Annotated in this window: 60 protein-coding genes, 2 tRNA genes and 1 pseudogene (2 of these 63 cut by a window edge); 45 read left to right on the plus strand and 18 right to left on the minus strand. The window is 46.2% G+C overall.

Features of this window, described 5'->3' with window-relative positions; all coding sequences use genetic code 11:
* On the minus strand, positions 1–409 hold the 5' portion of the coding sequence (gene tnpC / locus AABA11_RS01595; RefSeq protein WP_338264682.1) for an IS66 family transposase. 1,142 nt of this gene lie to the left of the window's left edge; 409 of the gene's 1,551 nt are visible here — the first part of the coding sequence; the start codon lies at positions 407–409; its stop codon lies beyond the left edge, outside the window.
* Positions 410–435: 26 nt separating this feature from the next.
* Complete coding sequence (gene tnpB, locus AABA11_RS01600; protein ID WP_338264837.1) at positions 436–798, minus strand: IS66 family insertion sequence element accessory protein TnpB; 363 nt, start codon at positions 796–798, stop codon at positions 436–438.
* A gap of 62 nt (positions 799–860) precedes the next feature.
* Here tnpB and AABA11_RS16660 point away from each other — a divergent pair, with 62 nt between their 5' ends.
* Positions 861–1,295, plus strand: a complete 435-nt coding sequence (locus AABA11_RS16660; protein ID WP_420915686.1) for an ABC-three component system middle component 4 — start codon at positions 861–863, stop codon at positions 1,293–1,295.
* Positions 1,295–1,681, plus strand: coding sequence for an AAA family ATPase (locus tag AABA11_RS01605; protein WP_338264839.1), 387 nt, complete (start codon positions 1,295–1,297; stop codon positions 1,679–1,681). The genes AABA11_RS16660 and AABA11_RS01605 overlap by 1 nt, the downstream gene beginning before the upstream one ends.
* A 9-nt stretch (positions 1,682–1,690) precedes the next feature.
* On the opposite strand, the gene AABA11_RS01610 is transcribed toward AABA11_RS01605, so the two are convergent.
* A complete protein-coding gene (locus AABA11_RS01610) occupies positions 1,691–2,383 on the minus strand; it encodes an HNH endonuclease (protein ID WP_338264840.1) in 693 nt (230 codons plus the stop codon).
* A gap of 113 nt (positions 2,384–2,496) precedes the next feature.
* Here AABA11_RS01610 and AABA11_RS01615 point away from each other — a divergent pair, with 113 nt between their 5' ends.
* Positions 2,497–3,444: an IS30 family transposase gene (locus tag AABA11_RS01615; RefSeq protein WP_114413812.1), complete on the plus strand. Its 948-nt coding sequence runs from the start codon at positions 2,497–2,499 to the stop codon at positions 3,442–3,444.
* Positions 3,445–3,494: 50 nt separating this feature from the next.
* Positions 3,495–4,631 carry a hypothetical protein gene (locus AABA11_RS01620; protein ID WP_338264846.1) on the plus strand — a complete coding sequence of 379 codons (1,137 nt, stop codon included), beginning with the start codon at positions 3,495–3,497 and terminating at the stop codon, positions 4,629–4,631.
* Positions 4,632–4,996: 365 nt separating this feature from the next.
* On the opposite strand, the gene AABA11_RS01625 is transcribed toward AABA11_RS01620, so the two are convergent.
* Entirely contained in the window at positions 4,997–5,296 is a 300-nt protein-coding gene (locus tag AABA11_RS01625; RefSeq protein WP_338264848.1) for a type II toxin-antitoxin system RelE/ParE family toxin, read from the minus strand.
* A complete protein-coding gene (locus tag AABA11_RS01630) occupies positions 5,293–5,535 on the minus strand; it encodes a type II toxin-antitoxin system ParD family antitoxin (RefSeq protein ID WP_338264849.1) in 243 nt (80 codons plus the stop codon). The genes AABA11_RS01625 and AABA11_RS01630 overlap by 4 nt, the downstream gene beginning before the upstream one ends.
* Before the next feature lie 253 nt (positions 5,536–5,788).
* On the opposite strand from AABA11_RS01630, the gene AABA11_RS01635 reads away from it, so the two are divergent.
* The 4 genes and pseudogenes from AABA11_RS01635 to AABA11_RS01650 form a co-directional block, all read left to right on the plus strand.
* Positions 5,789–6,661: a DUF4394 domain-containing protein gene (locus tag AABA11_RS01635; protein ID WP_338264850.1), complete on the plus strand. Its 873-nt coding sequence runs from the start codon at positions 5,789–5,791 to the stop codon at positions 6,659–6,661.
* A 136-nt stretch (positions 6,662–6,797) separates the two neighbouring features.
* Positions 6,798–7,835, plus strand: a complete 1,038-nt coding sequence (locus tag AABA11_RS01640; RefSeq protein WP_338264851.1) for an IS110 family RNA-guided transposase — start codon at positions 6,798–6,800, stop codon at positions 7,833–7,835.
* Between the two features lie 457 nt (positions 7,836–8,292).
* Positions 8,293–9,795: a cell division protein ZapE gene (gene zapE / locus AABA11_RS01645; protein ID WP_338264852.1), complete on the plus strand. Its 1,503-nt coding sequence runs from the start codon at positions 8,293–8,295 to the stop codon at positions 9,793–9,795.
* Positions 9,796–9,914: 119 nt separating this feature from the next.
* Positions 9,915–10,028 (plus strand): annotated as a pseudogene (locus tag AABA11_RS01650) (IS5/IS1182 family transposase); the annotation flags it as partial.
* 123 nt (positions 10,029–10,151) lie between these two features.
* On the opposite strand, the gene AABA11_RS01655 reads toward AABA11_RS01650, so the two are convergent.
* Positions 10,152–11,078: a DMT family transporter gene (locus tag AABA11_RS01655; RefSeq protein ID WP_338264855.1), complete on the minus strand. Its 927-nt coding sequence runs from the start codon at positions 11,076–11,078 to the stop codon at positions 10,152–10,154.
* 191 nt (positions 11,079–11,269) lie between these two features.
* Between AABA11_RS01655 and AABA11_RS01660 the strand changes: the two genes are divergently transcribed.
* Genes AABA11_RS01660 through AABA11_RS01670 form a run of 3 tightly spaced genes read left to right on the plus strand, consistent with a single transcriptional unit; the run spans position 11,270 to position 13,161 of the window.
* Positions 11,270–12,115 (plus strand): arylamine N-acetyltransferase family protein, encoded by an 846-nt coding sequence (locus AABA11_RS01660; protein ID WP_338264856.1) that lies wholly within the window; start codon positions 11,270–11,272, stop codon positions 12,113–12,115.
* On the plus strand, positions 12,112–12,549 hold the full coding sequence (locus AABA11_RS01665) for a DMT family transporter (RefSeq protein ID WP_338264859.1): 438 nt from the start codon (positions 12,112–12,114) through the stop codon (positions 12,547–12,549). The genes AABA11_RS01660 and AABA11_RS01665 overlap by 4 nt, the downstream gene beginning before the upstream one ends.
* A gap of 18 nt (positions 12,550–12,567) precedes the next feature.
* Positions 12,568–13,161 (plus strand): Crp/Fnr family transcriptional regulator, encoded by a 594-nt coding sequence (locus AABA11_RS01670; RefSeq protein WP_338264861.1) that lies wholly within the window; start codon positions 12,568–12,570, stop codon positions 13,159–13,161.
* Here the strand turns inward: AABA11_RS01670 and AABA11_RS01675 are convergent.
* Positions 13,147–14,364, minus strand: coding sequence for a LysR substrate-binding domain-containing protein (locus AABA11_RS01675; protein WP_338264863.1), 1,218 nt, complete (start codon positions 14,362–14,364; stop codon positions 13,147–13,149). The genes AABA11_RS01670 and AABA11_RS01675 overlap by 15 nt on opposite strands.
* A 192-nt stretch (positions 14,365–14,556) precedes the next feature.
* On the opposite strand from AABA11_RS01675, the gene ligA reads away from it, so the two are divergent.
* The 6 genes from ligA to AABA11_RS01705 all read left to right on the plus strand — a co-directional run bounded on the left by ligA (position 14,557) and on the right by AABA11_RS01705 (position 19,991).
* Complete coding sequence (ligA, locus tag AABA11_RS01680; RefSeq protein WP_338264865.1) at positions 14,557–14,964, plus strand: protocatechuate 4,5-dioxygenase subunit alpha; 408 nt, start codon at positions 14,557–14,559, stop codon at positions 14,962–14,964.
* Entirely contained in the window at positions 14,964–15,836 is an 873-nt protein-coding gene (locus tag AABA11_RS01685) for a class III extradiol dioxygenase subunit beta (RefSeq protein ID WP_265728391.1), read from the plus strand. Before ligA ends, AABA11_RS01685 begins: the two co-directional genes overlap by 1 nt.
* The gene (locus AABA11_RS01690) at positions 15,836–17,032 is read left to right on the plus strand and encodes an alpha/beta fold hydrolase (RefSeq protein WP_338264868.1); all 1,197 of its coding nucleotides are present in this window, start codon (positions 15,836–15,838) and stop codon (positions 17,030–17,032) included. Before AABA11_RS01685 ends, AABA11_RS01690 begins: the two co-directional genes overlap by 1 nt.
* 167 nt (positions 17,033–17,199) lie before the next feature.
* Positions 17,200–18,180, plus strand: coding sequence for a TRAP transporter substrate-binding protein (locus AABA11_RS01695; RefSeq protein ID WP_338264870.1), 981 nt, complete (start codon positions 17,200–17,202; stop codon positions 18,178–18,180).
* A 3-nt stretch (positions 18,181–18,183) separates the two neighbouring features.
* Positions 18,184–18,690, plus strand: a complete 507-nt coding sequence (locus AABA11_RS01700; RefSeq protein ID WP_338264871.1) for a TRAP transporter small permease — start codon at positions 18,184–18,186, stop codon at positions 18,688–18,690.
* Complete coding sequence (locus AABA11_RS01705) at positions 18,687–19,991, plus strand: TRAP transporter large permease (RefSeq protein WP_338264873.1); 1,305 nt, start codon at positions 18,687–18,689, stop codon at positions 19,989–19,991. The genes AABA11_RS01700 and AABA11_RS01705 overlap by 4 nt, the downstream gene beginning before the upstream one ends.
* Before the next feature lie 90 nt (positions 19,992–20,081).
* Here the strand turns inward: AABA11_RS01705 and AABA11_RS01710 are convergent, their stop codons facing one another.
* The 3 genes from AABA11_RS01710 to AABA11_RS01720 form a co-directional block, all read right to left on the minus strand.
* Positions 20,082–20,738 carry a DsbA family oxidoreductase gene (locus AABA11_RS01710; RefSeq protein WP_338264875.1) on the minus strand — a complete coding sequence of 219 codons (657 nt, stop codon included), beginning with the start codon at positions 20,736–20,738 and terminating at the stop codon, positions 20,082–20,084.
* 582 nt (positions 20,739–21,320) lie between these two features.
* Positions 21,321–22,160 carry a 2OG-Fe(II) oxygenase family protein gene (locus tag AABA11_RS01715; protein ID WP_265728409.1) on the minus strand — a complete coding sequence of 280 codons (840 nt, stop codon included), beginning with the start codon at positions 22,158–22,160 and terminating at the stop codon, positions 21,321–21,323.
* Positions 22,161–22,256: 96 nt separating this feature from the next.
* Complete coding sequence (locus AABA11_RS01720; protein WP_338264878.1) at positions 22,257–22,412, minus strand: hypothetical protein; 156 nt, start codon at positions 22,410–22,412, stop codon at positions 22,257–22,259.
* A gap of 294 nt (positions 22,413–22,706) precedes the next feature.
* Between AABA11_RS01720 and AABA11_RS01725 the strand changes: the two genes are divergently transcribed.
* The 12 genes from AABA11_RS01725 to AABA11_RS01780 all read left to right on the plus strand — a co-directional run bounded on the left by AABA11_RS01725 (position 22,707) and on the right by AABA11_RS01780 (position 33,058).
* The gene (locus tag AABA11_RS01725) at positions 22,707–23,279 is read left to right on the plus strand and encodes a YqgE/AlgH family protein (RefSeq protein WP_338264880.1); all 573 of its coding nucleotides are present in this window, start codon (positions 22,707–22,709) and stop codon (positions 23,277–23,279) included.
* Positions 23,279–23,749 (plus strand): Holliday junction resolvase RuvX, encoded by a 471-nt coding sequence (gene ruvX / locus AABA11_RS01730; RefSeq protein WP_338264881.1) that lies wholly within the window; start codon positions 23,279–23,281, stop codon positions 23,747–23,749. Before AABA11_RS01725 ends, ruvX begins: the two co-directional genes overlap by 1 nt.
* A gap of 55 nt (positions 23,750–23,804) precedes the next feature.
* Complete coding sequence (gene pyrR / locus AABA11_RS01735) at positions 23,805–24,302, plus strand: bifunctional pyr operon transcriptional regulator/uracil phosphoribosyltransferase PyrR (protein WP_338264882.1); 498 nt, start codon at positions 23,805–23,807, stop codon at positions 24,300–24,302.
* 237 nt (positions 24,303–24,539) lie between these two features.
* Positions 24,540–25,544, plus strand: a complete 1,005-nt coding sequence (locus tag AABA11_RS01740; RefSeq protein ID WP_338264883.1) for an aspartate carbamoyltransferase catalytic subunit — start codon at positions 24,540–24,542, stop codon at positions 25,542–25,544.
* Between the two features lies 1 nt (position 25,545).
* A complete protein-coding gene (locus AABA11_RS01745; RefSeq protein ID WP_265728414.1) occupies positions 25,546–26,823 on the plus strand; it encodes a dihydroorotase in 1,278 nt (425 codons plus the stop codon).
* Positions 26,824–26,939: 116 nt separating this feature from the next.
* Positions 26,940–28,046, plus strand: a complete 1,107-nt coding sequence (locus tag AABA11_RS01750) for a GGDEF domain-containing protein (protein ID WP_338264885.1) — start codon at positions 26,940–26,942, stop codon at positions 28,044–28,046.
* Between the two features lie 89 nt (positions 28,047–28,135).
* Positions 28,136–28,864, plus strand: a complete 729-nt coding sequence (locus tag AABA11_RS01755) for a YggS family pyridoxal phosphate-dependent enzyme (RefSeq protein WP_265728416.1) — start codon at positions 28,136–28,138, stop codon at positions 28,862–28,864.
* A 78-nt stretch (positions 28,865–28,942) separates the two neighbouring features.
* On the plus strand, positions 28,943–29,770 hold the full coding sequence (gene proC / locus AABA11_RS01760) for a pyrroline-5-carboxylate reductase (protein ID WP_338264887.1): 828 nt from the start codon (positions 28,943–28,945) through the stop codon (positions 29,768–29,770).
* Between the two features lie 17 nt (positions 29,771–29,787).
* Entirely contained in the window at positions 29,788–30,330 is a 543-nt protein-coding gene (locus tag AABA11_RS01765) for a YggT family protein (protein WP_265728418.1), read from the plus strand.
* A 169-nt stretch (positions 30,331–30,499) separates the two neighbouring features.
* Positions 30,500–30,985 carry a pantetheine-phosphate adenylyltransferase gene (coaD, locus tag AABA11_RS01770; protein WP_265728419.1) on the plus strand — a complete coding sequence of 162 codons (486 nt, stop codon included), beginning with the start codon at positions 30,500–30,502 and terminating at the stop codon, positions 30,983–30,985.
* Between the two features lie 65 nt (positions 30,986–31,050).
* Positions 31,051–31,302, plus strand: coding sequence for a YfhL family 4Fe-4S dicluster ferredoxin (locus tag AABA11_RS01775; protein WP_110574892.1), 252 nt, complete (start codon positions 31,051–31,053; stop codon positions 31,300–31,302).
* A gap of 19 nt (positions 31,303–31,321) precedes the next feature.
* Complete coding sequence (locus AABA11_RS01780) at positions 31,322–33,058, plus strand: potassium/proton antiporter (protein ID WP_265728450.1); 1,737 nt, start codon at positions 31,322–31,324, stop codon at positions 33,056–33,058.
* A 12-nt stretch (positions 33,059–33,070) separates the two neighbouring features.
* Here the strand turns inward: AABA11_RS01780 and AABA11_RS01785 are convergent, their stop codons facing one another.
* Together AABA11_RS01785 and trmL are read right to left on the minus strand one after the other, a co-directional pair.
* Complete coding sequence (locus AABA11_RS01785; protein WP_338264888.1) at positions 33,071–34,174, minus strand: ion channel; 1,104 nt, start codon at positions 34,172–34,174, stop codon at positions 33,071–33,073.
* Positions 34,175–34,188: 14 nt separating this feature from the next.
* The gene (gene trmL, locus AABA11_RS01790) at positions 34,189–34,662 is read right to left on the minus strand and encodes a tRNA (uridine(34)/cytosine(34)/5-carboxymethylaminomethyluridine(34)-2'-O)-methyltransferase TrmL (RefSeq protein ID WP_265728421.1); all 474 of its coding nucleotides are present in this window, start codon (positions 34,660–34,662) and stop codon (positions 34,189–34,191) included.
* A gap of 119 nt (positions 34,663–34,781) precedes the next feature.
* Here trmL and AABA11_RS01795 point away from each other — a divergent pair.
* From AABA11_RS01795 to AABA11_RS01860, 14 genes are all read left to right on the plus strand, one after another.
* Positions 34,782–34,857, plus strand: a tRNA-Phe gene (locus AABA11_RS01795).
* Positions 34,858–34,940: 83 nt separating this feature from the next.
* Positions 34,941–35,016: transfer RNA gene (locus AABA11_RS01800), tRNA-Phe, on the plus strand.
* A gap of 164 nt (positions 35,017–35,180) precedes the next feature.
* Positions 35,181–38,351, plus strand: coding sequence for a CHASE domain-containing protein (locus AABA11_RS01805; RefSeq protein ID WP_338264890.1), 3,171 nt, complete (start codon positions 35,181–35,183; stop codon positions 38,349–38,351).
* Positions 38,352–38,377: 26 nt separating this feature from the next.
* Positions 38,378–38,725, plus strand: coding sequence for an Hpt domain-containing protein (locus AABA11_RS01810; RefSeq protein ID WP_338264893.1), 348 nt, complete (start codon positions 38,378–38,380; stop codon positions 38,723–38,725).
* Positions 38,726–38,942: 217 nt separating this feature from the next.
* Positions 38,943–40,244, plus strand: a complete 1,302-nt coding sequence (gene ugpB, locus AABA11_RS01815) for a sn-glycerol-3-phosphate ABC transporter substrate-binding protein UgpB (RefSeq protein ID WP_338264894.1) — start codon at positions 38,943–38,945, stop codon at positions 40,242–40,244.
* 117 nt (positions 40,245–40,361) lie between these two features.
* Entirely contained in the window at positions 40,362–41,240 is an 879-nt protein-coding gene (gene ugpA, locus AABA11_RS01820) for a sn-glycerol-3-phosphate ABC transporter permease UgpA (protein WP_338264896.1), read from the plus strand.
* Complete coding sequence (gene ugpE / locus AABA11_RS01825; protein ID WP_265728426.1) at positions 41,237–42,085, plus strand: sn-glycerol-3-phosphate ABC transporter permease UgpE; 849 nt, start codon at positions 41,237–41,239, stop codon at positions 42,083–42,085. The genes ugpA and ugpE overlap by 4 nt, the downstream gene beginning before the upstream one ends.
* Positions 42,086–42,087: 2 nt before the next feature.
* Positions 42,088–43,155: a sn-glycerol-3-phosphate import ATP-binding protein UgpC gene (locus AABA11_RS01830; protein WP_338264899.1), complete on the plus strand. Its 1,068-nt coding sequence runs from the start codon at positions 42,088–42,090 to the stop codon at positions 43,153–43,155.
* A gap of 6 nt (positions 43,156–43,161) precedes the next feature.
* Positions 43,162–43,923, plus strand: coding sequence for a glycerophosphoryl diester phosphodiesterase (locus tag AABA11_RS01835; protein WP_338264901.1), 762 nt, complete (start codon positions 43,162–43,164; stop codon positions 43,921–43,923).
* 14 nt (positions 43,924–43,937) lie between these two features.
* Positions 43,938–44,696, plus strand: a complete 759-nt coding sequence (locus AABA11_RS01840) for a DeoR/GlpR family DNA-binding transcription regulator (protein WP_265728429.1) — start codon at positions 43,938–43,940, stop codon at positions 44,694–44,696.
* 7 nt (positions 44,697–44,703) lie between these two features.
* Entirely contained in the window at positions 44,704–45,537 is an 834-nt protein-coding gene (locus AABA11_RS01845) for an HAD family hydrolase (protein ID WP_338264904.1), read from the plus strand.
* A gap of 415 nt (positions 45,538–45,952) precedes the next feature.
* On the plus strand, positions 45,953–47,137 hold the full coding sequence (locus AABA11_RS01850) for a GAK system CofD-like protein (RefSeq protein ID WP_338264906.1): 1,185 nt from the start codon (positions 45,953–45,955) through the stop codon (positions 47,135–47,137).
* A 109-nt stretch (positions 47,138–47,246) separates the two neighbouring features.
* The gene (locus AABA11_RS01855; protein ID WP_338264907.1) at positions 47,247–48,266 is read left to right on the plus strand and encodes a response regulator; all 1,020 of its coding nucleotides are present in this window, start codon (positions 47,247–47,249) and stop codon (positions 48,264–48,266) included.
* A gap of 4 nt (positions 48,267–48,270) precedes the next feature.
* A complete protein-coding gene (locus AABA11_RS01860; protein ID WP_338264909.1) occupies positions 48,271–49,230 on the plus strand; it encodes a sensor domain-containing diguanylate cyclase in 960 nt (319 codons plus the stop codon).
* 91 nt (positions 49,231–49,321) lie between these two features.
* Here the strand turns inward: AABA11_RS01860 and AABA11_RS01865 are convergent, their stop codons facing one another.
* Positions 49,322–49,789 carry an ATP-dependent zinc protease family protein gene (locus AABA11_RS01865; protein WP_265728436.1) on the minus strand — a complete coding sequence of 156 codons (468 nt, stop codon included), beginning with the start codon at positions 49,787–49,789 and terminating at the stop codon, positions 49,322–49,324.
* Positions 49,790–50,013: 224 nt separating this feature from the next.
* Between AABA11_RS01865 and AABA11_RS01870 the strand changes: the two genes are divergently transcribed.
* A complete protein-coding gene (locus AABA11_RS01870) occupies positions 50,014–50,934 on the plus strand; it encodes a D-hexose-6-phosphate mutarotase (protein WP_338264912.1) in 921 nt (306 codons plus the stop codon).
* A gap of 90 nt (positions 50,935–51,024) precedes the next feature.
* Here the strand turns inward: AABA11_RS01870 and AABA11_RS01875 are convergent, their stop codons facing one another.
* Positions 51,025–51,801: an exodeoxyribonuclease III gene (locus AABA11_RS01875; RefSeq protein WP_265728438.1), complete on the minus strand. Its 777-nt coding sequence runs from the start codon at positions 51,799–51,801 to the stop codon at positions 51,025–51,027.
* Between the two features lie 118 nt (positions 51,802–51,919).
* Between AABA11_RS01875 and pyrE the strand changes: the two genes are divergently transcribed.
* Positions 51,920–52,567 carry an orotate phosphoribosyltransferase gene (pyrE, locus tag AABA11_RS01880; RefSeq protein WP_265728439.1) on the plus strand — a complete coding sequence of 216 codons (648 nt, stop codon included), beginning with the start codon at positions 51,920–51,922 and terminating at the stop codon, positions 52,565–52,567.
* Positions 52,568–52,609: 42 nt separating this feature from the next.
* Here the strand turns inward: pyrE and slmA are convergent, their stop codons facing one another.
* The 4 genes from slmA to coaBC form a co-directional block, all read right to left on the minus strand.
* A complete protein-coding gene (slmA, locus tag AABA11_RS01885; RefSeq protein WP_265728440.1) occupies positions 52,610–53,203 on the minus strand; it encodes a nucleoid occlusion factor SlmA in 594 nt (197 codons plus the stop codon).
* Positions 53,204–53,265: 62 nt separating this feature from the next.
* Positions 53,266–54,174 carry an acetylglutamate kinase gene (argB, locus tag AABA11_RS01890; RefSeq protein WP_265728441.1) on the minus strand — a complete coding sequence of 303 codons (909 nt, stop codon included), beginning with the start codon at positions 54,172–54,174 and terminating at the stop codon, positions 53,266–53,268.
* 322 nt (positions 54,175–54,496) lie between these two features.
* Positions 54,497–54,955: a dUTP diphosphatase gene (gene dut, locus AABA11_RS01895; RefSeq protein ID WP_265728451.1), complete on the minus strand. Its 459-nt coding sequence runs from the start codon at positions 54,953–54,955 to the stop codon at positions 54,497–54,499.
* Positions 54,956–54,980: 25 nt separating this feature from the next.
* A protein-coding gene (coaBC, locus tag AABA11_RS01900) for a bifunctional phosphopantothenoylcysteine decarboxylase/phosphopantothenate--cysteine ligase CoaBC (protein WP_338264917.1) crosses the window boundary here: on the minus strand, positions 54,981–55,690 show its 3' portion. It continues 517 nt past the right edge of the window; only the last 710 of its 1,227 coding nucleotides appear in the window; its start codon lies beyond the right edge, outside the window; it ends in the stop codon at positions 54,981–54,983.

The raw sequence follows: 55,690 nt of genomic DNA on the forward strand, positions 1-55,690 counted from the left end.
TTTCAGAACGGTCTTCACCTATGCGATGAAGTGCACCTTGGCAACATGAGCAGACTTTGTCTGACTCAGCGATATCCAGTACAACCGTTTCGCGAGGTAAATCCTTTGGCAGGGGCTGACGCTTAGGTTTCGAGCGAGTGTAAGAGACGGTCTGCGTTTCAGTCTCCGTGTCGATGACATCAGATTCGGCCGCCATTTCATCAAACAACTCACCTTGCCCAGGTGAGGTTTCCGAGCTTTTGCCAAACTGCTTTTGCTGCGCCAAACGCCACTGCTCTAAAATGAACGTGTATTTCGATTGCCACTGTGCAAGCTGCGAGTCTTTTTCACCCAACAGCCGAGCTTGCTCAAGCAAGATAGCCTTGAGTGACTCAACGTCATTGGGTAAGTTTTCTGGAAGCATTTTCATGGGTTGGATTATACCAACCTAATGGGTTATTCGTCATGATATCGATAGGTTAAATGCGGATGAGCCTCTTGAGAGTGAAGAGGCAAACCATCCAACAACCAATTAAGTTGTCGATGGGATATGTGCCGCGATAAATGTTCATCCTCAATGCCAGGCCATTGGAAAGAGCCTTTTTCCAATCGTTTGTAATGCAACCAAAAACCATTATTAGACCATTGCAATATTTTAATCTTGTCACGAGCTCGCCCACAAAAGACAAAAATGTGCTCACTACAAGGTTCTTTTTTAAGATCGTAGGCGACAATATTGCAAAGTCCATCAATGGCCTTACGCATATCGGTTGGTCCACAAATGAGAGTAACGTTAAGCTGGGAAGACGCGGTAAACATGAGTCTGTTGCTCTGATTTAAAAGACAACAGATTTTAAGGTGTTTGAAGATAATTAAAATGTGTGGTTTGCCGGACGCTTACAAATAAGAAAGTACTAACTATTGACAAAATTCAATCGTTCTACTTCCTAGTCACTAAGCCAGCTTTCTTGAACAAAGTGCTAATGTTGGCTAACAAGCGCCAAATTGCCATTGATGATGTCGACTATTACACCGTGGACACACTTTCTGTAAATGTCGACGAGCTCTTTGATCGAGAGCGGCTATTGATCATGATAAAAATACTTTCATCTAAAAAATATTTGTCGTCTGAATATTCTAGCTCAGAAGGATTTTTATTTGACCTGACGGATACCGGAAAGTCCATCTTTAGCAACCTGGAGAGTGGGTACTTCCGAAAGATAAAATTGTTTACTGAACAACTTTCATCGCTTCAATCGCAGAGCCCTAGCAAACTCAATGGGTATATAAACACAGTGTTAAAACAGGGGATATAATGGATCTCTCTCAAGGATTACTTTTAAAAAATTTAATACTGCACGGGCATCGAAAAGATTATCGAGTTAAATTTCACCCAGGAATTAACATAATTTATGGTGATGTTGACACAGGAAAGTCAAGCATACTCAGGCTTGTTTACTATCTTCTTGGCGGAAAGCAAATCAAAATAGACGAAGAAATTTCTTCGTCAGTAAAATATGCAGTACTTGAAATAAGTGTAAATGGAACACCCTACTGCATCAGTAGGGATATTTTCAATCCCGCCAGAGATATTGACGTATATTCTTGTAAGTACTCTGAAATTTCAAAATCTTTTCCCGAAAAGTACAAATCCAGTATTATCCGGCATTATGTAGCAGTTGCACAAAAATACTCTAATTAAGTAATAGACTTATCTATTACCTTTTGATCTATTGTGCGTCTTGCATAACATTTGGCAGTTTTTTGCATTAGTAGCGCCACCTTTACTCCATGCGGCCACATGGTCGGCGTCCATATCTTTCAACTCCCAAATTTTGGTTTTATTCGCATCATGTCCAATCGCACAAAAAGGACAGTTAGAAATACCTTTGCTTTTGGCCTCGGTCGTTTGCTGATTATAGGTCGATTTTTTTGTAGCTTCATCAAATATACGAACATCAAGCAGTTTCGTATCTTGACAACCACCTAGCACAAATTCAAAAACTCCTTTTCGGTTTTTAACATATGGATCACTATATAATTTTCTAACCTCAGATGATACCGTTTTGGGGTCGTAAGCCGTATCCTTATAAGTTTCATATAACCGCCCCCATTCCAGACCACACATCTCCTTTTCAACATCTTTGAATACAGTTGAGACCCAGTCAATAACGCTGTTGAAATAGGTTTTGAGTTCATTAATGTTGTCATCATTGCGATGACGGCTCATGTAATCACTTACATTGCCATTGCTTACCCAAGCCAATGCGGTTGCCAAAAAGTCTTGTCGTATAGCACTTCCACTTACATAAGCCGCCCATTTATAAACATTGGCATTTTGGCTATTACTAAATTCAGCTTTGGCGAGTGTGACGAACTTTCCAGAGAAAACGGCATTTAACAATTCTTGATTATCCTAAATTCAGATAATAAGTGCGACACTGCAAATCAGGTGTAGAAGAAGCCAACTGCTGAAGTTGATACACTTCTTCTTACCACAGATAAAGCAGTACCAACATGAATTATCAGCAGTTGACCGAAGGCAAAAGATACCAGATTTCCGCTCTTTTAGGGCAAGAAATATCAGTGGCAAATATTGCACTCATCCTGAATTGTCATAGAGCTACGATTTACCGTGAGTTAAAGCGGAATAAAAAAGTAACAGAATATTGCCCTGACAAAGCCCAAAGAGCCTGTTTGATAAGGCGGAAGACAGCGGCAAAATATCGCATATCATCAAAGACAATTGATTTTATTCGTATTTTAATTGAAATCGACTGGAGTCCTGAGCAAGTCTCTAACGTACTCAAAAACTGCGGTGTTCCCGTCAGTCATCAATGGATTTACCAATATATCCATGATGACAAAAGAAACAAAGGGACACTTTACCGCCATTTGAGGCAAGGAAGAAAACGCTACCGGAAAGGCCAGAGAACAAAAGCTGAAGTGATCAAGAATAAGGTATCCATTGATGATCGGCCTGTGATTGTTGATACCAAAAAGCGCTTTGGAGACTGGGAGATAGACACTGTTTTAGGTAAGCACGGCTCAGGCTCAATTGTCACCTTGCTAGAAAGAAAGACACGTTTTTACCTTATAAAGAAAGTGGATTCGAAATCAGCCAAAGATGTGACTCAAGCAACCATAGAGCTATTGCTGCCTTTTAAAGATCATGTTCACACGATCACAGCAGATAATGGTCGAGAGTTCGCGTATCACGCTGAGATAGCCGAAGCATTAGAAACGACAGTGTATTTTGCTCATCCATACAGTTCTTGGGAACGTGGAGCAAACGAAAATAGCAACGGACTCCTAAGGCAATATGTGCCCAAAGGTACCGATTTAAGACGTGTTACAGAAGAGAGAATACACTTCGCAATGAGACGAATAAATAATCGTCCAAGGAAGTGTTTAGGGTTCAAGCAACCAGCCGTAGTGTTTAAAGAAATGTGCTTAGTTGCTTGAAGTGAAAGTGTCGCACTTCGGACTTGAATTCAGGCCTAAACACAATCAATTTGAATATTGAGCAGCAAGAAGAGGCAAAGAGCAACGCTATTCGAAGCATTGAAAGATTTAGCCGACTCCTCAATGATTACCAAAATGACATTGATAGAATTGAATCCAGCCTATCAGCCAAAGAGATTATAGGTAGAGATGTCCAGGAGAAAACAAGCTGCCCTATTTGCGAATCTATAATCGATGTTGGTGACATTTCCGACAAATTTGATATCCCAAGCGAAACTCGTTTAAAAAGTGAGCTGACATCGATCAAGAGGAGGTTAAAAGATCTTAAACAGTTGATATCTGATAACAGATCAGATTTAGAAACAGCCAACTCCCTCCTTACAGAATTATATCTGGAGAAAAGTAAAGCCAGAGAAATAATGGATGAAGAGCTTTCAAACTCTATTTCCCCGTATTTAGCCGAGCGAGACGCAATAGTCAAAGAATTAGCGCAGCTTGACGAACGTCGAGAAAAAGCAGTTCACTCTCTGAGAGTAAGAAACAAGCAAGCCGCACTCGCTGACCAAATAGGCCGCCTAGAAGGGACGATCGAGAAACTAAGGATTAAGTTAGATGATCTCAAAAACGACGCCCCGTCACTTGATAATGTTTTGAAGGATCTAGGAACAGATATCAACAAATTTATTCAGCAGGTAAAGATTAAAAACCACCACGGGGTAGGAATAGATGAAAAGACATTTTTTCCAAAAGTCAGAAATATTGAATACAGAAAAATTAATTCAGGTGGTCTTAGAACAATTGTCTCTATCGGATACTTGGCGTCAATTTTACTGCAGAAGTTACGTAAAGAGACAAATATTCCAGGATTATTAATGATCGACACAGTAGGAAAATTTCTTGGAAAAACTCCCGAAGATTCTGATGACAGTCAAATTGACAGCGAAAATGATGGTGACGGTGTGGCAGATCCAGAGAAATACAGAAATCTATTCAATGCATTGGTAACGATTGCTGAAGAGTTCGATAGCAAAGGCAAGCTCTGTCAGATTATATTGGTAGATAATGACATGCCTCGGGATGTTGCGTATGAAAACAAAGGTTTTGAAATAGCCCACTACAGATCTAACGGTATCAATGGGCTTCCAATAGGTCTCATTGATGATTGGGATTCGGCCCCTAAGAAATAGAAATGTAACAAGTCAAAGCACTCGGACGCGCTATCGCGCGCCGGTGTTTGAGGCGTTATGCATAATAGAGGCATATGAGTGGACTAACAAGACACCCACACAAACTTAAAATGAATAATATAGACTGGGCTCTGGCGGAAAAGCTTGTCGAGATTAGGTTTTTCTACAGGCTCGTTAGGCTCAAATCCAGAATCGAGAACAATTAAGGAAGCATAAGTTGAGCATTGAGTTTTTAGAAAGTGATTTTGATAAAGTCAGCTACCTCGTAAACTTACTCACAGCTCGAGCAACTGGGCTGGCGGCTGACGATCATTAGTTTCCTATAAATTACTCGCTACGCTCCATATTTGCCGCAGAGCGCGGCTTTATGCCCCAAACATTGGATTCACATCCATACTCTTATGTAAGATCCTGATAATTTTAATATTCTGACTACCAATCTGTTGATAAAAAATAACATGGCTTCCTTGCGGAAACTTTCGGTAGCCATCTTTGATTTCATCACATGCTTTGCCAATGTCAGGGTTTTCAGCGAGTAGCCAAAATGATTCATCGAATTGTTTGAGATAAATATTTCGCTGCTCTCGCCCCCACCGACGGGAGGTAAACAAGGCAATATCTTTTAAATCGGATTTTGCCTTGATGGTAAGTTGGAATGGTTTCATTTTTTATCTTCGTTATCGAGTTCATTGATTAACGAATCGAGGTCATAATCTGCCATACCACTTTCTTCACCTTCAACGAGCAGCTGTCGTAAGGTATTCATTTTCGTTTCTTGTGTTTCAAGTAAACGTAAAGCGGAACGAATCACTTCACTTGCTGAACCATAGCGTCCACTTTGGATCTGGCTACTGATAAAGCTATCAAAATGTTCACCAAGCGTAATGCTAGTATTTTTCGCCATTGGGATCTCCTGAATACCAAATAATACCTAATTATGGTACTGGGTTGGTTTTATCGCAAGTGGAGGATGACAAACAATGTAAGCCGATTCGTTACGAGTGGACGTCGTTAATCCTTGTCTTTTCATCGCTCCGAAAATTATTTTTCAAAAAATATCCTTTATCTGAAACCTTTTTTTAAAAGATGAGTATCTCTATATGAGCCACCTAATTGGGTGACAACTAGTTTACTAATACAACTCATATAGGATGATTATGATGAAAAAGACGATTATTGCTGCCTCAACCGCTCTCGCTGTTTCTGCTTGTTCCACTGGCTTTTACGGAACATCGGACCAAGATAGCCCTATCGCCGGATACGCGCTTGCTAACAACGGAACGACTTTGATCACAATGGGGTCTATCGCGTCTCCTGCTAAAATGGACACTTTTACGCTAAGCAATAAGTTGGATGCGATGGCGTATCGCCCCGTCACAGGCGAGTTGTTGGGTTATTCTAACGGCGCGGTTTATGTTGTGGATGCTAAAACCGGCAAGCTAACCGATCTGGGTGCTACTTTTACAAAAGGTGCCATGATTTCTAAGGGGGCTTCTGCCACCGCGATGGATTTTAATAACGCGATTGATGCTGTTCGTATGGTTGGGTCTGACGGTACAAATTTGGTGTATTTCCCAGTTGGTTTTGGTAAAGAAGATAAGCGTGCCAATTCCGTATTGAAATTCACCTCAACATTCTATGCAAAAGGCGACAGCAACGAAGGCATGACGCCTGAAATTTTTGCCAACGCTTATACGAACGCCATTGCCGGTGCAAAAGCGTCGAGCACTTTTCAGTTTGCGTTAGACAGCAAAACAGATTCCTTGGTCAGCCTTGCTAATAATGCAGGCGAATTAAAAACCGTCGCTAAGATAACCATCAATGGCAAGGCCGTTGACGTATCACCAATGGGTGGCTTCGATATTGTTTCTGCCACAGAAGGTTCTGACGCCGCTTACGCTGTATTGCAGCTCGAAGGGGCATCAAAAGCTGGCCTTTACTCTATGGACCTGACGACAGGCGCGGCAACCTTAATGGCTGACCTGCCAATGGGTGGCTTTAGCGGCTTTGCTGTCTCTGGCGGCAAATAATAACAAGGATAGATAGGGTCAGGCGTATTTTTCATCTAATGGAATGGTCCACCCCGCCCCCATATCGGCTTCAAATGAGCCATGATGAAGTGAGTTGTGTAAACAATGTCATTCATCAAAAGAAACGGAGCGAACCATGAACGAGCATAGCAAAAAAGGTCAGGTATGTACTCTCGGAGTCGATTTGAGCAAAACCAGCTTTCAACTACACGGCGTAGACAGCCACGGGCAAACGGTTATCAGAAAAAAGCTCAGCCGTAGTAAGTTGTTGCCTTGCATCGCTAATCTTCCACCTTGCGTCATTGGTATTGAAGCCTGTGGCGGTGCACATTATTGGTGTCGTCAATTTACGGCCTTGGGGCATTCTGTTCGTATTATTGCCCCTCAATTTGTCAAACCCTATGTCAAATCGAACAAGAATGATGCTGCGGATGCAGAGGCTATTTGTGAAGCAATCCAACGCCCAAGTATGCGATTTGTGCCTACGAAAAGCATTGAGCAACAAGACATCCAGAGCATTCACCGAGTGCGTAGCCAAGCGGTTGCCCGAAGAACGGCGCAAGCCAATCAGATTAGGGGACTACTGATGGAGTACGGCATTACCATTCCCAAGGGAGTCTCCTATGTTCGAAAGCACATCCCCCTTATCCTCGAAGAGGCCGAAAGTGGCCTAAGTGACGTATTCCGGGCGTTGCTCAGTACACTCAGCGATGAAATGGTTCACTTGGATGATCGGATTGAGGCACTTGAGTTACAACTGGCAACCATCGCTAGAAACCATGAAGATTGCCAACGCTTACTCACCATTCCTGGTGTCGGCCTGCTGACCGCCACCGCACTGATCGCGGCGATTAGTGATGTGGCCGTGTTCAAAAACGGCCGTGAGCTGGCCGCCTGGCTTGGGCTGGTGCCCAGACAGTATTCCACTGGTGGAAAACCCACCTTGCTCGGCATCAGTAAGCGCGGGGATACCTACCTGAGAACCCTGATGATCCATGGTGGCAGGACAGTTGTCAGGGTAGCTGACAAACATGATGATCGCCGCAATCGTTGGGTAAAGGAGCTTGATAACCGCCGAGGCAAGAATGTTTCAGCCGTTGCGGTTGCCAATAAAAATGCGCGTATTGCCTGGGCAGTATTAAGTAAAAAAGAATCTTATCAGGCAGCAGCTTGATCCTGACCGTGCTGGGTATGAGATTCAAAGAAAAGTTAAATAGAAAAGCGGTTAACAAGGTAAATCAGCAACGAGTTGCGTGGATAAAGTACAAGTGATGGCATAAAAGGTAAGACCTGCGTTCCTAAAACCTGCTAGGGTCTAGGGCTCATAGAGGCCGATCATCTGATGAGGTAGGAGCGAGCGAATTCCATCAGGGCCAGAGGTTACAAAAACCTCAGTTAAAGGCCGGATATATGGAAGCAATATCTTTCTGTCATACCAGTAACTTTATCTTGCATCGCGGGATGGGCCATATATGGACCCTAATATCTCTTATACACTTTCGCAACTCCTCGAAGATCTTGGGGAAACCGACGAGATAAATTGCGAATAAGTTCCTAGACCTGAGACAATCGAAAAAAGCGGGAAGAAGCGGACTTGATCGTACTTTCCTTACCATGTTGATAAACTCATAATGTTGATGATAAAGACGGTGATGAAGAATATGGCAGCACAACATCGCGTTGCTCGGCGGTCCCTCCCGACAGGCCCCGTGACAGCGGCTTATGAACGCAAAGTGGATGCGGAGGAGGTGCGACGAGATGACGCTCAAGTCGCTCTGGCGGCAAAACTCGATGCACTGCACGAGTCTCTTGCTTCGCTCCCACCAGTACCCATGCGCACCGACCATCAGACAGAGGGCAGCACCACAAGCAGCGGTCCGCTGTTACTGGCGCGATCCCTGGCATCCACCCAGTCCTTTCTTCGAAAGAAGTTCTCTTTGTGGTCTTTTGGTCCACCACCGCGAGGTATTTACATTCATGGGCCGGTCGGGGTCGGCAAAAGCTTTCTAATGGATCTCTTTTACGCCTTGGTTAATGTTCCTAATGATGATTCTTGCTGTAATAGTGACAGCCACAGCCACAGCCACAGCCACAGCCACGCAAAAATTTCCAAACGCCGCGTCCACTTTCATGAATTTATGCTAGACGTCCATCATCGAATCTTTGTCTACAAACAGGAGCACCCACGAGGTGATGCGATCCCCATCATTGCGCAACAATTGGCGCAAGAAGCCCAACTCCTTTGCTTCGATGAATTTCAAGTGACAGACGTTGCTGATGCCATGATTTTGAAACGACTTTTTTTATTTTTATCGGATTGGAATGTCGTGGTGGTGGCCACCTCGAATCGCTCCCCCGATGCCTTGTATGAGGGAGGCATTAACCGCTCCCTCTTTTTGCCATTCATAGACATGTTAAAACACACGTTCGACATTTTTTCCATGGAGGATTCCCAGAAGGATTATCGACTCGAGAGTCGGGCGGATGGCCAATCCTATTTTTGGTCAAACAAGGATATTCATGGCGATAATAATATTAACAACAACATACAGGCGCAATTGGAAGAAATATTTGGCGGCACTGCATCCACAACTGAGGCCGAGAGCATTTCCGTCCTCTTTGGTCGCACCGTCCAGGTCGCCCGATTGAATGACCGATGCGCCTGGTTTGACTTTTCCGAGTTGTGCTACCAACCGCTCGGGGCGGCCGATTATATTTCCCTCTGCCGGAGATTTCCGGTCATTATCATGGAACGCGTCCCGCAACTGGACTCCAATCACCTCAACGAAGCACGACGATTTGTGACCCTTATTGACGCGTGTTATGAGTCTCGTACCCGCTTGGTGCTGGCGGCACAAGTCCCGCTCGACGAATTGTTTGTTGATTTTGAAGCGCAAGTCGAAAGCAGTGACGGCGATGGCGAATTGATTGTCAATGACAAGGGAGGAAACTCGAGTTCCTTTGCGACCACCATGATCCGCACCAAAGAGGGGAAATATTACGAGTGGTCGGCGACGGGTCGAATTGGCGTGTCACTGGCACAATTTTCGTCTGCCAATGATCTCGCCTTTTCCTTTCGACGAGCCGCGTCTCGGTTGGTAGAAATGGGTAGAAAGGGATGGGGACGGCAATGACGAAAGCTCTTTACCTTGCAAACCATTGAACCTATGGCAGATTTTTACCTAGGGAACATGCGAATAAGTCCCTAATATGAAATAATCTGCCATAAATGATAACTCATAAAGAACGCATCATGAGCCATCAACTTACTTTTGCAGATAGTGAGTTTTCCAACAAGCGTCGTACAACGCGTAAAGAGATCTTTTTATCACGGATGGACGCTCTGTTGCCTTGGCCTCAACTCCTTGCGGGAAAACCGGGGTCAGATGAAGGTTTCTAGATTAATGTTCATCTGGAAGCAATATCTTTCTGTCATACCAGTAACTTTATCTTGCATCGCGGGATGGACCATATATGACCCTAATTTGTTCTAATTTGTTCGAAAGAAGAATTTGTTTCCGGCTTCGGCGATGAGCATGCCCAGCAGTATGCTGGCTGCGCCGATTAAGCCGATGATGCCCAGTGTTTCATTAAGAAAAATGGCCGCTGTTAAGCACGCGAAGATAGGTTCTAGGGTAAAAATAAGCGCCACTTTGTAATCGGGTAATATTTTCTGGCACGCAGACTGTGCCCAATAAGCGTAGGCTGTGCCTAATATTCCTGCGATCAATATGGCCGACAATACGATCGGTGAAAAAACACTGTCGTACCAGCTAAGCGGTGTATTTCCTGCTAAATAAAATGCGGGTTCTGACGAGACAAATGCACTGATGCCACTGTAAATTCCCACCGCCAGCAATTGAATGATCGTCAGCGGAATGACGGGCATGGCGCTCACAAAGCGTCCCGTTAACAACATGTGAATGGCGAACGCAAACGCGCAAATTAATACAAGCGAGTCTCCTTGGTTGAAGACCAGTTTGTCTCCAACCGTTAACAAATACAGTCCTATCGTGGCAAACAACACGCCAACACACACGGAACGACTGATCTTTTTTCTGAACAACAGAAAGCCCAGTACCGGCACCAGCGGCGACGCCAATCCTGTGATAAACCCCGCGTTCGACACGCTGGTGTGCCTAAGACCTTCGGTCTGCGTATAAAAAGCAATAAACAGCAGTAAGCCGAGAAGCGCGCCTTTGAACAGCAAAGAGGGGGTTTGCTGTGTGGGGATGCGTTCCGCAGAGAAGAGAAATAACGGTATCAGTGCCAGTCCCGCCAAGGTAAAGCGAATCGAATTAAAGGTATTTACCGGCATCACTTCCATCGCCAAATCTATCAAGGTGAATTCAGACCCCCACACAAAGGCGACAAAGGTCAGCATCAATAGGGCGGTGCGATGGGATCGAACTATCATGTATTACGTCCTTGTTATGGCATGTATTAGGCTGCGCGCCTGACAGGAATGGTGAACAAGCGTAAGTCATCTGCCATGTTGTCTATATACCTACAAAGGGTTAGGCAATTAACCTAGGTTAATTCTTTCTATGCTGTGCTGCGGTAATCTCGGTGGTATGACGAATTGATTGAGCATTTAAGGAGCGCCGTATGGGGTTGTCGTCCAGTCTACAAAATTATCTAGCGGATCTAGATTTGGTTGTGCCGGATCAGCCGAGTATTGAGTTTGTTAAGGCGTTGCAGGAAAGGCATGTGGCGCGGTATAGCTTTAACAGTTTGGCGGTGGTGATGGGGGAAGAGATCTCTTTGGAGATTGGGGCGATCAGCCAAAAAATCGTTTCTCGAGGTTTGGGCGGTTATTGCTTTGAACACAACAAGCTGACGTTTGAGTTGTTAACCGCCTTGGGCTATGACGTGACGCTCAAGCTAGCGCGCGTGCTGAATAATAATCTCGAGCGGGAAGCGGGCAGAACTCATCGAGTGACCTTGGTGAGGCTTGATGGTGTGAGTTATTTGGTGGACACCGGTTTTGGTGGAAATGGGCCAATTGCGCCATTGCGCTTAGATACAAACACCGATCAGGTGGCGGGTTTAGATCGTTATCGTGTTCTTTCAACGGATAAGGGCGAGTACGATTTGCAGGTCGTAAAAGACGATGATTATTTCACGCTGTATCGTTTTGACAGTGCGACTTACACCGATGCCGATTGTGAATTAGGGCATTTTTATTCTCATAAACATCCGCAGGCGGTGTTTTTGAAAAACCTGATGGTGACGCTGAAAAAGAAGAACCAGACCGTTGCGTTGGTGAATTCAGAGCTGATCACAAGAGACCAACAAGGCGAGCGTAAACAGAGGATCGAAAGCCCGGATGCGCTTGGTGCGGTTTTAAGCGCTGAGTTTGGTCTTGTTCTTGATGCTGCGGTGGTGGAGCATTTGTTTATCCGATTTTTACAGCCTGCGTTGACGGCAGATAGCATTGGAGAATCCGCATGAGTGCGTTATTTACTCAGCTGTTGTGGGCATGGCTGATGGCTTCTTCTTTCATTGTTTCAGGCCACATGGTGGAATTCGCCAGTCCTGTTGCTACGTCGGCGTTTCGCTTTGTATTGGCGACCTTGATTATGTTGCCTGCGTTGTTGTTTCGTTGGCAGCGAGCTAAGTTGAATAAAATGGAGCAATTCAAAGCCTTGTTCGCTTCTCGTCAGCGGCTGTTTCATTATACGGTGATCAGCGGTGCCTTGGTTGGATTCTTTATTGGTTTGTTCGTCGCGCTGCAGTCCACAACGCCGTTGAATACCTCTGTGTTGTATACCTTGGTTCCGTTGATCGGTGTGGTGATAACGAGAGTGTGGCTCAAGGAAATCGCACCATTATGGCGAGTGGTGGGCTTTGTGTTGGGTTCAATGGGCGCGATGACGGTAATGTAAGCAAGGTAAAAGTAGTCCATGGATCGAATTCAACTGCAAAATAGTTTCGAGGCGTATTTTAACGAATTGGGCTATGACATCGATTGGCAAAGGCTCACTGTGCCCATGGAAGTGCATGTGATTCAAAAAGGCGACTACTTGTTCCAGCAAGGCGATGCCGCGAATCGTTTGTACTTTTTGCATTCTGGGCTCATGCGCTATGTGAGTGTGTCGGATGAAGGAAAGGAGTTCACGCAAACCTTTGCAAAAAGCCCAAGGATTATTGGCTCGACCAAGGCGATGGTGACAGAAACGCGGGTTTTATTTGGTATCCAAGCCTTGGAAGATTGCATGGTGTCTTCTTACCCTTGGCAGGCATTTTACGCGCAAATGCGTCACGATATGGGCTTTTTAGAATGCTATGCTACATTCTTGGAACGTATTTTTATCGTCAAAGAAGAACGTGAAAATGCGTTTGTGAAGCATTCGGCGGAACGACGCTATTTGGATTTTTGTGCGGCGTATCCCGAACTTAAAAACACCCTTCCTCAGCAGCAAATAGCGTCTTATATCGGCATTACGCCCGTGGCACTCAGCCGCATTCGGCAGAAGCTAAAGCTAAGCCAAGGCTAACTTTTGCTCAATGGTTAACGTCAATTCGTCAATAAAGGTGTCGATCAGTGGTGACTGTCGATCGCGGTGCAGGGTGATGCCGAGGGTGCATTCTGGGTTGGGCAGTTCAATGGGGATTTGCTTGAGACGCGGGTTGAGCTGGTGGATGTTCCAGTCATCGTAGAACAGTAAGGCGATGGCGTCGCTGTGGATAACCAGCTCTTCAGACGAGGCAAAGGTCAGCATTTCAAGTGCTTGGATTGGTGGTTTGTTGTCTATGCTGTGAAACAAACTTTCGAAATAATCTCGTATCGGCGTGCCGTGGCGCGCCACAATCCAGCGTTCATTAGTGAGATCATTCAGTGTTTTAGCGTAACGATGCACGGGGTGATCTGCTCTGGCGATCAAGGCGTATTGTGCGCGAACCAATGGCAATTCGATCAAGTCGGGATGAATGGGGCCTTTTCTCATTAGACCAAGAAAGCAGTCTATCTCCCCTTGTCTGAGGGCGTTGGATAGCAGGTGATACGGGCCTTGCATGGCTTGCAGACGAATGCGCGGATGTTGTTTGAAAATGGAGGCAAAGGCCACCGGAACAATGTCTTGGCAAGAAAACGACAGCATTCCCACCGATAATCTTCCGGTCAGTTCATTGGGTAATGATTGCAAGGTGTGCCGTAACGCCTGTGCGACAGGGGAAATTCGTAAGTACAGCGAGGCGAGCTGCTTGGCCGCTTCCTGTGGCATCAAGCCGTGACGAGTGCGCAAGAACAACGGCTGCTGCACCATGTTTTCGATTTCTTTTAAGGTTTTGCTGACCGCTGGTTGAGTAATGCCAAGAGCCTGCGCCGCCACCGACGCGCTGCCCACTTTTACCACGGCGTCAATCACCATAAAGTGTCGCCATTCGGCGTAGGCTTTGAGTTTCAATAAGCTGCTGACATTCTGTTGTAAATGGCGCTCAGTGTCGGTCATCATCTGCAATAGGGTATTGCAAGACGAGATCACCACTTCCCCTTCTGACGTGGGCTCAGCGCCGCTCCAACCACGAGTAAAAATGCTGATTTGCAACGCACTTTCTGCCTGTGATAGCGCGCGTGAAACGCTGGGTTGGCTTAGGTTCAGCGAGACACTGGCGTCTTTTTCGGTGCCTTTTTTCATGATCTCTGTGATCACGCGACATTGTTTTAGCGTCAGAGGGAAATCGACCATGGTGTTGTTCATTGTGGTTTTCCTCTTGATGTCGTTGTTGTCGATGTCGTTGCGAATGTCGAGAGAGGTTAATTTAAGATATAACCAAATTTTACTCCATGTTTATAAAAACGCATATGCTAGACGCCTTTTTTCCCTATACCTTTTAATGAAACAAGATCAGTGTGGTGATCACGCTGTTTTTCGATTTAAGGTAAGACGCGCATGAATAATAACAATAAGCCTTACAGCAACATTCCTGGTACTACGGTGTTTGATGGCGACATGGCCAGAATGGGCTTTCATCTTAATCAGTTTTGCATGTCCCTCATGCAAGCCTCAAATCGTACGGCGTTTAAACACGACGAGCGTGCGTATTTAGACCAATGGCCGCTCACAGAAGAGCAAAAAAACGCGGTATTGGCTCGTGACTTTACGACGCTGATCTCCCTTGGCGGCAACATCTATTACCTCGTCAAAATCAGTTCCACCGATGGGCTTAGTGTCGCGGCGGCAGTGTCTAGCATGACCAATTTATCCCTAGAGGATTACTTGGAAATGATGCGCAATGGTGGCCGTTCACCAGAGGGAAACCGTTACGTTGAACATGCCCCATCCGAGGAGAAGACATAATGGCAAAGATCACGGCTGGCTTGGGCACCTCTCACATTCCGTTGCTTGGGCACATTATGGATAAAGGCGACAGCGGAGACGACAAATGGGCGCCGATCTTTGACGGCTTTCAGTTCACCAAGCAATGGATTCGCGAGCAAAAACCCGATGTGGTGATTTTGGTGTACAACGATCACGCGACGTCTTTCGATATGAAGTTTATTCCGACTTTTGCGATTGGCTGCGGCGAAGAATATCGCCCTGCCGATGAAGGCTATGGGGCACGTCCTGTGCCTGTCGTTAAAGGCGCACCTCAACTGGCGTGGCACATCACCGAGTCTTTAATACAACAGGGTTTTGACATGACCATCGTTAATGAAATGGACGTGGATCATGGTTTAACGGTGCCTTTGTCGATGGTTTTTGGCGAGGTAGATGAATGGCCATGCCAAGTCATTCCGTTGGCGGTGAATACCGTGGTGTATCCGTCTCCCACCGGAGCGCGTTGCCTTGCTTTGGGCAACGCCATTCGGGCGGCCATCGACCAATACCCAGAAGACATTAATGTACAAGTATGGGGAACGGGCGGCATGAGCCATCAGCTGCTTGGCGAACGTGCCGGTTTGATAAACAAAGAGTGGGACCTCGCGTTCATGGACGATTTGAAAAGCGACTACGATAAGTTAGCGGCGATTTCCCAAGTTGAATACATCCGAGAGTCGGGCACGGAAGGTTGTGAAATGGTGATGTGGCTGATTATGCGTGGTGCGCTGAATCATCAGATCAATGAAATGCACCGTCATTATCATGTGCCGGTGTCGAACACGGCATTGGGGCACATTATTTATGAAAATGCCGACCTTGATGTCGACAATGAAGAGGATAAGGCGTGATGAAAACATCTACCTCAACGAACCACGCAACGCCAACCTTGGTCTGTTTAGCGGGCTTGTTGTGTGACCAACGCATGTGGCAAAACGTCGCGGAGCAAATGTCCACGCAAGCGCACGTTAGCATTATGAGCTTTGCGGGTTTTGATGACCTGACGGCGATGGCGGAGCATGTTTTGGCCAGTGTTGAAGGAAATTTTGCGTTGGCAGGGCATTCGATGGGCGGTCGTGTGGCGCTGGAAATTTATCGTCTTGCGCCTCTTCGAGTCACGCACCTTGCGCTATTAAACACCGGCGTTCACCCTAAATCGGACAAAGAAATTCCCGGTCGAATGCGTCTGATTGAAGCCGCAAAAACCGAAGGTATGTCCGCACTCGCAAACCAGTGGTTAATTCCCATGATGTCATCGAACGGTTTACGCAATGTGGCGTTAATGGAGGATCTCACACGCATGGTGGAATCGTATGCGGTTGAGGATTTTGAGAAACAAATACACGCACTGATTCATCGCCCGAATGCGCAGGTGTTATTGTCGCAGATTCGGGTGCCGACGTTACTTTTGTCTGGCAGCGAAGACACGTGGAGTCCTGTGTCTCAGCATCAGGCGATACAACAACGCATCGCGGGCAGTGAGTTGGTTGTTGTGGAAGGCGCCGGCCATATGGCGCCAGCGGAAGCACCCGATCAGGTCGCCAAGGCGTTGATGCATTGGTTGGGCAAACAAGAGCATTCAGCCGTCAAAAGCCAAACAACGGATCAAGCCATGCAGACGATGTTGATTGAATGGCAATGTCAGAAGTTGGTAACCCGTTCGATTAATTTGCTGGATAACGCCGATTGGCAAGCGTTGGCGAATTGCTACACCGAAGATGGCGTGCTCTATCGCCCAAGTGCTCCCACGGTGAAGGTGGAGGGACGGGCGGCGATTCTGGATTCTTTTGTGTCTCGTCCCGCCAAAGAAACATGCCATGCGCTGACGAATGTCGAAACAACGGTGATTGATGAAGCAAATGCCGTGGTAACGTCGCGTGTGGTGTTGTTTTCGGCGAACCAAAAAGTACAAAGTATAGAGAATATGCTGCAAGCCAACGCCGATGTGTATGTAGGGCGATTTGTGGACAAATTGAAAAATATTGATGGGGAGTGGCGAATTGCCCAAAGGCAAGGCTCGATTGAACTAAACTATAAAAATGCCTAAATATTGAGAAAAAGGGGTATGAACGGCAAGAATGTGCGATAAGTGAACGATGAATATTGAACGTAGGGTTTCTATTTAAGAAGGGCGATTTGAGTATTCGGATTGTCTGGTTACAAAAATAACAAAGCCTTCAGAAGGCACTAAAAGTAGCATTTGGGAGAAAACACATGAAATTCAATAAATTGATTCTTGCTGCGTCGGCAGCGATGGCGATATCTGGTCAAGTAAGCGCGGAAGAGTTGAAATTTGCCAACTTTACTCCGCCGTTCCATACCATTAATGCTTCTGTGATTGAGAGGTTGAACAACGATTTATCCGCAGCGACCAACGGCTCGCTGACTGTGCGCGGGTATCATGGTGGGGAATTGGGGGCGGGTCCTGTGGAGCAATACGTGCGAGTGCTTCAAGGGGCTGCTGACCTTGCTTGGGGATTGCCCGGCTATACCTCATCCCAGTTTGGTAAAACCATGATTGCGGAATTGCCCGGTGCGATTCCAGAAGACATGCCTGGCTATGAAGCTCTATGGCGCGCTTACGACAAACATCTAAGTAAAGAGTTTCCGGGCACCAAGCCTTTGGCGCTCTGGACGTCTGAGCCAAACATTTTCATTATGCGTAACAAGATCATTCGTACTCCGGCGGATCTTGCGGGTCTAAAAGTGCGCGTAGCTGGAGCAACCGCGGCGGAAGTTGCGACGGCTTTAGGAGCAACGCCAGTGCAGATGCCAATCAGCCAAGTGTATAACGCCATGCAAACGGGTCTGATTGACGGTGTTATCACTGGGGCATCGACACTGCGAGATTTTAAATTAGACGAAGTGGCGGACGCATTAACGCTTGGTGCGCCATTGGGGCGTTTGACTTTTTATACCGTGCTTAATGGCGGTGTTTATGCGGATTTAAACGCAAAACAGAAAGCCGCAGTGGATGCCGCAAGTGGTGCGGGCTTGTCTAAAAGTGCCGAAGACGCGTGGATGAAAACCGCCACGGCCGCGCTTGAAGTGGCACGAGGCGACAGTGCGAACAGCGTTGTTGAACTGACCGCAGAAGAAAAAGCCGCCTTTACGAAAGCGGTTTCTGGTGTGGTTCAGTCTTATGTGAAAAGCGTCGGTGGCGCGTCCACTCTCGCTGCGATGCAAGGCAAATAAATCATGCTGGCTGTTGTGCGTAAATTGGCGGATGGGCTTATTGCCCTATCCGCCGCTATTGGTGCTTTAGGCTTGTTGTGTGAAGTGGTGATTCTGTTGGCGGATGTGATTGGTCGGGCATTTGGCTCGCCTATTTATGGCTCGCAAGACTTAATCACCATGACCATGGTGATTGTGGTGTTTGGCGCCATGGCCTTGTGCGATCGTCAAGGCGGACACATTTCTGTGGATCTTTTTGAACGCAGTTACCCTGAGCTAATGAACCGTGTGATCGATATTTTGTCGGCGCTTTTGGGGGCGGTGATTTTCTTTGGTATCGCGTACGCGGTGAACGAAAGCGCGAAGATTTCCACCATGCTGAATTTGTCGACTAACTTGTTGCGCTTACCTAAAGACCTTTTTCAAAACGGCCTGTCTATTTTTGCCTTACTTACGTCGGTGGGCATGGCATTGCGTGCTGTTGAGTTGACCTTATCGGGTCGTGATATTCGAAAAGGAGACACAGCATGAGTGCATCATTGATCGGTTTTATCGGCATTTTGGTCATGTTTGCTTTGTTGGTGTTGCGGGTGCCCGTGGCGTTTGCCATGTTCTCTGTGGGCTTTGTGGGGATCACGGTGCTGGACAGCAGTCGATCTGCAATGAGCTTGTTGGCATCAGAGACCTTTACGTTAGCCTCGTCTCCTGAGCTGGTGGTGATTCCGCTCTTTATCTTAATGGGCAACGTGGCTTCGATTACGGGGATGAGTCAAAAACTCTATGATGCGGCGTATGCGATTATCGGGCAGTTTCGTGGTGGCTTAGCATCGGCTACGGTGATTGGTTGCGGTGGCTTTGCGGCGCTGTCTGGTTCGTCTGTCGCGTCTGCGCTAACCATGGGCAAGGTCGCTTTAGGGCAAATGGACCGTTTTAAATACGACACTCGATTGTCTACTGGTGTGGTGGCCGCAGGCGGTACGTTGGGGATATTGATTCCGCCGTCTACGGGGTTTGTTATTTATGCGATTTTGACCGAGCAAAGTATTGGGCGATTGTTTCTGGCGGGTGTTTTGCCGGGGATTATGCTGTTGATGCTGTTCATCTTGGTGATCATGGTGATTTGTTGGTTCCGTCCTGATTTTGGCCCTGCGGGTCCAGCAACCAGTTGGCGCAACAAGGGCAAAGCATTGATTGGAGCCGGCCCTATTGTGGCGGTTATATTGCTGACCATTGGTGGCATTTACGGAGGTTTGTTTTCTCCAGTGGAAGCGGCCGCTGTTGGTGCTGGGGTGGTGATATTGGTGGGCTTTTTGACGCGCACTTTGTCTATCAAAAACCTTTGGAATGCGTCCCGTGATGCGATCGTGACAACGGCCACGGTGATGTTGATTCTGATTGCGGCGCACATGATTAACCCCTTTATGGCATTAAGTCATATTCCTACGGCGGTAGGGGAATTGTTGTCGGGGTTGGGGTTAGGCGTGATTGGCACCTTGGTGCTGATTCTTGCTATTTATCTTGTGCTGGGCTGCTTTTTGGAAGGCTTCGCCATGTTGGTGCTGACATTGCCGATTTTCTTTCCGATTATTCTGTCGCTTGGTATTGATCCTATCTGGTTTGGCGTGTTGACTGTGTTGACGCTTGAAATGGGGCTGATTTCACCTCCGGTTGGGATCAACGTTTTTATCGTGAAGTCGGTGGCTCCGAACGTTGAGCTTGGGGACATTTTCCGTGGCGTATTACCTTTCTGGTTGATGATGATCTTGGCGGTCGCATTGTTGATTATTTTCCCTCAGATCGTGCTTTTCCTGCCGAATACCATGTTTGGTTGAAGGGGAAGTTTCTTGTAACCCGATGACCTCTGCCCATGTTGGTGACAGCATGGGCAGAGTGGTTTTTATGTGTCCGAATGGGTGAACGGACTATTCTGCTTTTTCTTTTTGCAATATCTCTTCGATCGCATTCTGAAACACGTCTGCTGGTTGCCCTCCAGAGATTGCGTATTTGTTATTGATGATCACGGTTGGAACCGACGTTATGCCGTTTTGTTGCCAAAACTGTTCTTGTTGTCGAACATCGTCAGCAAAGTGACCGTTCTCCAAAATGCCTTTGGCAGCGCCTAGATCAAGATTGACGCTGGCCGCTAGATTCGCGAGCGTTTGGTGGTCACTGACGTCTTGGTTGTGAGTGAAATGCGCTTTGAACAGTGCCATTTTGAGCTCCGCTTGCTTGCCTTCTAGCTTTGCCCAATGCAACAAACGATGCGCGTCAAACGAATTGCGCATGCGACTTTCATCTGTGAAGTTAAAGTCAAAGTCGACGTCTTTGCCGCGTGCCTGAATCATGGCTCGGTTTTCATCCGATTGTGCTTTGGTAATGCCGTATTTTTCTGTGATGTGTTCGCTTAAATCCTGCCCTTCTGGCGGCATGCTGGGATTCAGCTCAAACGGCTGAAAGGTAAAATCCACCTCGACAGCGTCTTGTAATGACGCTAACGCTTTATTGAGATTACCTAAACCGACCACGCACCAAGGGCACATAACATCGGAGACGAATTGAATATTTAATGGCTCTTTCATGGTGAACTACCTTGCTAAATAGAGAGTCTATGATGTCTATTGTTGTGGGTAATTTGACAGAATGAAAGCGCTGATCGCAAAAAATAACGACATTGCTTTTAATTTACACCATGATGATGGTGTATTTTTGCTTTCTTTACTTTGTGATTTTTTCTAGGTCAAAATCCCTTTAATATTCCTCAATCAGAGAGAGTGTCTTGGCCGAAGTTATTTTGACCCGTTACCGTCACGATAAATTGCAGTTGGTTCCCGTTTTAAAAAGTCTTTTAAAGAGCATTTTAATATTGGGTATTGTGCTTGGTGTTATTGTGAACCTAGTAAGTCTTACCATTTGTCGTTGCCATAGCGAAAGGCAATAATGGAAAATCAACGGCGAATGCGATTGCGACAACCACACTAGTGTCTTCGGTTGTCATTATTGTGGGAATTCCGATTATTATCAGCCTGACAAATTAATTATGCGTTATTTAAGCTAAGGGATATGTAAATAAAAAAAACCCCAGTAATTGGATAGTCCAACTATTGGGGGTCACTTCACTGAATCACGGTTTTTTTGTACCTCGAAATGAGGTGGCTAGGCGATTAGATTACGCCTAATTCCACTAAGCGTTCATGCAAGTAGCTTTTCGCCGTATGGCGGTCGGACAACACGACTTCTGGTTTTGGGTGCAGGAATAACGGCAAAGAAATGCGGGATTTGGTTTTGTCAGCGCCTTCTGGGTTGATCACGCGATGAGACGTCGATGGAAAGTAGCCGCCTGATGCTTCTTGTAACATGTCGCCAATGTTGACGATTAGGGTGCCAAAATCGCAGGGCACATCCATCCAGGAGCCATCTTTGGCTTTGACTTGCAGACCTGGTTCGTTCGCTGATGGCAAAATCGTCAATAGGTTGATGTCTTCGTGAGCCCCAGCTCGAATGGCTCCCAGCTCTTCATCGCCTTTTAATGGTGGATAATGCAATACGCGAAGCAGCGTTTGGTCACTGCCGTCCACCATGCTTGATAACGGCTGTGAATAATGTTGTGCGACGGCTTCTGGAGAGTGTGCTTCTACCCAAGCGAGCAACTCGGACGCAAGTGTGTTGGCTTCAGAATAATACTGTGCCAGTCGCGTTTTTTTGTCTGCTGGGCATTGTCCCCAAGGGTAGTAGTGAAAATATTCTTTGATGTCTTTTTTTGTATGGCCTTTCGCGGTTTCTGATACATCCGGTGGAAAAAAACCGTCTTGAGTGCCGACGTTGTAGCGATAATCGTATTTGGATTCGCTGTCGAAAAAGCTTTGCCAGTCTTGATAAATGGCGCTGACCAGTTCTTTTTTGATGGGATGGTTTTTTAGTACGCCAAATCCCGTTTCACGTAGGGATTTGACGAAATCAGCCGCGGCAGTTGAGCTTGTGTAGTCAATGGCTTGTAATTGCATGATTGTTTCCTATGGGCCAAATAATGGCCATTTTGTCTGAGGTGCATCGTTTGATAATAGACGGATGCGGTGGTTTTTCTAGAACAAAATAGGCGGTTACGAAGACCAGCCACTGTGGAAAAAATAGCGTAAATCGACCGTTTCCGCTTGGTAGTGCTGCTGCCACTGGGTCAAACTCATTACTGAACGACGCACTAACGCCTCGGCTTGTGCCGATTCATTGGGTGTGTTCAGAGATGAGCATAATATCATGGTGTGTTTTCTACTTTTCAAAATGCCGCAATGGCGAAATGTGTTTGTTGTGCTAGTTTACTGCGTGATATGCCGATTTTGAATAGATTCGGTAATAATTTGTATTTTGGGGTGGGTTAATTCTCAGTATGTCCTATACTGCTTGGGTCGGCTGTGTACATTTGCCGTCTTCTTTTGCACTTCTCTACAGTCTATATATCGTTTTGTGTTGGCGAGTTCTGTCTTGGTTCAAGTACTTCTTATGTTTACGTAATCAACGCGATCTTTGCGTTGTCATCCATTTAAAGAGGGCACATGACTATGAATACATTTTTCGATTCGTTTAAAAATCATTTTTTAATTTCAATGCCACATCTCGACGACCCCCATTTTGAACACACGGTTATTTATCTTTGCGAGCACACCAAAGCGGGTGCGATGGGGATTATTATTAATCGCCCATCAAATGTCGATTTCACAGAATTAGCGAATCACTTAGGCATCCAAATTGACAGCCCGAGCTTGGTGTCTGAACCCATTTATACGGGAGGCCCCGTTGAAGCGGAGCGAGGTTTTATTCTGCATACGGCGGATAAAGTCTGGAGTAATACACTGCGAGTAACAGACGAGGTGTCTTTGTCTGCGTCACTGGAAGCGCTGGAAGACATTGCGCAAGATAAAGGCCCCGATGCTTTTCGAATCACGTTAGGTTGTGCGGGTTGGGATGCTGGTCAGTTGGAAACGGAAATAGCCAATAATGATTGGCTGGTTTGTGAAGCGGATTTAGACGTATTATTCTACACACCAAGTGACATGCAATTTACCGCAGCGACTCGCGTCTTGGGAATTGATATGACAAGACTTTCACCGGATATAGGACATGGTTAATGACAGCGTCAATCTCGACAGAAACGCCTAGCAATGACAATCACAAGCCCAATACTGCTCGTTCAGTATTGGGCTTTGATTTTGGCACCACGCGCATGGGAGTGGCCATTGGTCAAAGTATTACCGGCACCGCGCGTCCATTGGATCCATTAAAGGCCAAAGATGGTATTCCGAATTGGGATGAGATCACGCGTATTGTGACCGAATGGAAGCCAGATGCCTTTGTGGTGGGCTTGCCATTGGATATGGACGGTTCAGAAAATGAGATGTGTCAACGGGCACGTAAATTTGCGAAACGATTACATGGACGTTTTAATCTTCCATACCATATGATGGACGAGCGGTTGTCGTCTTATGAGGCGAAAGGGCATGTGATGGCTCGGGGTGGAAATCGCAATTTCAAAGAGAATTCGGTCGATGGTTTGGCTGCCCAAATGATAGTAGAGACATGGTTTGCAGAGTCATATTAAGCACATCAGTTTGACTCGCGTTTTTTACGAATTTATTAGCAAGGTTTGATCCATAATGAAGTTAGATTTAGAACATTCTCTGGCGTCGATGAAAACGCAGCTGGCGGCGTATTGCGAGCAAAAAAACATCGAAGACGCCATTGTGGTTGGTATTCATACTGGGGGTGTTTGGGTGGCGGAGCGTTTGATGTCTGCGGTGCCAACCAATGAGCCTCTCGCGACGCTGGACATTACTTTTTACCGTGACGATTTTACCAAAGCGGGATTAAACCCAAAAGTGAACCAAACTTTGTTGCCAGCGATTGAAGATCGGCACGTGATTTTAGTAGACGATGTGCTTATGTCCGGTCGTACCATTCGTGCCGCGATGAATGAAATATTCGACTTTGGTCGCCCTGCGAGTGTGACCTTGGCGATTCTGTATGATCTTGGCCAACATGAGCTTCCGATTGCAGCGGATATCGTTGGTGAGCGCTTAACGCTTAATCCTGAGCAAAGGGTCAAGTTGACTGGGCCAAAACCACTGAATGTTTCTGTGATTGATGCCCATTAATATGCGTAACAACGCTTTATTTTTTGTTAAACACATACGACAATTAACCGATGGATAAGATTGACGATACGGCGGTTAGCAGAATGAATTTCCTCCATACTATGTGGAAGGGTAACCGTTTAGTGTCATTAATGCCCGGTTGCAGTGTGTCTGTACCGGGCATTTTCCTATCTACACTTCCTATTTTAAATAGAGAATGACGACCATGTCGTCTTTGCAGTTTGAGGAAAGCAAACCATGATGCGATCCGAACCTCGGGCATTACAGTTAAATGAACACGGCCAGCTAAAGCATTTTTTAACGTTGGATGGATTAGACAAAACCATTTTGACGGAAATTTTAGACCGAGCCGACTCCTTTCTCTCGATGGGAGAACAGTCTGTTAAGAAAGTTCCTCTGCTACGCGGTAAAACCGTAGTCAATTTATTTTTCGAAAACTCTACCCGTACACGTACCACGTTTGAGCTTGCCGCTAAGCGTTTATCCGCAGATGTCATCAATTTGAACATTGAAACGTCGGCAACGTCCAAAGGGGAATCTTTGCTGGATACGTTGAAAAACTTAGAAGCCATGCAAAGTGACATGTTCATTGTTCGCCATTCAGACAGTGGCGCGGCGCATTTTATTGCCGAACATTGCACACCGAATGTGGCCATCATTAATGCGGGTGACGGACGTCACGCTCACCCAACGCAAGCGATGCTAGACATGTTGACGATTCGCCGTCATAAAGGCCGCTTCGATGGTTTAAAAATCGCGATTGTTGGCGACATTCTGCATTCACGAGTGGCGCGCTCTCAGCTGCAAGCATTGACTACCCTAGGGGTGAGTGATGTGCGTTTGGTGGGGCCGAAAACCTTAGTGCCGAGTTTCTTCGCAGAAATGGGTGCGACCATTTGTCATGACCTAGAGGCTGGTCTAAAAGACGTGGATGTTGTGGTGATGCTACGACTTCAAAAAGAGCGTATGAAAGGCGCGTTATTGCCGAGCGAAAGTGAGTTCTACCGTTTGTATGGTTTGACGGAGGAGTCTTTGTCATGGGCGAAGCCTGATGCGATCGTGATGCACCCAGGTCCTATTAACCGTGGCGTTGAGATCTCCTCTGACGTGGCCGATGGTAAGCATTCAGTGATTTTAGACCAAGTAACCAACGGTATTGCAGTGCGCATGGCGGTATTGTCTATGGCCATGAGCGGTCAGCTGCAAAGTGATGAATCGCCAGCGACGAAGGACGAAGAATAGTATGAAATTACGTATTCAAAATGGTCGTTTGATCGACCCAAGCCAAGACATCGATGCGATAACGGATCTGTTTATCGACAACCAAAAGGTGGTCGCGATAGGCGAGGCGCCTGAAGGGTTTGAAAATGCCGACGTAGTGGACGCTACGGGTCAGTGGATTTTGCCTGGCTTAGTGGATCTTGCGGTGGCATTGCGTGAGCCAGGACAAACGCAAAAAGGCAGCATTGCGACGGAAGGCCGTGCGGCTGTTTCGGGTGGCGTGACGACGTTGGTTTGCCCGCCAGACACTCGTCCTATTGTGGATACGCCAGCGGTGGCGGCGCTGATTCAAGACAAAGCCGATGATGCCGGTATGGCGAATGTGTTCCCATTGGGAGCGTTAACGCAAGGGCTGGAAGGCGCGCAATTGAGCAATATGGTGGCGTTAACCGAAGCAGGATGTATCGCATTGTCGAATCATCGTCACCCGATGGCGAGCACCAAGGTGTTGTCTCGTGCGCTTGAATATGCGGCGACCCATGATTTGTTGGTGGTGTTCCACCCTGATGAATCCAGCTTATCTGAAGGCGGTTGTGCGCACGAAGGTTTGATGTCGACCATGCACGGTTTGGCAGGCATTCCAGAAGAAGCGGAAACCATTGCGTTAATGCGTGATTTATTGCTGGTGGAAAAAACCGGCGTACGCGCGCATTTTGCTCGTTTGTCTTGTGCGAAATCGGTTGAGATGATTGCTGATGCTAAAGCCTCTGGGCTGGATGTTACGGCGGATGTGGCGGTGCATAACTTATTGCTTAATGATCAAGTGTTGAGTGGTTTTGATGGCCATTATCATGTGTTGCCACCTTTGCGCAGTGATGAAGACCGATTGACTCTTATTGAGGGGATAAAAGCTGGCGTTATTTCCGCCATTTGTTCAGACCATCAGCCGCATGAAAAAATGGCCAAAACAGCGCCGTTCGCGGCAACAGAACCAGGTATGGCCAATGTCGAAATTTTGCTTCCTTTGGCGATGCAGTTAATGGACGAAGGCGATTTGGACTTCTCCACTGTTCTGACGTGTTTAACATCGGGCCCTGCTGCGTGCTTTGGGTTGGAGGCTGGTTCTTTGTCCGTGGGCAGTTTCGCCGACTTCATGTTGTTTGACAGTACGGTTCGTTGGACGTGGTCTTACGAAGGGCGCAGAACCAAAGGTCATAACTCTCCTTATTTTGGCGAAGAGTTTGTTGGTCGTGTTATGTCAACCTACATCTCTGGTCAACGCGTATACCAAGTGGCGTAAGCCAACCCATAAGGCCGAGCTGAGTTTTTCTTGGCTCGGTCTTACTATTCCTTTACTTTTCTTATTAGGCCGTTAATCTAGTTTGAATTACAAATTATTATGGTTTTAATTTCTATATGCCTACCGACTCACTAAACGCATTGCTAGAGCAGCAGCAAGCCTTGCGGTCTCGTATTGCATATCTTGAGAAAGAAAGAGATTTTATAAAAAGTTTGTACAGCAACATGCCTCAGGTGCTTCAGTCTATTTCGAAGGGCGCTTTGCTTGGTACCTTGCTAGATGGCTTTAAAATCAAATTACAAGCGCAATTGTCTAGCGCATATTGTTTGTTTCTTGTGTGCGATAAAGATTGTTTGCAGTGGCGCTTGCAATATACCGATGGCATTAATGACGCTTTATTAAATTCAAATAGCCTATTGGGCGTAGTGCCCAAAGCCTTGGTTACATTTGCCGCGAGCCCTTCTTGTCCGAAGCGACATGACAGCAGTATTCAAAACGCATCTGGTTGGGATCATTGGTCGTCATTCATTAAAAAACATGCCTTCACCGATGTGTCCATGGTCAGTGTGTCTGATGGTCAAGGCGCGATCTATTTGATGTTGGCATTTCAGCGTGAAGAGCATCGTTTAGAAAGTGAGTTGATGACGCTGGCGTTAGACGCGTATTCCTCTTGGCTCAGCGCCGTGTTCGAAAGAGAAAAAGCAGACTATTTGCTATTGGAAGACAGTCACCGAGACCCATCCACGGGCTTGTTGCGTCGATACAGTTTTGAAAACAGTTTTGGGATTGTGTTGAAGGATGCGAGACGTCATTTTTTACGCGCCGCAGTGCTGTCCATTAAATTGTTATCAAACTCGACGATCAAAGAGGAAGAACTAAAGGCGTTGGCGGATGTGATGCAGGAAACGGTTCGAGACAATGACCTTATTGCGTATTTTGGTGAGCGCGAGTTGGTGATGGGAATTCGTATTCAACATTTGACCGATGCTGAAATTGTTGCGGCAAAATTGTTGAAATCGTTGCACTCTTCTGCGTTTTCAGGCAACAAATTAGCGCACGATGGTCTGTCTATTGGTATCGCTTTTTATCCGGAACACTCTTCTCTTGATACTCTTTATCAGGCGGCATCAATGGCGGCTAATTCCTTGAAGAATGTATCAGGCTATCGCATTGAATTTCATGGCAAATATTATAAATCGAGTGCCGATTTTTATTCTATATAAATGGCTTTGGTAAGCCGTTTTGGTGTGTTTAAACAATATTGTGGTTGGTGTCCATCTGGCACTTGAGTAATAAAGAGGTGTAGTGGTTCATGGGTGTTGACGTAAAAGATGAGGATAGAAAGGCGATAGCGGCCAATTTGGCCTTGGTGTCTCAGCAAATAGCGTTGCTTGAGCAGCAATATCATCGAATCGCTGGCAGTGTGCGTTTATTGGCGGTCAGCAAAACGAAGCCTGTTGAAGCGCTGGAAGCGGCGTATCATGTAGGTCAGCGGGCGTTTGGTGAAAACTACGTACAAGAAGCTGTGGATAAATACCACGCTCTATCTCATTTGACAGACATTGAATGGCACTTTATTGGCCCGATTCAGTCGAACAAGTCTCGGCTCATTGCACAGACCATGGCGTGGGTGCATTCGGTTGATCGGGAAAAAATTGCGCGCCGCCTGAGTGAGCAGCGTCCGGACAATTTGCCGCCATTGAATGTGTGTATCCAAGTCAATATCAGTGGTGAAGAAAGCAAAGCGGGCGTGTCTTTGTCCGAGTTGGACGACATGGTGGCACTGGTTAATCATTTGCCAAATATACAGCTTCGAGGGCTGATGGCGATTCCCGCCCCTCAGGTTGATCATGACGCACAATGTCGAGTGTACGAACCTTTGCAGCAGGCGTTCATTGAATTATCCAAATCTGATCGCATGATAGATACCTTGTCTATTGGTATGTCGGCGGATTTGCCCGCTGCCATCGCATCTGGTAGCACCATGGTACGTGTTGGCACGGCTATTTTTGGTGCACGCGATTATTCGGCTAAGGCTTAATCGCGTTGATGACATGGTAAACCTAGCAGACGTTACATAATATAAAGTCGCTTGAAGAATGAACTAAAAGGACACGAAATGACACTAAGTATTGCTTTTATCGGCGTTGGAAATATGGCGAGGTCCATTTTCAGTGGTTTGCTTGCGAGTGGGTATCCAGCGGAGAAAATCATGGGTACGTCTAGAACGCCAGAAAAGCGTGAGTACTATCAGCAACAATACGGTATCTCCATGTTGGCCGAAAACGAGCAAGCCGTCAGCCAAGCGGACGTGGTTGTGCTGTGTGTCAAACCTGCGCAAATGCAAGCCGTTGTAGAAGAGTTCGCGGATTATGTCCGTGATGATCAGTTATTTCTTTCTGTCGCCGCGGGCGTGGAATTAGACGCGCTGGAACATTGGTTAGCAAAACCTGTGGCTGTGGTGCGCAGTATGCCAAATACGCCATCTCAATTGGGCGTTGGTATGACGGGCTTAATCGCCAACAAACACACTAATGCGTCTCAAAAAGAATGGGTGACGGAGCTGTTTGCCAGCGTTGGTAGCTCGGTATGGGTTGATGACGAAGTACACATGCACACGGTCACGGGATTATCCGGCAGCGCGCCTGCGTATTTTTTCCGCTTCCTAGAGGCCATGATCAAAAGCGCGAAAGAGCAAGGTTTGGATGAAGAAACCAGCCGTAAATTGGCAAGCCAAGCCATGCTAGGTGCCGCGCGCATGGTGATTGAATTGGATGAGCCGATTGATCAGTTACGCAAAAACATTACGTCGCCAAAGGGAACCACAGAACAAGCGTTGCTGTCCTTTGAGGCGGCGAATATAGATAAAGTAGTAGGCGATGCGGTATTCGCATGCGTAGAACGTTCGAAGGAATTGGCGAAAGCTTTTTCCGCTCAGAAAGATTGATTTAAGGATTGTACAATATGCATTCAGATCCATTTATAATGCTCGTAAAGGTGATTTGTAATCTTTACTTATTCATTGTTTTGCTTCGTTTGGTGCTGCAATTGACGCGCGCTGATTTTTACAACCCGATTAGTCAGGGTATTGTGAAAGCCACCAGTCCAATTGTCATTCCATTGCGAAAGGTGATCCCTGCGTTTGGTCGTTTGGACACGGCGTCTTTGGTGTTGGCTTTGTTGGTGCAATTTGTCACCGTGGCGTTGGTGGTTGTTATTAGTGGTGCTGTTATTGCGCCAGGGGCTTATGCGATTTATACGGTGGCTGGCACGCTTTACCATTTGTTGGATTTGTATTTCTGGGCGATGCTGATTTCGGTGATTCTGAGTTGGGTTGCGCCGGGTGCAAATCATCCTGGCGCTATGCTAGTTGGGCAGATTACCGCGCCTTTATACCGAACTTGCCAGCGCTTTATTCCGACGTTGGGTGGCCTTGATTTATCGCCTATATTTATCTTTTTGGCGATTTCGTTTTTGAAGCAAGTACTGGCTCCGTATAGTATTTAGTCTTTTTGTTAGATGTCATGCCGTGTCGAGGTAACGGTTACCTTGTTGCGACGAATTGAGAACAGGGGCGTATTCCTATATGATGCGACCCCTAAACGGGAATTAGAGCGAATAATAAAACGCCAGCAGCCCTATATGTTCTTCTTTATTAATTTTTTGGATGAAAGCTATGAGTACGATTGCGGTTTATCCGGGGACATTTGACCCTATTACAAACGGCCATACGGATTTGGTTGAACGCGCATCAAAGCTATTTAACAAGGTTATTGTGGCGGTGGCAGCAAGCCCCAAAAAGCGTCCTGCTTTGTCCCATGAACTGCGTATTTCATTGGCGAAAACTGTTTTGGGTCATTTGCCCAACGTTGAAGTGGTCGGATTTGATAACTTGTTGACGGAGTTTACTCGCTCCGTTAATGGTCAAGTGGTCATTCGTGGTCTTCGAGCGGTGTCTGATTTTGAATATGAATTCCAATTGGCCAATATGAACCGAGCGATTGCGCCTGATGTAGAAAGTATCTTTTTGACACCGTCAGAAAAGCACTCCTATATTTCTTCGACATTGGTTCGTGAGATTGCTTCGCTGAATGGCGACTTTGGTCAGTTTGTCAGCCCAGAAGTAAAGCGCGTTTTGCAAGAGCACTATAAAACCATTTAAACCTGGTTTGTTCATTATTGTTATTTATTCCGCGATAGACACTATGGCGGTTTTAGGAGAGAAGAATGTCTCTTATTATTACTGATGAATGCATCAACTGTGATGTGTGTGAGCCCGAATGCCCGAATGAGGCGATCTCTCAGGGTGAAGAAATTTATGTCATTGAGCCATCAAAATGCACCGAATGTGTTGGTCATTTTGACGAACCTCAGTGTCAGCAAGTGTGCCCAGTAGACTGTATTCCACTAGACCCTAATCATAAAGAAACGGAAGAGCAGTTAATGGAAAAATATTTAACGCTCACCGGTCAGCTTTAATCAATAGGTTGTTGCCAACATCGACACAAATAGTTTTATTTTTTTAGCGGGAATACTGTTATTAGTCAGTATTCTGGCCAGTTCATTTACTGTTCGTGTCGGCTTACCTTTGTTGCTTGTATTTCTGGGAATCGGAATGCTAGCAGGAGAAGAAGGAGTAGGCCGATTAGATTTTGACAACCCAAATCTTGCCTTTTTTGTTGGTAATTTAGCATTGGCCGTTATCCTTCTGGATGGCGGGATGCAAACAAAAACCAGCACCTTCCGTGTGGCCTTATGGCCCTCTTTGTCTCTTGCGACGCTAGGCGTTGTCTTTACCACGGCTTCCGTAGGCGCTTTTGCGGCTTGGATACTGGACGTTAAACTGATTTATGGTTTATTGCTTGGCGCGATCGTTGGCTCGACTGACGCGGCGGCGGTGTTTAGTTTATTGCGCAACAGTGGCGTGCAGCTGAATGAACGCGTAGGCGGTACGCTAGAGATTGAGTCAGGTGCCAATGACCCGATGGCAATTTTGCTTGTGGTGATGCTAACCGGCTTATTGCAAAGCTCGGATTCATTAAGTTTGTGGGCTTTTCTAGGGCAGATGATCCAACAATTCGCGGTGGGCGGTGTTCTTGGTTTGCTGGGTGGCAAACTGCTGTTGATGGTATTGCGCCGTGTTCCTCTTATTGAAGGTCTATACGCACTACTGATTATTTCATGCGGTCTTGCCACTTTTTCTGGCGTCAACATGATTGGTGGCAGTGGCTTTCTGGCGGTCTATCTTGTTGGGTTGATGGTTGGTAATGGGCGCATTAAACAACAGGATGCCATTTCTCAAGTTATGGATGGATTGGCGTGGTTGGCGCAAGCTGGCATGTTCTTGCTGTTGGGCTTGTTGGTAACGCCATCCAGTTTGTTGATTCATGGCTGGCAGGCCGTGGCGATTGCTGCGTTCTTGATATTTATTGCGCGTCCCGTTGCTGTGATCTTGTGCCTTTTGCCGTTTGATTTTCGCTGGCCAGAGCGGTTTTATATCAGTTGGGTGGGGTTACGCGGCGCGGTACCAATCGTTTTGGCTTTGTATCCTGTTATCGCGGGCTTGTCTAATTCTGAATTGCTGTTTGAAATTACTTTTACCGTGGTTCTTATCTCTTTGTTACTGCAGGGATCGACGGTTCCTCATGTGGCGCGGTGGTTAAAAATTATTGTGCCTTCAGCGCCCGCTCCGACGACACGATTTTCTCTGATCAATGATGTGGACGCGCATCGCTCGTTAGAATTGTATGAGTTTTTGGTTCAAGCTGAAGGCATTCGGATTCCGGCTTCTATTGTACAAAATGTGCCCAGTGCAACGCTATCGACACCGCAGTTGGTTTCTTTGGTGCGAGATGGTCGACCTATCATTGTGAATGCCGAAACGGTGTTGATGCCGTTAGATCGGATTTGGATGCTGTTGCATCCTGGTGATGTGAATGATGTGGCTCAAATTTTTTCTCAGCCGGCTTCATCGTCCTTTTTGCTGCAGAATTTTTTTGGTGAGTTTGTAATACGTGGTGATGCTTCGTTGATTGATTTGGCGAAGGTGTATGGCGTGCCTTTGGATGGCATTGATGCAGAAGATACCGCGGCCGCTTTGTTGCAGCGTCAGCTCGGGCAACATTTGGTGGTTGGGGATCGAGTTCGCTTTGGAAACATCCGTCTGACAATCAGACAAATGGACGGTAACCGCGTTGAAAGCATTGGGCTTAAATTGCTCAATAAGCAATTATGAGCCCAATCTAGATTAACATTTGAACAAACGGCTTATCTCTTCGTTAGATGGAAGCACTTGATCGTCGTTGATCAAGATAATAAGCCCCTCCGCATTGATGATCGAATGCGTCTGCGGATGCGTGACAATGTCCCCGTTTTCTCCCACATAGCCCAACGCTGTGCCTATGTCGTTTTGGATGAGCGTCGTGACGACCTGAGCCCATGTGACCTTTTCCAGTCGCACGTTTAAACGAATGGTGTGATCGCCTTTATGACGGAATAAGTCTTCCAATACTTGTTCTGTTCCGGGAGCAATCAGAGATCGAACCAGCATTTCAGGGTACGCGCGAACTGGTCTGATGACAGCCTTTGCGCCAGCGCTTTTGAAGCGTGGGCGGTTGGTGTCATTGATTGCTTCAGCCATGATAAACGCCGAAGAATTCAATGCTTGGATACGATGTAACGTATCAAAGGTCAGGCTATCTGAGTGGCTGTCTTGGTTGTCTTGGCAAAGCACAATGATGTATTTCGCTTTGTGCGCGCCAGCGGATTCAAGCATGCCATCTTCTAATGCGTCCCCTGTGTGATGCACCACACCTTGTGATCTTAAATCCAGCGGCAACCCTTCAGGGAAGGCCGGCGTTAATATCTGAATGGGGATATCAATCAGTTCTGGAGTTTGGCAAATTTGGTCGATCAACAGTCCCAGATAGCGTTCTGCGTCGTATTTTGGCGTATTGATAATCAGTATGTGGTTTTGCATATCGTCCCATCTCATGCGGCCTTTGATGCGCATTTCTTTGCGCGTCAGCCTGAGTTCAACATAATCACTGGCAATTTGAGCGAGCAGCGTAATTCCCAAGCCATATATCAGCAAAATAGTCGAAAACTGTCCCCAAAAAGTAACGGCAGATATATCACCATAACCGGTTGTGCTGGCTGATGTCATGGTTAACCAAAATGCCTGCCACCAATTGAGGTCTTCGAAAAAAACCATAGCTAGGCTGTGCATGGCAATCACGCCAGCCAACAGGACAAGCCGTTTTTTTAGATCGCTGGTTTCATGAAGGTGCACTTTTTTGCGAAAGCGCCGACGACTATTTTTGCGTTTAAGGAGTAATCCTAGAGAATTCATTTTACCTCGGCGTATTATTCGGCATCGATTGGCATGGCATAACCCAGCTGACGCCAAGATTCGTACACCATCACCGCCACCGTATTGGATAAGTTTAAACTGCGGGAATTGGCTTGCATGGGCAGACGCAGCCTTTGTTCCAAGGGTAAAGCGTCAATGAACTCAGCAGGTAAACCGCGCGTTTCTGGTCCAAACACCAATACATCGTTTTCAACAAATGACGCTTCGCTGTGTGTGCGGCTGCCTTTTGTGGTTAGTGCGTAAATCGTGCCGATTTCATTCTGATCAACGAAGGACTGAAAGTCTGGATAACGTTTTAGGTGGGTGAATTCATGATAATCCAAACCAGCGCGACGCAGCTTTTTATCGTCTAAGTCAAAACCAAGAGGCTCGATAAGATGGAGGTGGTAGCCTGTGTTGGCGCACAAACGAATAACATTGCCTGTATTCGGCGGAATTTCTGGTTGGTAAAGTACAATATGAAGCATGGTTTTATCTCCTTGATATAAAGAGATAATACCAGACGAGCAGAAGAAACTAAGTTTTTAATTTTTTTTCAAAAAAACTATTGACCCATCAAAAGGTTTCTCTATAATACGCCCCACTTGCCCAGATAGCTCAGTCGGTAGAGCAGAGGATTGAAAATCCTCGTGTCGGCGGTTCGATTCCGTCTCTGGGCACCATGATTTAAAAGAAAGCCTGCTATTTTAGCAGGCTTTTTTTTGGTCAAAATGGCTTGCGTATCCTCATAGTCATTTTTCTGTTTGCCCAGATAGCTCAGTCGGTAGAGCAGAGGATTGAAAATCCTCGTGTCGGCGGTTCGATTCCGTCTCTGGGCACCATGCGTATCTCCTTTCTTCTGTTGCTGCTTTTCCTTTCAAATGGTATTACATATTTTACTGTCGGTTTTCTGTCGCGCCGTTTATTACACAAGATAACCATTATTTGATCTTCATATCTCACAGTTTTGGCTATGCTTAATACGTTTTTGATGGAGCAAATAAATATGATGAAAGTGATGTCTGTCGTTGTTCTAACCGCGTTAGGGTATTTTTTGCTGGGTGTGGTTGGATTGGCTGTGGCGATTTCACCCGGTTATTCAACCATCATTTGGCCCGCTTCTGGTGTGGCTATTGCCGCGGTGATGTTTTTTCCTAAGTTCGCACCCTTTGGTGTGTTTCTAGGCTCTTTACTGCTGAATATTAGCGCGACTTGGTTTAATTATCATGAACTCGCGTTTGCTCTTCCCGCTTGCATAGCGTTGGGTTCCACGTTGCAATCTTGTGTTGGTGCGTATCTTGTTCGTCGTTTTGTTGGTGTTCCTTTTCTTTTTCATCAAACTCGCTTGGTTTTACGGTTTGTTTTCTTAGCTGGCATTTTGTCGACGTTAATTGGTGCCAGCATTGGCTCTATTTCGCTGCTTTCATTTGGTGTTATAGGACGAGAGGAGCTGCTGACGAATTGGTTGGTGTGGTGGGGCGGCGATATGATCGGGGTGCTGGTGATGGTGCCATGGCTTGCCGTTTGCTTCCCTTATTATTTTGGTAACCGATTAGAGCACCCGTTTCGTGTCTTGTGCGGTTTTTTGTTTGTCCTAGTCGTGACGGCGGCATTGTCTCTGGGCAGTAGTTATTCGGAATGGAATAAACAGTCTAAAGAATTTCGAGCCAACGCTGAATTGTTGGGAGTGTTGCTGAACAACCGCATTAAAAGCAGTATCGATATGCTGCACAGTTTTGTCGGCTTGATAAACGGCAGTGAGCAGATTGAAGCGAATGAGTTTGAGCTTTTTGCAGATAGTGTGATGCGCAGAGATAATTCCATTAAGGGGGTGTCATTAAATTTTGCCGTGGCTGGAAAAGATATTTCTAGATTTGAGCAGTCGATTCAAAAAAATTACCCAGACGATATCTTTCGTGTTAAGGAAAGGGACAGCGAAGGTAAGCTTAAACCTGCGACGCCAAGAGATAGGCACATTGTGGTGACTTTTATTAGCCCCTTACAAAGCAATAAAGCGGCATTAGGTTACGACGTTTATTCGCAAGCCGATCGACGTTTTGCCTTAGATCAGGCTATTTCGTCACGTCAAGTTTACCCCACGGCTCCACTCAAGCTAGTTCAAAATTCGAATGCTGTATTATTGTTTTTGCCATTTTTTGATCGAGACACCGATGTTTTTTTAGGTGTTGCGACAGCGGTCATCGAGATTGATACGTTAACCGATACCATTGTTAAGCAAGGGCTTCTCACCAATACTGAGCTCTACTTGGTCGATACTGATAACGCGACATCCAAGCCGATTATCGTGACAAAAAATAGGGCAGCTCATTTGTCTGCAGAAGACTTGGTTACTCGTTACCTGGCCGGTGAATTTCATCATGCGGTTAATTTCGTTATTAATGTGGGTGGCAAAAACTGGCAGTTGTATCAAGTCAGTGATAATTATTTTTTCAAACAACCTTGGATCGTGAAGTTTGTTTTAGCGTGTGGTTTTTTATTCACTGGTTTGTTTGGCTGGTTTTTGTTGATTGTCAGCAGTCATACGGCGGAAGTGGAAAATCGAGTGAGATTAAGAACACGCGATTTGCAGTTGGCAAATGAAAACTTAAAAGTGTCGGAGCTGGAGCAAAGTAAAGCCAAAGAAGAGGCGTTGCAGGCGAGCTTAGCGAAGAGTGAATTTTTGGCGAATATGAGCCATGAAATTCGAACGCCGTTGAATGGCGTGATTGGGTGTTTGTCTTTGTTGAAGAATACAAAGCTGCAAACAGAACAGTCTAAATTGGTTCAGTTATCCCAACACAGCGCAGAGTCTTTGTTGGATATTATTAATGACATTTTAGATTTGTCGAAAATCGAGATGGGTGGACTTTCCCTCGAAAAACACGAGTTTGCCTTGCCAGAGTTAATCGAAGAGGTGAGCAATATATTTGTGTTGAAGGCGGAAGAAAAAGGCATTGTGCTTAATTCACCTGCAACGCTAATACCGGAACTCACTTTGCTGGGAGACCGTTTGAGGCTCAAGCAGGTTTTGGTAAATTTATTGGGTAATGCGGTGAAGTTCACTCATCAGGGTGAGGTTTCGTTGCGTTTATCGATAGAGCCTTTGACAGACAGTAGCATTGTATTGCGTGCTTCTATTGAAGACTCTGGCATTGGGGTGTCTAAGGAAAATCAGCGTCGATTGTTTCAGCGCTTTAAGCAGGCTGATGGCTCTACGACACGCAAGTTTGGTGGTACTGGATTGGGATTGGCCATCAGTAAAGAAATTATTGAAATGATGGAGGGGGAGATTGGTCTGGAGTCTGTGGAAGGAGAAGGGTCTACCTTCTGGTTCCGAGTGCCGCTTGAGGTGTGTGCTGAATCATCCCAGGCTCGCAAGCTGAGCTACCCAACACGCGCCACAGTAATCTATCAGAATCGCACAGGTCGTCATTATCTAGGGGCATTGCTGGATTCGTTTGGTGTCCTTTACAATGCGTACCCCAGTCTTTCTCAGGCATTGTCTGACAGTGAGTGGATTGGGCATCATGTTTTGTTGGATTCGGCGGTTTTAGAGGAGGCGGATGATGCCGATAGAATGGCGTGGGAGGAATTGTGCTCTCAGCATCGGGTAACGAAAGTGTTATTGCATGGCCGTTCAAGTGTGCCAGCGGAAGACCACGCTTATGACGTGGCCTTAATAAAGCCAATTTTTGGTCATTCTTTGTTGGCGGCCTTAGAGAATCTAAAATCTGTATCAGAAGGAGAGACTGAAATGTCGGTCGAAGAAGAAAAAACAGCGGATAGTCGTCCTGTTTTTAAAGCCAATGTGCTTTTGGCGGAAGATAATCTCACCAATCAGATTGTGGCTCGAGGCTTATTGAATTTATATGGGGTAGACGTCGTGGTGGCTGAAAATGGCCAAAAAGCCGTAGAGTTGGCACAGTCGACCGCGTTTGACATCATTTTTATGGATTGCCAAATGCCAATCATGGACGGTTATGAAGCCACCCGAACTATCCGTCAGTTTACGGACGGTAAAACGCCGGCGGATGTCGCTATTGTCGCACTAAGCGCCAATGCCATGAAGGGAGATGAAGACGAGTGCTTTGCCGCGGGCATGAACGATCACATTGCGAAACCCATTTCTCAAGATAAGCTGGTGGCTACGTTGACGAAATGGCTTGGCAAGGAATAACAGCGACCTATATGGAGAGTGGTGTCATGCTCGAACCAAAAGTATTTGATAATGCGGACTATGAAAGTCGACTTGCCTGTAATCATGAGTTAATGGCTTTGGTTGCATCAGAATTTATAAAGGAAGCTGAGGGCTTGTTAGTCGAGTTGAGCCACCATATCCAGAACCAAGATTGGGTTAGCTTTGCTTTGGTTGCGCACCGTTTAAAAGGGGCGGCGTTGGAGGTGTCGGGTTATCGATTTTGCCAATTAATCAGTAAGATGGAGCGCCATGCGCTTCAGTCTGATCACCAATCCTTGGGCGAAGATCATCGCCATTTGAAGAGCGAATTTATCGTGCTGGTGAAGGCGCTCAAGCTCGATATTCTTTCTTAGCGACATCTTGTTAAGTGTTTCTTTAACGGCCATTCTTTGAATGGCTGTTTTCATTTCTATTTTAAAATACGCCGATCAGCGCAATTTTATTGTCTTTTTGTTTCATTTGAATTGAGATTGTATTTCAAATGAAACCTAACTATCATCAAAGTGAAATATTTTCTTTCTATAGTCGTTCTTTCTTTTCTAATAAAAACTCATTGTGAGGAACACGGAAATGCATAATTTGAAGTTAGCGTCAGTGGTTGTTGGTTTATCTATTGCAAGTTCAGGCTTTGCCGCCACAGAAATAGAATGGTGGCACGCAATGGGCGGTGCAAATGGTGAAAAAGTAAATGAAATTGCCAAAGCGTTTAACGACTCTCAAGACGCTTATGAAGTAAAACCGGTTTATAAAGGCAATTATACCGAGACAATGACGTCAGCGATTGCCGCTTTTCGTGCCAAACAACAGCCCGCTATCGTGCAAGTTTTTGAAGTGGGCACTGCGAGTATGATGGCCGCCAAAGGCGCGATTTATCCTGTATACAAACTGATGCGTGAGTCAGGCCAGTCGTTTGATGAAAGCGCTTATTTGAGTGCGGTAACGGGTTACTACACCAACAGCGATGGTCAAATGCTGTCTATGCCATTCAACAGTTCAACGCCTGTTTTGTATTACAACAAAGACTTATTCAAAAAAGCGGGCATCAGCCAAGCTCCAAAAACGTGGCAGGAAGTAGAAAGTGCGGCAAAAAAATTACAAGCATCCGGTGTAACTTGTGGTTTTACGACGGCTTGGCAATCTTGGGTGCAATTGGAAAACCTAAGTGCCCGTCATAATGTGCCTTTTGCTACGCTGGATAATGGTTTTGGTGGTCTGAAAACCGAGTTGAAATTTAATGGTCCATTACAAGTGGCTCATGTTACCAAAATGGGTGAATGGCAAAAGAATGGAGTTTTTAGCTATTCAGGCCGCACCAATGATGGCGCCGCGAAATTTTACAGCCAAGAATGTGGCATGTTTACTGAGTCTTCTGCTGGTTACGCAGGCATCAAGCGTAATGCAAAATTCGACTTTGGTGTGGCAGAACTTCCATACTGGGAAGGCAAGGTAAAACAGCCTTCTAATACGATTATCGGTGGCGCGTCTTTGTGGGTGCTGCAAGGTCATTCTAAAGAAGAATACAAAGGCGTAGCGTCTTTCCTAAGTTACCTATCTCGCGCATCGGTACAGGCCGATTGGCACCAGTTTTCTGGCTACTTACCAATCACCAAAGCAGCGTATGATTTGACGAAAGGTCAAGGCTTCTATGCTGCGAACCCAGGTACCGAGACCGGTGTCATGCAAATGACGACTGGAACGCCTACGGCAAATACCAAAGGTTTACGCTTGGGTAATTTTGTGCAGATCCGTGGCATCATTGACGAAGCGTTAGAGTCTGTGTGGAGTGGTGATGTCGACGCCCAAACGGCTCTGAATACCGCCGTTGAACGTGGTAATGCGCAGCTTCGCAAATTTGAAAAAGCGAACGATTAATAAAACCTACGCCCTTATCTTGTATTCATAGGGGCGTTTTTTTATAGAGAGCTTTGTACGCGATGTCGTGCAAAGGTCTCCCTCAAATTGTTTTTTTTTCATTGTTTGGATTGTCTGATGACGGTTACGTTTCCCCAAAAAGGCCTGCCTTGGCTATTGCTGTTGCCACAACTATTGATCACAGCGATTTTCTTTCTTTGGCCAGCAGAACAAGCGCTAGAACAAGCGTTTTACCAAGAAGACGCATTTGGCTTGAGCCGCGAATTTGTTGGTTTAGAGAATTTTCTTGATCTGTTTACCGACCCCTTGTATTACCAATCAATCTTGACCACCTTGGTGTTTAGTTTTTCTGTTGCCATTGTGGGTATGTCGTTGGCGCTGTTGTTGGCTGTGATGGCGGACCGGGTGATCCGTGGCAAATTGGCGTACCAAACCTTATTGATTTGGCCTTATGCTGTGGCGCCTGCATTAGCGGGGGTGTTGTGGTGGATTTTGTTTGACCCGAGCATGGGGCCGATTGCCTTATGGTTGAAGTCGGCGGGTGTCGATTGGAACCATTATCTTGATGGTAACCAAGCGATGATCTTGGTGGTGATTGCGTCGACGTGGAAGCAAATCAGTTACAACTTTTTATTTTTCCTTGCGGGTTTGCAAGCCGTGCCGCGCTCGCTTATCGAAGCGGCGGCGATTGACGGTGCGAGTCCGTTTAAGCGCTTTTGGACCATTGTTTTTCCGCTCCTGTCTCCGACAACGTTTTTCTTGTTGGTGGTAAATCTTGTGTATGCCTTCTTCGAAACCTTCGGTGTGATCGATGCGACCACCAAAGGGGGCCCTGGACAAAGCACTACGACCTTAGTTTACAAAGTGTTTGATGATGGTTTTGTCGGTTTGGATTTGGGTGGATCGGCGGCGCAATCGGTTGTGTTGATGGCGATTGTCGGTCTGATGACGGTGATTCAGTTTCGTTTTATTGAGCGTAAGGTGCAGTACTCATGATCGAGAATCGACCTTGGTTAACGTTTGCGAGTCACGCAACATTATTTACAGGGATTGCTTTGGTGGCCTTGCCTGTGTGGTTGGCGCTGGTGGCGTCGACGCATCCCGCTTCGGCGTTTGGCGTTGGGCACATTCCTTTGTGGTTCGGCGATGCCGGTGCTGAAACATGGGGAACTGTGTTGTTTGAAAAAGCAGGCAACGGCGTGGACACTCCCGTCTGGTTTATGATGCTGAACTCCTTGATCATGGCGTTGGGTATTACGTTCGGTAAGATCGCTATTTCGTTGTTGTCGGCTTACGCCATTGTATTTTTTCGCTTCCCGTTTCGTAATCTGTGTTTTTGGGTCATTTTCATGACTTTGATGCTGCCGGTTGAGGTGCGAATCGTGCCAACTTATGAGGTGGTAGCGAATCTGGATCTGCTGAACAGTTACACGGGGTTGACCTTGCCCTTGATCGCCAGTGCGACGGCGACTTTCTTGTTTCGTCAGTGTTTTTTAAGCATTCCAGGGGAGCTAGTGGAAGCTGCTCGAATGGACGGAGCAGGGCCATGGCGGTTCTTTTTTGACATCTTGTTGCCGTTATCTAGAACCAATATCGCGGCCTTGTTTGTGATCTTGTTTATTTATGGTTGGAATCAATATTTATGGCCTTTGTTGATCACCACAGATGACGCTTATTACACCTTGGTAATGAGTATTAAGCGCATGTTGTCAGTGACCGATGGTGATATCGCATGGAACCAGATTATGGCAACCACCTTATTAGCCATGCTGCCACCCGTTGCGGTGGTGATAGGCATGCAGAAGCTGTTTGTTAAAGGCTTAGTGGATTCGGAGAAGTAGTAATGACGGACGTTATTTTAGAAAAAGTGGGTAAGACATACCCGAATGGTTATCACGCCATTCCAAGCGTCGATTTAACGATTGAAGAAGGCGAATTTATTGTTTTGGTCGGCCCTTCTGGTTGTGGTAAATCCACCTTGCTGCGCATGGTGGCAGGTCTGGAAAGTATTTCCACTGGTGAGCTGCGCATCCGTGGCGAGCGCATGAATGAGAAGGAACCCGCTGAGCGAGACATCGCCATGGTGTTTCAGAATTACGCCTTGTACCCGCATATGTCGGTGTACGACAACATGGCGTATGGCCTGAAAAACCGCGGTATGCCAAAGGATCAAATTGCGGAAAAAGTCAGCGATGTGGCGGCCATGCTAGGGTTGACTGAGTTGCTACAACGTAAACCGCGTCAATTATCGGGCGGCCAACGTCAGCGTGTTGCCATGGGGCGCGCTATGGTGCGAGACCCGAAAGTGTTTTTGTTCGATGAACCCTTGTCTAATCTAGATGCAAAATTGCGTGTGCAGATGCGTGTTGAGATTCGTCAGTTGCAGCGCAAATTGGGCACCACGACCTTGTATGTGACACACGATCAGGTGGAAGCCATGACCTTGGCGGATCGTTTGGTGGTATTGAATAAGGGCAAAGCAGAGCAAATCGGTACGCCGATGGATTTATACAATAAACCGGCGACGCCTTTTGTGGCGGCGTTTATTGGCTCTCCTTCAATGAATTTGATCAACGCGAATCTGACGGATCAAGGTATCAACATCTCTGATGTGCTAACTCTTCCTTTGTCTCATCAGCATCGCGGCGGCATTGTGTGGGGAATTCGTCCAGAGCACCTGGAAGTGAGCGATGAGCAAAATGCCGATTTCGCTTTGCGTATCCAAGCGGTAGAATCCTTGGGAGCTGAAACGTTAATTCATGGCAAAATAGAAACGCAATCAGGCGATGGCGAACCTATGGTAGTACGTTTGTCTGGACCGCATTTACCGGATGTGAATAGTCTTATGTGGTTGCATGCACCCGCGCAATATTGGCATCTATTTGACGCAAACACTCAACAGAGATTGTGAGGCGATATGAGCAATGACACGGTTATGCAGAACGATATTCTGAAAACAAAGGTGATGGGGCATCGTGGTGCGGCGTTGTTGGCACCAGAAAATACCCTGGCGTCGATTCGAGCGGCCGCTGAAGCGGGCGCCACTTGGGTGGAAATTGATGTGTATTTGATCGCCGAAGGTGGGTTGGTGATTTTTCATGATGATACGCTTGACCGGTGTACCAATGGATCGGGTGTGACCCGTGATGTTCGGCCAATGGATATTGCAGAATTGGATGCGGGTTCTTGGTTTTCGGATAAGTTTGTAGGCGAGAAAGTGCCTACTTTGCTGGACGCGCTGGAATGCATTCAATCGTTGAATTTGGGGTTAAACCTTGAGATTAAACACGATGGTGCGGACGTGGAAAACATTGTGCCAGCGGTCATGGCGATATTACGTGATCATTGGCAAGACAATGACAAACTGATGATTTCCAGCTTTAATCTCGCGGCATTGGCTTTGTGTTATGAGATCGATGATCAGCGTTATTTGGCGCCTTTGTATGAGGACATTCCTGATGATTGGCAAGCACAGCTTGTTGCCATCGAGGCTTACAGCTTGAATTGCGATTACTCACGATTGACTGAGGCGCAAGCGAGAGCGGTAAAAGCCGCTGGTTATAAATTGCTGTGTTATACCGCCAATGACCCTAAAAAAGTAGCAGCCCATTGGGAGTGGGGGATGGACGCCGTGATTACCGATGACCCAACTCAGTTTGCGTCATGGTTAGACAACTAAATTAAGGGTGTTGTGTGGGACTGAATGAAAGGCAAAACCAGATTTTAAATTGGGTGCAACAAGAAGACGCACTACTGGTGGAGGACATGGTGACGCGTTTTAACGTGTCATCACAGACAATACGCAAAGATATTAACCAGTTGGCCGAACGTCATCTTGTACGCCGAACTCATGGTGGAATTGCGCCTGTTTCCAGTACAGAAAACTTACCCTTTGATCACCGTCAATTCTTGAACAGTGATGCGAAAGAAGCCATTGCAAAGCTGGTGGCAAACGTCATACCGGACGGTGCTTCAGTGTTTTTAGGAATAGGTACCACCGTTGAGTACGTGGCTAAGGCTTTGGTGTCCCATCGGAACTTGCAAGTCTTCACCAATAATTTAACCGTGGCGAGTATCTTGGGCAATTATCCGCAGGTTCGAGTGCGTGTGCTGGCGGGAAAATTGCGACATAAGCATCACGATTTGGTCGGAGAGGAAACCTTATCCGGTCTGCGTCAGTATTTTTTTGATTACGGTGTGCTGGGGTGTGGCGGTTTGGATGAAGCACAGGGGGTGTTGGATTTTGATCCAGAAGAAGCGTCCGTCAGTCGAGTGTTAGTAGAGCAAAGTCGCCACAGTTTGTTGGTCGCGGATCAGCATAAATGGGGGCGCAAAGCGATGGCGCGCGTGCATTCTTTTGATTCAATCGATTGGCTTTTTAGTGATGAATTGACCGAGTCGCAAACCCGTTTACTCACCGATCACGGTGTTCACATTCAACTTTGTTCATAAGGCAATTATGTCGACGTCTGATTTTTCAACATTAACACTGTCTTCTTTGGCGCTTTCTTCTATAGATAAGAATGCTTGTCAGAACTTGCGATTTATCTTGACGGATTTCGACGACACGCTGACTTGGGAAGGGCAGTTGCCTGTGGAGACGTTGCGAGCGCTAGCACAATTAGAGGCAAACGGAATCAAGGTGATTCCTGTGACCGGTGGTTGTGCGGGTTGGTCGGACATGATTGCCAGAGCGCTTCCCGTTGATGGCGTGATTACCGAAGGCGGGGCATGTTTTATTGGCCGTACTGCAGATCGTCATCTGACATATTCCTTTTGGCGTGACGAGTCGGAAATGCGTGCAGAGCAGGCGGACATACTGGCTCAAGTGACGGCGCTGCTTGTTCAATTTCCGCGTTTGCGTTTGGCGAGAGATCAAGCCTATCGGCTGACTGATGTGGCGATCGATTACGCTCAGGACGTTAAGCCTGCCGCTGTGGCTGAAAAAGACGCTTGTTTGGCGGCATTGATTGAATTGGGGTTAAATGCGAAGGCCAGTTCGATTCACATTAATGTGTGCTCTCAAGGCTACGATAAGTTCTCTATGGCGCAGCGCGTGTTAACCGAGTCGTATGGCCTGAGTGAGACACAGCAGCAAGAGCAAGTGCTCTATGTTGGCGATGCTCCGAATGATGAAAGTATGTTTGCGCGTTTCCCATTGAGTGTTGGTGTGGCGAATATCGCGGAACATTTGTCGATCATGCGCCACCACCCACGTTATCAAACGACGCAGCCGGGCGGGTTAGGGTTTGCTGAGTTGGCGGATTTTGTTTTGTCTTCACGACACGCTTAGCGTGTCTTTGGTCGCGTTTGCCTTTGGGTAAAAGCGACACCAACGTTAATGCCATTAAAATTAAGCCATCCAAGTTAAGCCAATCAAAAAGCCCCTTGTATTTAGCGCTTGTCCACGGCCTAAGTGGGGTGATCTCATCAGAACACATCATCCAGTAACGTCGTTATGTCAGTTTGTCATTTCTGATTTCCGTAACACTTCTTAAAATGAATACGTGCTATGGTTTGTGAAGGTCGCATTTTCGGTCTACGTTGTTAAGCAGACTCTGTATTTTAATGTTGCGGCCTTTGGAAAGATAATAGCGCGGTATTTTTGCTGTTTTACGCTACGCATGTCGCTGTATCTATGATGGAATAGAATATATTGACACTCATGGAAGTGTTGCTCGCCTGAGGGTATTGGTAAGAGGTTTTATATGACGAGCTCTTTGCGTATTTGGCGCCGTATGGTGATGCCGGACCCTATTCGTGTTCACCGTTATCAAAGTTTGCCAGAACAAGGGCCTAAAGTACTGTTTTTCAGTGGCGGTTCTGCTCTGAATAAAATTAGTCGGGTTTTTAAAGAATACACGCATCATTCGGTGCATTTGGTGACGCCGTTTGATTCTGGCGGCAGTTCGGCACGTTTACGAGCGGCATTTGATATTCCCGCTGTGGGGGATTTGCGCAGTCGGTTAATGGCGCTGGCGGATGAAACCGTCATGGGGCAGCCGGAAGTCTATGCGTTATTTACCCATCGTCTTGCGGTAGATGCTGAACCAGCCGTTTTGCAAGCGCAGTTACAGCAGTTGGTAATGGGGGAGCATCCCCTTATTGAAACTATCCCCAACCCAATGAAGTCATTGATTCAGACGCAATTGGGCGTGACTCAAGCCCGGATTCATGAAGATTTCGATCTGCGTGGCGCCAGTATTGGTAATCTGATTATGGCGGGTGGTTATTTAAATAATCAGCAGCAATTGGATCCTATTGTGTTTTTGTTTTCCCGTTTGGTGAAAGCGTTGGGCGAGGTAAAAACGACGCTAGACGCCAGTTTGCATTTAGGAGTAGAGCTGGAAAATGGGGACATTGTTTTAGGGCAGCATCGGATTACCGGTAAGGAAACCGACATATTACCCAGCCCGATAAAACGCATGTGGCTAAACAAAGGCCTGCGTAATAGGATGCCGACAAATTGTACGATTGCAGACGATCGTAAAGATGCGATAGAAACTGCCGATCTAATTTGTTATCCGCCCGGCAGCTTTTATAGCAGTTTGTTAGCGAACCTTATGCCGGAGGGGGTGGGAGCGTCGATTTCTGCAAACCCTAATCCCAAAGTGTATTTGCCCAATTTGGGGGTTGACCCAGAACAACAAGGTTTATCGATGATGGAAAGGGTGGTACGTTTAATGTCTACCATTTCGGGCGATAAAGAAACCGCAGGACCATATTCTGTGTTGGATTATTTATTGTTGGATGACGCATACGATTATGGCGAGTTGGATGATGCATTACTGGCTCGCTTAAATGTCACTGTCATCAAAACGCCACTTATTACAGAGAAACCTCATAAATACGACGAACACTTGGTTGCGAGAGCTTTGTTATCTTTTGTATAAAATGACGTATTAAGATTTAGAAAAAAGATCTGTCTGATATGATGGCTGTATTTTAGAAACATCATCTTTAGTGCCTTGGTAAACGGCGCTTTTTAAAAAGAGAGTAGTAATGAGTACACGGGTACTGATTTGTGATGATTCCAAAATTGCACGGAAGCAATTGGCGAGAGCTTTACCGACCGATTGGGCGGTAAGCGTCGAGTTTGCTGAGCATGGCCAAGAAGCATTGGATATGTTGGCGTCGACGACGTTTGATATCTTGTTTCTGGATTTGAATATGCCGGTAAAAGACGGCTATGAAACGTTAGAGGCATTGCAGGGTTATGCCGACGCGCCGGCCGTGATCGTTGTGTCTGGCGATGTGCAACCGCAAGCCATCCAGCGTGTCAAAAGCATGGGCGCGGTTGCCTTCCATAAAAAGCCTGCTTCTACGGAAGAATTGCGTCAGCTGTTGATTTCTCTCAAGTTGTTTACGGAAGGTGGCAGCGACAACCCCAATAATCAGTTGGCGAATACATTAACCGCTGCCGAGCAGTTCACGCTTAACGAATGCCTGCAAGAAGTCTCTAACGTGGCAATGGGTCGTGCTGCGAGCGTGTTGGCAAATATGCTGAATGTGTTCGTTAAGTTGCCGGTTCCAAAAGTGAATATTTTGGAAGTGGGTGAACTGCAAATGGCGTTGGATTACAGCATTAAGGAAGACAGCTGCTCTGCGGTTTCCCAAGGTTTTGTTGGGTCTGGTGTTGCGTTTGAAACCCTGTTGATTTTCAGTGACTCAAGCTTGCCAGATATGGCTAAGTTGCTGAGTGTTTTTGAAACGATTGACAGCGTGGTTGAGGTCGAGCTTCTGATGGACGTATCGTCCGTTTTGGTTGGGCCTTTTATTGATGCTTTTGGCAAACAATTGAATATCGACTTTAGTCACAGTCACCCTGTGCTTTTGGCTCGCCATGCGAAAGTGGCGGATTTGGTCAATGCGAAAAAAGCAAAATGGAAGCGCACGCTTGCCGTTGAAATTGTGTATGAGGTGGAGAACTATCAGATTAGCTGTGACTTAATGTTGCTGTTTACGGAAGATTCTGTCTCTGTACTTGAGAACTTGTTGTCTTATTTGGTTGAGGAAGAGTAGATACATGAGCGCCGCAGAAGACATGATGGAACTGCATTGGCTCTTCGATATGTTGCAACATATCGATGTGGGTTTGGTGGTACTTAATGAAAAATATGAAATTAAGCTGTGGAACAGCTTTATGGAAAACCACAGTGGTGTCAGCTCTTCTATCGCCAAAGAACGCTCTATGTTTGATGTTTTTCCAAGCATTAATAGCGAATGGCTCCAGCATAAATTGGACAATGTGATAGCTCTACGCACTCCTATTTTTGTGTCTTGGGAGCAGCGACCTCATCTTTTTCCTTTTAATAGCTACCGCCCGATAACGGGAATGGCTGAAAAGATGTATCAAAACGTTGCCTTGCGCCCTATTACCAGTGCCGATGGCACGGTCAAATTTGTATGTATGGTGGTTTACGATGTGACAGACGTTGCCACGAATAAAGAATCTCTGTCGAATGCCAATCGTAAATTGGATTACCTCAGTAAAACGGACCCGCTCACTGAACTGCACAATCGAGGTAGCTTGGATGGCACGTTACAAAGTACCTTTGAGCGTTATAAGCGTGAAGGTGGAAAGCACAGCTTGGTGATGACAGACATTGATTTTTTCAAAAAGGTTAATGACCAATACGGTCACCCGGCTGGGGATTTAGTGCTGAAAACCATTGCGAAAATATTGGGTGGTAGTATTCGTAAAACCGATTTTGTTGGGCGATACGGCGGCGAAGAGTTCGCTATTTTATTGCCTAATACGGATGCCGCCGGCGCGCTTTTCTTTTGTGAAACTGTGCGTAAGAAAATCGCGGAAACAAAAATCAAACTTCCAAATATGGACATTTCGGTGACCATGAGTTTCGGGATATCAGAGGTTAAGAAAACAGACCAGTCTAAGTCTGAATGGTTGAGCCGATCCGATGAAGCCTTGTACAAGGCCAAAGAAGGTGGTCGGAACCAATCTGTTGTGTCCTCTGCGACTTAGTTTTCTTCGCTTTTATGCATTTGGCCTAACTTAGCCATGTAAGAACTGTCAGTCATGTACATAGAGAACAACATGGCTGACAGCGTGACGTTTACATTGAATATAAGCCTATTAATGAGTCTTGCGCTCTGTCGCCTTGCAGGCAAAAGCATTCTGGGTCAATCAGCACGCGCCCATTCATGGCTTCTCTTCCTAGTAGCATTCGATAACCCATGGTGTCTCTGTTGGTCAAAGTGACTTCGACTTCCCATGTTTGTTCTCCAAGAGAAAGGGGAACCTTGATCACGGGACGCTTCTCTTTGTCGCCGCTTGAACTTTTGATGACACGCTGATCAATAAGGGGCGCTTCACAATGCACGGTGACTTTGCGATTCTTTTGTAAGGGATGAACATCAAAACGTACCCAATGCTCGTCATTACGAGTAAAGCGTTCAATATTGATTGCGTGTATGGAAGAGGTCTTTGCTCCTGAATCTACTCTGGCTTTGATAGCAGGAATGTTTAGCGTTGGGAACGCACACCACTCGTCACAACCTATGACTATTTTTTGTTCATTCATAAAATACAGCGCCTTTTGCAAAGAAAAATAGAGCACACGATAGAGAGTAACCATGGTCACTATGTTGTTGTGTTTTATAGCCTAAAAGTGGGTGTAGGTTAAGTTTTAATTGCTGTGCTGTTGGCTTATCTATTTTGTTGAATTGTTAGTATAAGTCCAAACTATTGTAATCGTGTTCGTTGAAGTTAATATGAGCGTATTAAAACACCTAAGTGGAGTAGTTGATGAATGGCCGACTGATGCAAGAGTTGGAAGAGTTGGGTGGAGAAATTCGTCCAGCGAGCTTTAAAAAATGCGATGAAATTGTGATTGAGCAACCGGGCTTTAGTGCGTCGATAGCGCTCTGGGGCGGGCATTTAGAAAGCTTTATTCCTGCTGGCCAAGAAGATCTTTTGTTCCAATCTGAGAACCAAGGCGGAGAAGGTCGATTTGGTCGCCGTCACTTTGGTGTGCCTGTCTGCTGGCCTTGGTTTGGTGCCAATTATGTGCATGATGATTACCCTGCTCATGGGCTGGCACGCTATTTTCGTTGGGATTTTATTGAAGCGGGTCGCTTCAAAAATGGCGATGTGAAAATTGTGATTCGCTTGGCATCGGAAGATCATCCTCTGATTGAGGAAATGTGGCCACATGCATTTGAGCTTCGGCAAGTGTTTCGTTTTTCCAGTAAGGGCTTTAGAGTGAATTTTTCGGCGGCGAATTTGTCTGATCAGCCCATGCCGGTCAGTGAAGCCTTGCACACGTATTTTAATGTATCCGACAATCAAACCACAGAGGTACATGGACTAGATCAAGTGACGTATGTGGATAAATTTGATAACGGTAGCCGCCAATTACAAAACGGCCCAGTGACGCCATGTGATCATATGGATCGAGTCTATCTGTCGGCCCCAGAAGTGTGTGAAATTCATGACGTAGGTTTGCAACGACGTCTGGTGATTAGCACCGAAGGCAGCAACAGCACAGTGTTGTGGAATCCGGGCGCAGAGCTGGCTAAACAGCGAGCTGACATGGAAGACGATGATTATCGTCGTTTTGTGTGTGTTGAGGCGGCGAATGCACTGACAGACGAATACGACATTCCACCTGGTGGTATCCACCAACTTAAGCTTAAGGTGAAGCACAAGCCTTTGGTGGACAAGTGATGGTGTATTAACAGCGACAGTGCGAAATGAGATAAAAAAAAGCCCGCAGATTCAATCTACTGGCTTTTTTTATACGTCAAAGATCAACACTTAATCAATATTGTATTCCATGATAAGTGGAGCGTGATCTGAAAAACGTTGGCCCTTGTAGATAGTGCCGCCTTGAATGAGGTTTTTGATCCCAGGTGTGGCGATTTGATAGTCTAGTCGACCACCTTCGTCCAGTTTCCAAGCGCGCTCGTAATCCGGCCACCATGTGTACTGTTTGTCTTGCTTGTTTACCTGGCGGAAAGCATCAATGTATTCCATTTCATTGAAGATCTCGTTAATCCATTTGCGTTCTTCAGGTAAGAAGCCTGAGTTACGCTGATTTACGAACCAGCTGCTTACATCAATCGGTGAACGTGCCACATTGGCTGTGCCACAAAAAATAAACTCGCGACGCTTACGGCGCGTTTTAATGAGGTGGTTTTTAAAGCCTTCCATAAAACGATATTTGTGTTCCTGCAGGGCTTCTTCATGATTCGAGCCGTGAGGCGTTAAGAAAGCACCAATGCTGACTTTATCAAAGTCTGCTTGAATAAAGCGTCCTTCAAAGTCGCATTCTGGAAACCCCATGCCAGTCATAATTGCTTTGGGCATGGTTTTACAATAAATGGCGACCCCTGCTTGCTCAGGATTTTCCATAGAGTCAAAGAAGTACGTATTGAACTCTGGTGGAAAGAAAACGCTGTCATTTAGACTGCGCTCGTCTGCTTGTATATCTTGTAGACATACAACATCCGGGTTCTGACGAACCATCCATTCGAAAAAGCCGCGGTCTGCTGCTTGTCTTATACCGTTTACATTAAGGCTGATGACCTTCATTTCTGGTCCCTACAATTCCTAGCCGTGTGTTATATTAGCGCCTATCCAATGTTGGCATGGCTTCGCTCGATCTTGGCGGCGCTTTGTTGTGTGTTATTTTTATCTTTCTGGAGTTGGCATGAAACCTTACCAAAGAGACTTTATCGAATTCGCTATCGAGCAAAATGTGCTACGTTTTGGCGAATTCACGCTTAAATCAGGACGCGTAAGTCCTTACTTCTTTAATGCTGGCCTATTTAGCTCAGGCCAAGCGTTAGCAAAGTTAGGACGCTTTTACGCCACCTCATTAATGGAAGCAAATGTTCCATTTGATGTTCTATTCGGCCCAGCCTATAAAGGCATACCGTTAGCAACAACAACGGCTGTTGCTCTGTATGATCATCATAATGTAGACACACCATACGTTTTCAACCGTAAAGAAGCAAAAACTCACGGTGAAGGCGGCTCCCTTGTTGGCGCTCCGCTTGCTGGCAATGTCATGATTATTGATGACGTTATTACCGCTGGTACAGCCATTCGTGAAGTCATGGCGATCATTAAAGACGCCAATGCGGTTCCTGCTGGTGTACTTATCGCCTTGGATCGTCAAGAACGAGGCCAAGGTGAATTATCTGCCATTCAAGAAGTCGAAAGAGACTTTGGAATGCCAGTGATCAGTATCGTTTCTCTAAACGACATCATGACGTATTTGGCAGAACAGGATTCTCCTGAATTTGCGAAACATCTTGATGCGGTTAAAGCTTATCGTCTTCAGTACGGTATCTGATGCCAATACCAAACGCTAAGTTTTGGGGTATTACCTCAAACCTTAGCGGTTTAGCATCAAGTTTTGTGCCAATACTGACCATTGTTCTTGCCAAATTTCCATTGGCTTCACTTTAAATTCACTGCGCACGTAGTGGCGAATTTTTCCTTCAATGACAGCAATTAAAAAATTTGCACACGGTGCGACGCCCATCGCTGGTCGTAAGCCCTGTTTTAAATCCGCTTCACGAATGATTTGTTTTAACTGGGTTTCAATGCGGTCAAATACTTGTGCAATACGTACGCGCAGTCGCTCTGTTTCGCCAGCTAAGGCATCAGCCGTTAATAAACGACACATGCCAGGGTTTTGTTCAGCAAAGCCAAGAATCAATGTCATGATCACTTCTATTCGAGCGACCACGTTGCTTTCTTCTTGGATGATTCGGTTGATTCGAGTAAATAAACTTTCTTCAATGAATTCAATTAGGCCTTCAAACATTTTTGCTTTGCTAGGAAAATGACGATACAAAGCCGCTTCCGATACTCCAACTTGCTTTGCCAGAGCCGACGTCGTGATACGTGCTCCAGGGCTGCTCTCTAGCATTTGTGCTAAAGATTGCAATATTTGAGTGCGGCGATCGTTTTTCTTATTGCTCATGTGTTGAGTCCACTGTTTTTGCTTGTGTTATTTATTGCTTATTCTAATGACCAATAATGCAGTTATTCGCCCGCTTTGGTATTGGTGATCAGTGTTCCAACACCCGTATCAGTAAAAATCTCTAGTAGGGTGGCGTGAGGTACACGGCCATCAATAATGTGTGCGCTGGTCACGCCTGAGTTTACCGCTGACAAGGCACAGCTGATTTTTGGCAACATGCCGCCGTAAATAGTGCCGTCAGCAATCAAGGCGTCAACTTGTGCCGTGCTCAGTCCAGTAAGAACCTTGCCTTGTTTGTCTTGAACGCCAGAAATATTGGTCAGCAACATCAGCTTTTCAGCACCAACGGCTTCCGCCACCTTGCCCGCTACCAAGTCAGCGTTGATGTTGTAAGAGTTACCTTGATCGTCCACACCAATAGGTGCAATAACCGGGATTAGATCGCTGTTCTCAAACAGTTTTAGGAAGCTGGTGTCCACACTGGCCACTTCGCCAACATGACCAATATCCACTTGCTCTGGTGTGCTCATGCCTTCAGCTTGGTGTTTCACAAACAATTTTTTAGCCTTGATGAAACGACTGTCTTTGCCTGTAATACCGATGGCTTTACCGCCAGCTTCACAAATTAGATTAACAATTTCTTTGTTTACTTGTCCGCCAAGCACCATTTCAACCACATCCATTGTGGCGGTATCCGTAACACGCATGCCGTTGATGAATTTGGATTCGATATTGAGTTTAGCCAATAAATCGCCAATTTGAGGTCCACCACCGTGAACAACAATAGGGTTGATGCCAATGGCTTTCATTAAAACGATATCTCGTGCGAACCCAGCTTGTAGGGTTTCGTCAGTCATAGCATTGCCGCCGTATTTAATTACCAGCGTTTTTCCAGCAAAGCGTTGAATATAAGGAAGCGATTCGCTTAATACCTTAGCAACATCTAAAGCAGACTCACGAGAAAAGGCCACGGCTTATGTACTCCTGTAAACAAAAAAATGGATCGCGACAAAAAATATACGGTCTTGATACGTGCACGATTTTATCAAGCCTAATGTTAGTGATTCACTGTGGCAAAACGATGACAGATAAGGCTGGCAACGAGTGTAAGCAACCACTTAGGTTTGAAATAATAGCGTGATATTAGAGGATTAACTATAGAAATTTATATGAAACGGGCAAACTTTAGACTTATGAAAGTTAATATCGTTTGACTCAGAAAAGAAGGATGAGCGAATGCCGTAACGAGAAGAAAAAAGGTGAAATATTCTCACCTTTTCTCTGTGTTTGAGGCTATTTTGTGCCAGTGTGACCAAAGCCTCCTTCGCCGCGTTCGGTGCTTTCGAATTCTGAAACAATGTTAAATTCAGCCTGAATAACAGGCAATAAAACCAATTGGGCAACCCGTTCGCCTGGTTCAATCGTGAAAGTAGTATTACCACGGTTCCAGCATGAGACCATGAGTTCACCTTGGTAGTCGGAATCGATTAAACCGACAAGGTTCCCTAAAACGATGCCGTGTTTATGGCCTAACCCAGAGCGCGGTAAAATAGTCGCGGCCAAATTTGGGTCTTGGATATAAATAGACAAACCAGTTGGAAGCAGCGTGGTGTCGCCCGGTGCAAGGTCGATGGCCTGATCAAGGCATGCGCGCAGATCTAAACCAGCTGAGCCTTCGGTTGCGTAGCTTGGTAGTGGAATCTCTTTACCGATTTTGTCGCTAAGGATTTTTAATTGAATGGCGTGTTTCATGGTTAACTTCTCTTTTTTGCTGAATTCAGTGACGGCGTGATACGGCGTGTTGGTGGATGCATTCGACCAATTGGATAGCGAGCTCATGTTTTGCGGCTTTATCTGGCGACCAAATCGACTCTTTCGTAATAACCGTGACTTGGTTTTCGTCTTGATTGAAGCCAATGTCGGAACGAGATACGTCATTGGCAATAATCATATCCAAGCCTTTTCGCGCCAATTTGCCTTTCGCGTATTCCATGACATTTTGTGTTTCCGCAGCGAAACCAATGATAATTTTTGCGCGTTTCTGCTCGGCCAGTGTGGCAATGATGTCTGGGTTTTTAACTAACGTCAGAGTAACTTCATCCGTATCAGACTGTTTTTTCATTTTCTGATCGTTGGCGGTTTTCATTTTAAAGTCGGCAACCGCTGCCGCGCCAATAAACACATCCGCAGGTGTTGCCATGCTTTGCTGGCACGCGGCAAGCATGTCATCCGCGCTTTTCACCGCAATCATATTTGCGCCTGCTGGTGCCGTTATTTGTACGGGGCCGCTGATTAACGTGACGGTCGCACCGCGAGCCATCGCCGCAGAGGCGAGCGCATAGCCCATTTTTCCTGAACTGTGATTGCTGATGTAGCGCACAGGGTCAATGGCTTCCATGGTGGGGCCTGCGGTAATGACCCAGTGTTGTCCTGTTAAATCTTGCTTAATAAGACAGCGATCGAAGTGAGCGGCAATGGCATTGAAAA

Origin of the sequence: Marinomonas pontica (assembly GCF_036322735.1) — a bacterium.
Classification (GTDB): domain Bacteria; phylum Pseudomonadota; class Gammaproteobacteria; order Pseudomonadales; family Marinomonadaceae; genus Marinomonas; species Marinomonas pontica.

What these genes read in the sequence shown, in the direction of transcription:
- tnpB (WP_338264837.1), bottom strand. Translation starts at nt 798, where the DNA reads ATGTTTACCGCGTCTTCCCAGCTTAACGTTACTCTCATTTGTGGACCA.
- AABA11_RS01605 (WP_338264839.1), top strand. Translation starts at nt 1,295, where the DNA reads ATGGATCTCTCTCAAGGATTACTTTTAAAAAATTTAATACTGCACGGG.
- AABA11_RS01615 (WP_114413812.1), top strand. Translation starts at nt 2,497, where the DNA reads ATGAATTATCAGCAGTTGACCGAAGGCAAAAGATACCAGATTTCCGCT.
- AABA11_RS01625 (WP_338264848.1), bottom strand. Translation starts at nt 5,296, where the DNA reads ATGAAACCATTCCAACTTACCATCAAGGCAAAATCCGATTTAAAAGAT.
- AABA11_RS01630 (WP_338264849.1), bottom strand. Translation starts at nt 5,535, where the DNA reads ATGGCGAAAAATACTAGCATTACGCTTGGTGAACATTTTGATAGCTTT.
- AABA11_RS01635 (WP_338264850.1), top strand. Translation starts at nt 5,789, where the DNA reads ATGATGAAAAAGACGATTATTGCTGCCTCAACCGCTCTCGCTGTTTCT.
- AABA11_RS01640 (WP_338264851.1), top strand. Translation starts at nt 6,798, where the DNA reads ATGAACGAGCATAGCAAAAAAGGTCAGGTATGTACTCTCGGAGTCGAT.
- zapE (WP_338264852.1), top strand. Translation starts at nt 8,293, where the DNA reads ATGTTGATGATAAAGACGGTGATGAAGAATATGGCAGCACAACATCGC.
- AABA11_RS01655 (WP_338264855.1), bottom strand. Translation starts at nt 11,078, where the DNA reads ATGATAGTTCGATCCCATCGCACCGCCCTATTGATGCTGACCTTTGTC.
- AABA11_RS01660 (WP_338264856.1), top strand. Translation starts at nt 11,270, where the DNA reads ATGGGGTTGTCGTCCAGTCTACAAAATTATCTAGCGGATCTAGATTTG.
- AABA11_RS01665 (WP_338264859.1), top strand. Translation starts at nt 12,112, where the DNA reads ATGAGTGCGTTATTTACTCAGCTGTTGTGGGCATGGCTGATGGCTTCT.
- AABA11_RS01670 (WP_338264861.1), top strand. Translation starts at nt 12,568, where the DNA reads ATGGATCGAATTCAACTGCAAAATAGTTTCGAGGCGTATTTTAACGAA.
- AABA11_RS01675 (WP_338264863.1), bottom strand. Translation starts at nt 14,364, where the DNA reads ATGAACAACACCATGGTCGATTTCCCTCTGACGCTAAAACAATGTCGC.
- ligA (WP_338264865.1), top strand. Translation starts at nt 14,557, where the DNA reads ATGAATAATAACAATAAGCCTTACAGCAACATTCCTGGTACTACGGTG.
- AABA11_RS01685 (WP_265728391.1), top strand. Translation starts at nt 14,964, where the DNA reads ATGGCAAAGATCACGGCTGGCTTGGGCACCTCTCACATTCCGTTGCTT.
- AABA11_RS01690 (WP_338264868.1), top strand. Translation starts at nt 15,836, where the DNA reads ATGAAAACATCTACCTCAACGAACCACGCAACGCCAACCTTGGTCTGT.
- AABA11_RS01695 (WP_338264870.1), top strand. Translation starts at nt 17,200, where the DNA reads ATGAAATTCAATAAATTGATTCTTGCTGCGTCGGCAGCGATGGCGATA.
- AABA11_RS01700 (WP_338264871.1), top strand. Translation starts at nt 18,184, where the DNA reads ATGCTGGCTGTTGTGCGTAAATTGGCGGATGGGCTTATTGCCCTATCC.
- AABA11_RS01705 (WP_338264873.1), top strand. Translation starts at nt 18,687, where the DNA reads ATGAGTGCATCATTGATCGGTTTTATCGGCATTTTGGTCATGTTTGCT.
- AABA11_RS01710 (WP_338264875.1), bottom strand. Translation starts at nt 20,738, where the DNA reads ATGAAAGAGCCATTAAATATTCAATTCGTCTCCGATGTTATGTGCCCT.
- AABA11_RS01715 (WP_265728409.1), bottom strand. Translation starts at nt 22,160, where the DNA reads ATGCAATTACAAGCCATTGACTACACAAGCTCAACTGCCGCGGCTGAT.
- AABA11_RS01720 (WP_338264878.1), bottom strand. Translation starts at nt 22,412, where the DNA reads ATGATATTATGCTCATCTCTGAACACACCCAATGAATCGGCACAAGCC.
- AABA11_RS01725 (WP_338264880.1), top strand. Translation starts at nt 22,707, where the DNA reads ATGACTATGAATACATTTTTCGATTCGTTTAAAAATCATTTTTTAATT.
- ruvX (WP_338264881.1), top strand. Translation starts at nt 23,279, where the DNA reads ATGACAGCGTCAATCTCGACAGAAACGCCTAGCAATGACAATCACAAG.
- pyrR (WP_338264882.1), top strand. Translation starts at nt 23,805, where the DNA reads ATGAAGTTAGATTTAGAACATTCTCTGGCGTCGATGAAAACGCAGCTG.
- AABA11_RS01740 (WP_338264883.1), top strand. Translation starts at nt 24,540, where the DNA reads ATGATGCGATCCGAACCTCGGGCATTACAGTTAAATGAACACGGCCAG.
- AABA11_RS01745 (WP_265728414.1), top strand. Translation starts at nt 25,546, where the DNA reads ATGAAATTACGTATTCAAAATGGTCGTTTGATCGACCCAAGCCAAGAC.
- AABA11_RS01750 (WP_338264885.1), top strand. Translation starts at nt 26,940, where the DNA reads ATGCCTACCGACTCACTAAACGCATTGCTAGAGCAGCAGCAAGCCTTG.
- AABA11_RS01755 (WP_265728416.1), top strand. Translation starts at nt 28,136, where the DNA reads ATGGGTGTTGACGTAAAAGATGAGGATAGAAAGGCGATAGCGGCCAAT.
- proC (WP_338264887.1), top strand. Translation starts at nt 28,943, where the DNA reads ATGACACTAAGTATTGCTTTTATCGGCGTTGGAAATATGGCGAGGTCC.
- AABA11_RS01765 (WP_265728418.1), top strand. Translation starts at nt 29,788, where the DNA reads ATGCATTCAGATCCATTTATAATGCTCGTAAAGGTGATTTGTAATCTT.
- coaD (WP_265728419.1), top strand. Translation starts at nt 30,500, where the DNA reads ATGAGTACGATTGCGGTTTATCCGGGGACATTTGACCCTATTACAAAC.
- AABA11_RS01775 (WP_110574892.1), top strand. Translation starts at nt 31,051, where the DNA reads ATGTCTCTTATTATTACTGATGAATGCATCAACTGTGATGTGTGTGAG.
- AABA11_RS01785 (WP_338264888.1), bottom strand. Translation starts at nt 34,174, where the DNA reads ATGAATTCTCTAGGATTACTCCTTAAACGCAAAAATAGTCGTCGGCGC.
- trmL (WP_265728421.1), bottom strand. Translation starts at nt 34,662, where the DNA reads ATGCTTCATATTGTACTTTACCAACCAGAAATTCCGCCGAATACAGGC.
- AABA11_RS01805 (WP_338264890.1), top strand. Translation starts at nt 35,181, where the DNA reads ATGATGAAAGTGATGTCTGTCGTTGTTCTAACCGCGTTAGGGTATTTT.
- AABA11_RS01810 (WP_338264893.1), top strand. Translation starts at nt 38,378, where the DNA reads ATGCTCGAACCAAAAGTATTTGATAATGCGGACTATGAAAGTCGACTT.
- ugpB (WP_338264894.1), top strand. Translation starts at nt 38,943, where the DNA reads ATGCATAATTTGAAGTTAGCGTCAGTGGTTGTTGGTTTATCTATTGCA.
- ugpA (WP_338264896.1), top strand. Translation starts at nt 40,362, where the DNA reads ATGACGGTTACGTTTCCCCAAAAAGGCCTGCCTTGGCTATTGCTGTTG.
- ugpE (WP_265728426.1), top strand. Translation starts at nt 41,237, where the DNA reads ATGATCGAGAATCGACCTTGGTTAACGTTTGCGAGTCACGCAACATTA.
- AABA11_RS01830 (WP_338264899.1), top strand. Translation starts at nt 42,088, where the DNA reads ATGACGGACGTTATTTTAGAAAAAGTGGGTAAGACATACCCGAATGGT.
- AABA11_RS01835 (WP_338264901.1), top strand. Translation starts at nt 43,162, where the DNA reads ATGAGCAATGACACGGTTATGCAGAACGATATTCTGAAAACAAAGGTG.
- AABA11_RS01845 (WP_338264904.1), top strand. Translation starts at nt 44,704, where the DNA reads ATGTCGACGTCTGATTTTTCAACATTAACACTGTCTTCTTTGGCGCTT.
- AABA11_RS01850 (WP_338264906.1), top strand. Translation starts at nt 45,953, where the DNA reads ATGACGAGCTCTTTGCGTATTTGGCGCCGTATGGTGATGCCGGACCCT.
- AABA11_RS01855 (WP_338264907.1), top strand. Translation starts at nt 47,247, where the DNA reads ATGAGTACACGGGTACTGATTTGTGATGATTCCAAAATTGCACGGAAG.
- AABA11_RS01860 (WP_338264909.1), top strand. Translation starts at nt 48,271, where the DNA reads ATGAGCGCCGCAGAAGACATGATGGAACTGCATTGGCTCTTCGATATG.
- AABA11_RS01865 (WP_265728436.1), bottom strand. Translation starts at nt 49,789, where the DNA reads ATGAATGAACAAAAAATAGTCATAGGTTGTGACGAGTGGTGTGCGTTC.
- AABA11_RS01870 (WP_338264912.1), top strand. Translation starts at nt 50,014, where the DNA reads ATGAATGGCCGACTGATGCAAGAGTTGGAAGAGTTGGGTGGAGAAATT.
- AABA11_RS01875 (WP_265728438.1), bottom strand. Translation starts at nt 51,801, where the DNA reads ATGAAGGTCATCAGCCTTAATGTAAACGGTATAAGACAAGCAGCAGAC.
- pyrE (WP_265728439.1), top strand. Translation starts at nt 51,920, where the DNA reads ATGAAACCTTACCAAAGAGACTTTATCGAATTCGCTATCGAGCAAAAT.
- slmA (WP_265728440.1), bottom strand. Translation starts at nt 53,203, where the DNA reads ATGAGCAATAAGAAAAACGATCGCCGCACTCAAATATTGCAATCTTTA.
- dut (WP_265728451.1), bottom strand. Translation starts at nt 54,955, where the DNA reads ATGAAACACGCCATTCAATTAAAAATCCTTAGCGACAAAATCGGTAAA.